The organism is Mariniflexile maritimum (assembly GCF_009746565.1).
Classification (GTDB): domain Bacteria; phylum Bacteroidota; class Bacteroidia; order Flavobacteriales; family Flavobacteriaceae; genus Mariniflexile; species Mariniflexile maritimum.
Map to the genome: position 1 here is coordinate 1 of NZ_WRPN01000003.1, position 57,671 is coordinate 57,671.

Annotated in this window: 40 protein-coding genes (1 of these 40 running past the window's edge); 28 read left to right on the forward strand and 12 right to left on the reverse strand. The window is 38.7% G+C overall.

Annotation, left to right across the window (positions count from 1 at the left end; all coding sequences use genetic code 11):
• Positions 1 to 220 precede the first annotated feature (220 nt).
• Entirely contained in the window at positions 221 to 1,849 is a 1,629-nt protein-coding gene (gene pruA, locus GQO80_RS05305) for an L-glutamate gamma-semialdehyde dehydrogenase (RefSeq protein ID WP_157207306.1), read from the forward strand.
• Positions 1,850 to 1,998: 149 nt separating this feature from the next.
• Here the strand turns inward: pruA and GQO80_RS05310 are convergent, their stop codons facing one another.
• Positions 1,999 to 6,828, reverse strand: a complete 4,830-nt coding sequence (locus GQO80_RS05310) for a LamG-like jellyroll fold domain-containing protein (RefSeq protein WP_198037729.1) — start codon at positions 6,826 to 6,828, stop codon at positions 1,999 to 2,001.
• A 360-nt stretch (positions 6,829 to 7,188) separates the two neighbouring features.
• Between GQO80_RS05310 and GQO80_RS05315 the strand changes: the two genes are divergently transcribed.
• Positions 7,189 to 8,148, forward strand: a complete 960-nt coding sequence (locus tag GQO80_RS05315) for a tetratricopeptide repeat protein (protein ID WP_198037730.1) — start codon at positions 7,189 to 7,191, stop codon at positions 8,146 to 8,148.
• Positions 8,149 to 8,167: 19 nt separating this feature from the next.
• Here the strand turns inward: GQO80_RS05315 and rsmG are convergent, their stop codons facing one another.
• Positions 8,168 to 8,797 (reverse strand): 16S rRNA (guanine(527)-N(7))-methyltransferase RsmG, encoded by a 630-nt coding sequence (gene rsmG / locus GQO80_RS05320; protein WP_157207309.1) that lies wholly within the window; start codon positions 8,795 to 8,797, stop codon positions 8,168 to 8,170.
• A 137-nt stretch (positions 8,798 to 8,934) separates the two neighbouring features.
• Here rsmG and GQO80_RS05325 point away from each other — a divergent pair, with 137 nt between their 5' ends.
• Positions 8,935 to 10,035 carry a fatty acid desaturase family protein gene (locus GQO80_RS05325; protein ID WP_157207310.1) on the forward strand — a complete coding sequence of 367 codons (1,101 nt, stop codon included), beginning with the start codon at positions 8,935 to 8,937 and terminating at the stop codon, positions 10,033 to 10,035.
• Positions 10,036 to 10,060: 25 nt separating this feature from the next.
• Positions 10,061 to 11,245, forward strand: coding sequence for a pyridoxal phosphate-dependent aminotransferase (locus GQO80_RS05330; protein ID WP_157207311.1), 1,185 nt, complete (start codon positions 10,061 to 10,063; stop codon positions 11,243 to 11,245).
• A gap of 116 nt (positions 11,246 to 11,361) precedes the next feature.
• Here the strand turns inward: GQO80_RS05330 and GQO80_RS05335 are convergent, their stop codons facing one another.
• Positions 11,362 to 14,262: a triple tyrosine motif-containing protein gene (locus GQO80_RS05335; RefSeq protein WP_157207312.1), complete on the reverse strand. Its 2,901-nt coding sequence runs from the start codon at positions 14,260 to 14,262 to the stop codon at positions 11,362 to 11,364.
• A gap of 301 nt (positions 14,263 to 14,563) precedes the next feature.
• On the opposite strand from GQO80_RS05335, the gene GQO80_RS05340 reads away from it, so the two are divergent.
• The 6 genes from GQO80_RS05340 to GQO80_RS05365 all read left to right on the forward strand — a co-directional run bounded on the left by GQO80_RS05340 (position 14,564) and on the right by GQO80_RS05365 (position 25,233).
• Complete coding sequence (locus GQO80_RS05340) at positions 14,564 to 17,623, forward strand: SusC/RagA family TonB-linked outer membrane protein (protein WP_232333116.1); 3,060 nt, start codon at positions 14,564 to 14,566, stop codon at positions 17,621 to 17,623.
• Positions 17,624 to 17,636: 13 nt separating this feature from the next.
• Positions 17,637 to 19,151 carry a RagB/SusD family nutrient uptake outer membrane protein gene (locus GQO80_RS05345; RefSeq protein ID WP_157207314.1) on the forward strand — a complete coding sequence of 505 codons (1,515 nt, stop codon included), beginning with the start codon at positions 17,637 to 17,639 and terminating at the stop codon, positions 19,149 to 19,151.
• A 15-nt stretch (positions 19,152 to 19,166) separates the two neighbouring features.
• Positions 19,167 to 20,048 (forward strand): hypothetical protein, encoded by an 882-nt coding sequence (locus tag GQO80_RS05350; RefSeq protein WP_157207315.1) that lies wholly within the window; start codon positions 19,167 to 19,169, stop codon positions 20,046 to 20,048.
• A gap of 145 nt (positions 20,049 to 20,193) precedes the next feature.
• Positions 20,194 to 21,627 carry a glycoside hydrolase family 30 protein gene (locus tag GQO80_RS05355; RefSeq protein WP_157207316.1) on the forward strand — a complete coding sequence of 478 codons (1,434 nt, stop codon included), beginning with the start codon at positions 20,194 to 20,196 and terminating at the stop codon, positions 21,625 to 21,627.
• 29 nt (positions 21,628 to 21,656) lie between these two features.
• Complete coding sequence (locus GQO80_RS05360) at positions 21,657 to 23,135, forward strand: glycoside hydrolase family 30 protein (protein WP_157207317.1); 1,479 nt, start codon at positions 21,657 to 21,659, stop codon at positions 23,133 to 23,135.
• 154 nt (positions 23,136 to 23,289) lie between these two features.
• Entirely contained in the window at positions 23,290 to 25,233 is a 1,944-nt protein-coding gene (locus GQO80_RS05365) for a sialate O-acetylesterase (protein ID WP_157207318.1), read from the forward strand.
• A 126-nt stretch (positions 25,234 to 25,359) separates the two neighbouring features.
• On the opposite strand, the gene GQO80_RS05370 is transcribed toward GQO80_RS05365, so the two are convergent.
• Both GQO80_RS05370 and GQO80_RS05375 read right to left on the reverse strand, forming a co-directional pair.
• Positions 25,360 to 26,286: a GYDIA family GHMP kinase gene (locus GQO80_RS05370; RefSeq protein ID WP_157207319.1), complete on the reverse strand. Its 927-nt coding sequence runs from the start codon at positions 26,284 to 26,286 to the stop codon at positions 25,360 to 25,362.
• Positions 26,287 to 26,405: 119 nt separating this feature from the next.
• On the reverse strand, positions 26,406 to 27,734 hold the full coding sequence (locus GQO80_RS05375; RefSeq protein ID WP_157207320.1) for a hydroxymethylglutaryl-CoA reductase, degradative: 1,329 nt from the start codon (positions 27,732 to 27,734) through the stop codon (positions 26,406 to 26,408).
• Positions 27,735 to 27,946: 212 nt separating this feature from the next.
• Here GQO80_RS05375 and GQO80_RS05380 point away from each other — a divergent pair, with 212 nt between their 5' ends.
• The 3 genes from GQO80_RS05380 to GQO80_RS05390 all read left to right on the forward strand — a co-directional run bounded on the left by GQO80_RS05380 (position 27,947) and on the right by GQO80_RS05390 (position 31,973).
• Entirely contained in the window at positions 27,947 to 29,497 is a 1,551-nt protein-coding gene (locus tag GQO80_RS05380) for a peptide MFS transporter (protein ID WP_157207321.1), read from the forward strand.
• Between the two features lie 33 nt (positions 29,498 to 29,530).
• The gene (locus tag GQO80_RS05385; RefSeq protein ID WP_157207322.1) at positions 29,531 to 31,336 is read left to right on the forward strand and encodes a peptide MFS transporter; all 1,806 of its coding nucleotides are present in this window, start codon (positions 29,531 to 29,533) and stop codon (positions 31,334 to 31,336) included.
• Positions 31,337 to 31,424: 88 nt separating this feature from the next.
• Positions 31,425 to 31,973: a thioredoxin family protein gene (locus tag GQO80_RS05390; RefSeq protein WP_157207323.1), complete on the forward strand. Its 549-nt coding sequence runs from the start codon at positions 31,425 to 31,427 to the stop codon at positions 31,971 to 31,973.
• 27 nt (positions 31,974 to 32,000) lie between these two features.
• Here GQO80_RS05390 and GQO80_RS05395 read toward each other — a convergent pair whose 3' ends face one another.
• From GQO80_RS05395 to surE, 5 genes are all read right to left on the reverse strand, one after another.
• The gene (locus tag GQO80_RS05395) at positions 32,001 to 34,040 is read right to left on the reverse strand and encodes a ComEC/Rec2 family competence protein (RefSeq protein WP_157207324.1); all 2,040 of its coding nucleotides are present in this window, start codon (positions 34,038 to 34,040) and stop codon (positions 32,001 to 32,003) included.
• A 193-nt stretch (positions 34,041 to 34,233) separates the two neighbouring features.
• Entirely contained in the window at positions 34,234 to 34,815 is a 582-nt protein-coding gene (locus tag GQO80_RS05400) for a C40 family peptidase (RefSeq protein WP_157207325.1), read from the reverse strand.
• An 8-nt stretch (positions 34,816 to 34,823) separates the two neighbouring features.
• Entirely contained in the window at positions 34,824 to 35,936 is a 1,113-nt protein-coding gene (gene lpxB / locus GQO80_RS05405) for a lipid-A-disaccharide synthase (protein ID WP_157207326.1), read from the reverse strand.
• 42 nt (positions 35,937 to 35,978) lie between these two features.
• Positions 35,979 to 36,263 (reverse strand): hypothetical protein, encoded by a 285-nt coding sequence (locus tag GQO80_RS05410; protein WP_157207327.1) that lies wholly within the window; start codon positions 36,261 to 36,263, stop codon positions 35,979 to 35,981.
• A complete protein-coding gene (surE, locus tag GQO80_RS05415) occupies positions 36,256 to 37,032 on the reverse strand; it encodes a 5'/3'-nucleotidase SurE (protein ID WP_157207641.1) in 777 nt (258 codons plus the stop codon). The genes GQO80_RS05410 and surE overlap by 8 nt, the downstream gene beginning before the upstream one ends.
• A gap of 177 nt (positions 37,033 to 37,209) precedes the next feature.
• On the opposite strand from surE, the gene GQO80_RS05420 reads away from it, so the two are divergent.
• Together GQO80_RS05420 and GQO80_RS05425 are read left to right on the forward strand one after the other, a co-directional pair.
• Positions 37,210 to 39,348, forward strand: a complete 2,139-nt coding sequence (locus GQO80_RS05420; protein ID WP_157207642.1) for a carboxy terminal-processing peptidase — start codon at positions 37,210 to 37,212, stop codon at positions 39,346 to 39,348.
• A gap of 6 nt (positions 39,349 to 39,354) precedes the next feature.
• Positions 39,355 to 40,449 (forward strand): ABC transporter permease, encoded by a 1,095-nt coding sequence (locus GQO80_RS05425; protein ID WP_157207328.1) that lies wholly within the window; start codon positions 39,355 to 39,357, stop codon positions 40,447 to 40,449.
• 101 nt (positions 40,450 to 40,550) lie between these two features.
• Here GQO80_RS05425 and yihA read toward each other — a convergent pair whose 3' ends face one another.
• A complete protein-coding gene (gene yihA / locus GQO80_RS05430) occupies positions 40,551 to 41,162 on the reverse strand; it encodes a ribosome biogenesis GTP-binding protein YihA/YsxC (RefSeq protein WP_157207329.1) in 612 nt (203 codons plus the stop codon).
• 154 nt (positions 41,163 to 41,316) lie between these two features.
• Positions 41,317 to 42,081: an alpha/beta fold hydrolase gene (locus GQO80_RS05435; protein WP_157207330.1), complete on the reverse strand. Its 765-nt coding sequence runs from the start codon at positions 42,079 to 42,081 to the stop codon at positions 41,317 to 41,319.
• A 290-nt stretch (positions 42,082 to 42,371) separates the two neighbouring features.
• On the opposite strand from GQO80_RS05435, the gene mraZ reads away from it, so the two are divergent.
• From mraZ to ftsZ, 13 genes are all read left to right on the forward strand, one after another.
• Positions 42,372 to 42,842 carry a division/cell wall cluster transcriptional repressor MraZ gene (mraZ, locus tag GQO80_RS05440; RefSeq protein ID WP_157207331.1) on the forward strand — a complete coding sequence of 157 codons (471 nt, stop codon included), beginning with the start codon at positions 42,372 to 42,374 and terminating at the stop codon, positions 42,840 to 42,842.
• A complete protein-coding gene (gene rsmH, locus GQO80_RS05445; RefSeq protein ID WP_157207332.1) occupies positions 42,829 to 43,725 on the forward strand; it encodes a 16S rRNA (cytosine(1402)-N(4))-methyltransferase RsmH in 897 nt (298 codons plus the stop codon). The genes mraZ and rsmH overlap by 14 nt, the downstream gene beginning before the upstream one ends.
• A gap of 47 nt (positions 43,726 to 43,772) precedes the next feature.
• On the forward strand, positions 43,773 to 44,090 hold the full coding sequence (locus GQO80_RS05450) for an FtsL-like putative cell division protein (protein ID WP_157207333.1): 318 nt from the start codon (positions 43,773 to 43,775) through the stop codon (positions 44,088 to 44,090).
• A gap of 63 nt (positions 44,091 to 44,153) precedes the next feature.
• Positions 44,154 to 46,115 (forward strand): penicillin-binding protein, encoded by a 1,962-nt coding sequence (locus tag GQO80_RS05455; RefSeq protein WP_157207643.1) that lies wholly within the window; start codon positions 44,154 to 44,156, stop codon positions 46,113 to 46,115.
• Positions 46,112 to 47,575, forward strand: coding sequence for a UDP-N-acetylmuramoyl-L-alanyl-D-glutamate--2,6-diaminopimelate ligase (locus GQO80_RS05460; protein ID WP_157207334.1), 1,464 nt, complete (start codon positions 46,112 to 46,114; stop codon positions 47,573 to 47,575). The genes GQO80_RS05455 and GQO80_RS05460 overlap by 4 nt, the downstream gene beginning before the upstream one ends.
• A gap of 83 nt (positions 47,576 to 47,658) precedes the next feature.
• Positions 47,659 to 48,900 carry a phospho-N-acetylmuramoyl-pentapeptide-transferase gene (mraY, locus tag GQO80_RS05465; RefSeq protein ID WP_157207335.1) on the forward strand — a complete coding sequence of 414 codons (1,242 nt, stop codon included), beginning with the start codon at positions 47,659 to 47,661 and terminating at the stop codon, positions 48,898 to 48,900.
• Complete coding sequence (gene murD / locus GQO80_RS05470; RefSeq protein WP_157207336.1) at positions 48,901 to 50,232, forward strand: UDP-N-acetylmuramoyl-L-alanine--D-glutamate ligase; 1,332 nt, start codon at positions 48,901 to 48,903, stop codon at positions 50,230 to 50,232.
• Between the two features lie 153 nt (positions 50,233 to 50,385).
• Positions 50,386 to 51,579 (forward strand): FtsW/RodA/SpoVE family cell cycle protein, encoded by a 1,194-nt coding sequence (locus GQO80_RS05475; RefSeq protein WP_157207337.1) that lies wholly within the window; start codon positions 50,386 to 50,388, stop codon positions 51,577 to 51,579.
• A 120-nt stretch (positions 51,580 to 51,699) separates the two neighbouring features.
• A complete protein-coding gene (murG, locus tag GQO80_RS05480) occupies positions 51,700 to 52,839 on the forward strand; it encodes an undecaprenyldiphospho-muramoylpentapeptide beta-N-acetylglucosaminyltransferase (protein WP_157207338.1) in 1,140 nt (379 codons plus the stop codon).
• Positions 52,840 to 52,862: 23 nt separating this feature from the next.
• Entirely contained in the window at positions 52,863 to 54,245 is a 1,383-nt protein-coding gene (gene murC, locus GQO80_RS05485; RefSeq protein ID WP_232333126.1) for a UDP-N-acetylmuramate--L-alanine ligase, read from the forward strand.
• Entirely contained in the window at positions 54,235 to 54,954 is a 720-nt protein-coding gene (locus GQO80_RS05490) for a cell division protein FtsQ/DivIB (RefSeq protein ID WP_157207340.1), read from the forward strand. Before murC ends, GQO80_RS05490 begins: the two co-directional genes overlap by 11 nt.
• Positions 54,955 to 54,957: 3 nt before the next feature.
• Positions 54,958 to 56,274: a cell division protein FtsA gene (gene ftsA, locus GQO80_RS05495; protein ID WP_157207341.1), complete on the forward strand. Its 1,317-nt coding sequence runs from the start codon at positions 54,958 to 54,960 to the stop codon at positions 56,272 to 56,274.
• A gap of 63 nt (positions 56,275 to 56,337) precedes the next feature.
• A protein-coding gene (gene ftsZ, locus GQO80_RS05500; RefSeq protein WP_157207342.1) for a cell division protein FtsZ crosses the window boundary here: on the forward strand, positions 56,338 to 57,671 show its 5' portion. Its footprint extends 643 nt past the window's final position; only the first 1,334 of its 1,977 coding nucleotides appear in the window; the start codon lies at positions 56,338 to 56,340; the stop codon falls past the right edge of the window.

Below are 57,671 nucleotides of genomic sequence, written 5' to 3' on the forward strand. Positions count from 1 at the left end.
GTCGGCGCGCTTTTGGCACCCACGCTCCGCCCTTTGCCCGTGCCATCGATGGCACGGGCAACGCCCCAACGGGCGCGGGGACTCGGAGCGCAAAGCCCGAAACCCGAGGGGAACGCCGTAAAAAAGGCTATTTAATTGCTGTTGATTCTGGATAACCATTATAAAATTCGTAAATTTGCAGTCAATTTATTTATAATTAAACAACAAAAACAATAGAATTATGGGAAAAGGTTTTTTTAATGTACCTACGGCCAATAACGAACCTGTAAAAAGTTATGCTCCGGGAACACCAGAGCGCGATGCTGTACTTAACGTTTATAATGCCATGTACAGGAGCACCATTGACGTGCCTTTATATATAAATGGTTTGTATGTTAAAACAGGATCCACCCGAACCATATCACCGCCGCACGACCACAAGCATGTAGTTGGCACCTATCACTTAGCAGATCAAGTCCATGTAGAAAAAGCTATTACAACCGCATTGGAAGCCAGAAAAACTTGGTCTAAAATGCCTTGGGAGCAACGAGCCGCCATTTTTTTAAAGGCAGCAGAACTGGTTGCAGGCCCCTATAGAGCTAAAATTAATGCCGCAACCATGATTGCCCAATCGAAGACCATCCATCAAGCTGAAATTGATGCTGCTTGTGAGTTTGTGGATTTTTTGCGCTATAATGTACAATATATGACGGAGATTTATAAAGACCAGCCCAAAAGTACCAACGATGTCTGGAACCGAGTAGAGTACCGGCCTTTGGAAGGGTTTACTTATGCGGTTACCCCCTTCAATTTTACCGCTATTGCAGGAAACCTACCATCGTGCATGGCATTGATGGGCAACGTGGTGGTTTGGAAACCTAGTGACAGCCAAATATATTCAGCTAAAGTAATCATGGATGTTTTTGAGGAAGCCGGTGTACCAGCAGGCGTGATAAATGTTGTTTTTGGCGACCCTGTGATGATTAGCAACACCGTATTAGCGAGTCCGGATTTTTCTGGATTACACTTTACCGGTTCTACTTTTGTATTTAAGGAACTTTGGAAACAAATAGGAAATAATATTCACAACTATAAAACGTATCCTAGAATTGTGGGCGAAACAGGCGGGAAGGATTTTATTATTGCCCACAAAAGCGCTGTACCCAAACAGGTTTCAACAGCTATAATTAGAGGAGCATTTGAGTTTCAGGGGCAAAAATGCAGTGCCGCTTCACGCGCTTATATCCCCAAAAGTCTATGGGGCGAGATTAAAAAATTGGTTATAGAAGATGTAAACTCCCTAAAAATGGGCTCACCTGCCGATATGGGCAATTTTATTACTGCCGTAATACACGAAGGTTCGTTTGATAAATTAGCAACCTACATTGACCAAGCAAAAACCGATAAGGACAGTAACATTATAGTTGGTGGCAACTATGACAAATCTAAAGGCTATTTTATAGAACCCACAGTAATTGTTACAACAAACCCCAAATATACCACCATGTGTACCGAATTGTTTGGCCCTGTAATAACCATTTATGTATATGAAGATAACGCTTATGCGGAAACCCTAAAATTGGTAGATGAAACCAGTGAGTATGCCCTAACAGGTGCCGTATTGGCAACCGACAGGTACGCCATAGCACAGGCCACGGATGCATTACAAAATAGCGCAGGGAACTTTTATATTAACGATAAACCAACGGGTGCAGTTGTTGGGCAACAACCTTTTGGTGGTGCACGTGCTTCTGGCACAAACGATAAAGCGGGAAGTGCCCAAAACTTATTGCGTTGGGTATCGCCTAGATTGATAAAAGAAACCTTTATTACACCAACAGATTATCGTTATCCGTTTTTGGGTGAATAAACTGTTTGCCCTACCTATTTAAAAACATTCATAATCTTGAGCTTTTCAGGAATATGAATGTTTTTTGATTTTAGTTGATTAAATTCTTAAATGATATCAAGACTCCTGTTCTTAAAACAAAAAACATCAATCTTTTGCTGGTTTTATATTTACTCTACAAGTATCTTTTTGCTTAAAACACCCTTTTCTGTTTTTAGCTTGATGATATAAACGCCAGTAGTCAACTTAACTGGCATAGATTCACTTTTTGAAGAGCGAACGTTCATGTTCTTTATATCTTGTCCCAAGACGGTATATAAATTAACATTTGAAACATAGACCCCATTTTTGTTGATTAACTTTATTTCGGAGGTATTGCCATCAAAATAAACCAAAAGATGGCTTGTATTAGCTTCAACAGTCTCTGTGCTTAAAGCATCGGTGTTTTGGAAAACCAGCTTAAATCGGTTGTTGTAAATACCCGATGGCAAAAATACATCGAAAGCATTGTTGGTTATTAGGTGGGTTTGGTTGGTGAATGCATCCTTAATATATAGGTTGGTGCTGGCATCCATATTTTCAAGCGCTTCGACCTTAATAGTTGCAACACCTTCTTTTTGAACAATTAGGCCCAGTGAAAATTCTTTTGAAGCATCAAAGCTAGAAACTCCCTGAATTACCAATTTAGCATCATTCAAACTCCAATACATGTCTTCTTCATTCACATCAATCATAAAAGCATCATATCCCATATCAAAGCCATCTGTCGCATTCATATTGGCACCAATTACAAGTTGCCTATGATAGCCCAAAGGCGAATCGTAGATAAGACGAATTGTTGGCTTTCCAGATGGTGCTGAATTAGCGTCGTTCTTTTTGTTGCTCTGCTTGAAAAAAACGGATGATGGGCCTGTTTCTCGTTGATACGCCCGTTGGCTATTTTTAAATACAATATCACCTCCATCAACACTGGTTAGTGACGACCCCGTAGTTGCATCGACAGCTGTTGAAACAAAAAAGCCTTGATTAACGGGAATGTATTGACCCGGTACTTTTGTACCCAAAGCAGCACTACCCCCATTGGAAGTACTGTTAATACGCGTATCATTTGAAATGGCAGCGGCACCACCCGTTAAATTACGGGTTGCATAACCGCCAACATAGCCTTTTAAAATATGGGTATCCTCTTTGCCAAAATGATCCCAGAAATACAAAGCCCCATTAAAAACGGTTCCGTTATGATTATTTCCGCCATCGGCAACACTGATATTATCCAAAATAAATTGTGTAGCATCCATTGCAGAGGGATAGGGATTTCCAATTAGCCTATCGACATCTCCCAATGGATTGGTTCCCGTTATACTTTTCAATAATGGCAAGGTAAAATTTCCGTTATAGGGCAACCCTTTAAACACATAGTTTTGTTGTGATGATAAGGGTGCTGGACCAGAAGGCCCTTTCATGGTAAACCCTTCACCTGCCATTAAATATGATTTTTCGTCGATTTTCTCCCAGGCATCGTAGGCATTGGCAGCACCATAAAACTTATAGAGCCAATAAGTAAAAATGGTTTTTATCAGCCCCGGGGGGCCAGATGGCGTAAAATGGTAAGCGACCCCATCAAACAATAAGGGTGTATAAGCTGCTGTTGATGTTCCGTTATTTAAAAACCCTTCAATCTTATTGCTTTCATTTGTGTAAGTAAGACCCGTGCCTAGAGTAGCATTGCCATTACCCGTTGGCCCTACCGATGACGACCAATAATTATAATTAAAACCATTTGCCGTACCCTGTTGGTCGCGTTCAATATAACCACCGCTATCGGCATCCAAAATACTGCCCTCACTTTGTAAAAGTTGCGATTCGCCCACCAAATCTATCACGCCGTCCAATTCCAGGTAATGGGAAATTGCCAAACCATGACCAGAATTAGTTTCGTCGAGGGTTTCAAACGGATTGGCTATGGTTAATTTGCCTGTATTTTCCAAAACCAAACCTAATAGTGCTATATCGTTATCTTCCGAGGTTATTTCATGTGAAATTTGTGCAATATTCCAATCAACACGTCTAACACCATTTAAACCCAATGCATTTGGCAACACCTGTTCTGAACCATGTTCCCAAGTGGCAGGATCATCCCATGCACCATCATTTGCAGACACATAAGGCAACGGTGCTGTTTGTGGCGATAATACAGCTTTATCTTCACTTAAATAATTAATCCGTATGAAATAGCGATCGGTTGTGGAGCCATCTGCATTTGCCTGACCTTCGATGGTAGAACCATAAAAAGCATTAAAATTATAATACACCTTCAACTTGCTCCAAGGAATGGTAGCCACCACATTGCTAGACGCTGCAAATGGAATTACTTTGCCCGAAACAAAATTGGCAGGACTGCGCTCAATTTCTTGGTTCATGAGGTAGCGCACTTGCTCGCGGATAAGACCTTGGTCCCAAATGTAAGCCTCGTCAATTTGCCCCAAAAAGAAGTTGGAAACATCATTATTGTTAACGTACAAAGCTCCAATACAAAAATTGTTAAAATTGGGTGAAGGTGCCATAACGTTCTGTTCTGTTTTATCCAACACACCATCTATATACAAAAACACCGAACCACTATCATATACAAATGTTATTTGATGCCATTTAGAATCTGACAATGCCATAGTAGAGGTGAATTTTATGGCTCCGTCGATAACGATTTCTACCTCATCGGAAGTATTTAATCGCATTTGCAGCTTTTCACCTTTAGACATGATGGTTCTTGGATTCGTTTTTACAGTGCCCCCTTTTACCCACGCCGAAATAGTAAAATCGTTTACGTTTAAGTTAAGCGCATAATCGCCTAACAGATATTCACCATCTTCAAGTGTTAAGGCATGGTTTCCCGTTAACCTTGATACTTTTCCGAAGGTAAAATATTTGGTACCATCAAAATTGTACCAATTAAATAAGTTACCACTAGCATCGGGCCTTAACGGAATTACATCCATGATATTAGAGGTTGCAAATGCCGGATCATCAGCCACTATAAGGGCGTATTCTTGATTGGAAGCTTTTGGAAAACCACCAAAAGCCGAAGCTGGAATACTTAAATACACGTTTCCAACATCGCTTAAAACTTCAGTGGACTCTACAATTTTCCATATTCTGTCGATGCGTTCAACCGAAGTGTTTATACCTGTACCCAGATTTACAGTTTCGGTTGCGCCACTTGTTGTAAAAGTGCCCCCATTGTTTCCCCACATTAAAAAATCGCCGTCCTTATTAAAATCGTTTGGATTGTCACTGTTTTTTGGAAAAATACCTCCTAAGCCAATGGTAACGTCATGAATGGTATTGGCGGTTTTGGATTGTCGTTGCTTTAAATCGGAAATAGAATCCCTAGCTATGCCAGCAACGTCGTGGTTAAAACCATCGGCAATCTTCCAAACCTTGGTGCCAAAAGAATTAAGATAATCTTTTTCGGCAATGGTAGAAGTTCCTAAAGTAATGCCATATTTAATGGCCAGATAAGATTCCACTTTTTGTCTGGAAGTGGCATCCAACTTTGTTGAAAAGGTGAAAATTTCGGCAACCCTTCCGTTTAAGTTCGCAGTTTCGTTATAATTTTTTCCAATCCAATACCAACTACCATTCAAACTACCAAACGGGTTTGCAGCCTTAGCAGTTGTTAATATTTTGGAATTATATAAAATGTCATGGGCAGTAGGAGCCGTATCCAAATTATCGGTTACATTGATAATACCAACCCCAGCGTACGATTTACCGGTATCAATTTCGGCACTTCCCGTAAACGTGCCAGAACCGGGAATTCCTTGGTTGTACGATAAAACCTCATTGCTAAATGCCGTAGAATAATTGCCATAACCAACCCCGGTAACGTCGCCCGGTGTAGCCGATTCGATACCCGCCAAAATGGTATTTTTTGGAGAAGTACTGGTTATGGGACTATCGGGCACCATCACAATAAAAATATCTGAACTATAAAAGCCACTAGCCAACTCATCGTTATACATAAACTGTTCTGTACCACTGCCATTTTTAAAATCTATAACCGGATTGAAATTTATATTTGAAAGGGCATCATCCAGATAGGTAGGCTCATTTCCTAAATTGGCTTTCGCATTTTTAGGATTGGTGCCTAAATCTGCCCATTCCAAAACTTTAGAGCTGGCATCCTTGGTTATGCCCCTGGTAGCTTTAAGCCATAACTTAAAACCTGAGGTAACGCCCCCGGGCCCTGGAATATCTTCAAAAAACACTTCAGCACTTACATTAAACTTAAAGCTGGAATTATCATTATTTAATATATTGATTGTTGCTGTTTTTTTCCCATAGCTCGCTGGCGGGCCTTTGAAGGTAACTGGCAAAATTGTGGACGCCCCTGGTGCTATACTAGCCGTAAAGGACGCTGGTACTGTGAAATCTGTACCAACAACCGATACTCCGGATATGTTCAAAGGGCACGTACCCGTATTTACAATGGTGTAATTTCTTGTTCGTTGGGCTCCAGACTCGACCACACCAAAATAGGTAGCATTGGTTGCCGATGGGATGCTTGAGTTATGCAAAATATCAGCTAAGGGGCTACCCCCTAAAACATTTATTTTTGGCGACGTGTTTACCTGTAAAGTAAAGGTAAAATCAGGTTTATTTTTTATTTTGATGGTTACTTTGGAGCTAGCTGACACACAACCCGAACTAGGACTGTTATTTTGGACCTTGAAATCTAAATTTGATTTGATTCCAAAAAAGTACCACCACCATTGGGCACAACTAGCTGGCTTAACCGCCCCACTTGGAGTAGCCGGAATGACACTAAAGATGGGCGTGTTTGTGATGGAAATGCTTTGAATTTCCAAATCGTCACAATTGGCCGTTTCTTTATTAGTGACTCTAAAATTAAGCGCCGTTCCTGCATTAATTGCAATGGTAGCCGTATTGGAAATACTTGTGGGATTACCAATAATATTAACTTGTATGGATTGCGCCATCCCTACATTAACATTTGATAGCAACAATAAAAAATAGAAGTATTTTAAACAATTGAAGGGTAAACGTATAGTCATCTCAAATAAATTAGCATTAGGGTTTACGTTGAGAGACTAAATTTTAAATGCAATTACGGTACAAAGATAACAAAACTAACGATGTAAAGCATTATTATTCGACGAAATGCACTAAAATTTAATACATTAAGACAAATTTGTCTTTTTTTTGTTCAGAAAAGAAATATCATAGACTAAATATTCATCTCCCAACCATTTTTAAAAACTGGTTTCCTAAATTAAATTCCATAAAAATTACTAACTTTATTTTTTTTAATGCCTCAAATTTTAACACCTAAATCCCTAATGAAAAAAGCCATTATCATCCTCATCATAACCATAGCTTGCAATACCATTTTTGCGCAAGCCAATAAACTATACCGACAAGCCACCAAAGCCACCGACTTAAATGAAAAGGTGTCGCTTTACAGTGCGGTTATCGCTTTAGAGCCCGACAACTTAGACGCTTATTTTTACCGTGCCATAGCAAAAAACGATTTGGGCGATTACTCGGGTGCTATTGTAGATTATTCCAAAATTATTCTAAAGAAACCAGATGCTGACACCTATTATAACCGCGGAAATTCGCGTTATAGCCTCAAGGATTTTGATGGCGCTAAAGATGATTATGAAGAAGCTTATAAACGCGACCCCCAACTTTTGGATGCCCTATATAGCTTGGGCTGTGTAAAATATGATTTAGGTGAATTTGAAAGCGCCATTATCGACTTTAGTAAAATAATTGGCCTGGTGCCAACGCTACAAACCACCTATTTCCTGAGAGCTTCGGCATATATGGCTTTAAAACAATATACAAAAGCCCTTGAAGATTACTCGGTTGCCATTATCGTGAACCCAAACGCAGAAGCATACTACAATAGAGGCGTGTTTTATTTGGATATTAATTATTACCAAAAAGCGAACGACGACCTAAACCGCGCCTTAAAGCTGAACAACTCCAATAGTTTCAACTATTTTTACAGGGGCGCTTCCTTCTTATTGTTAGGAAAGTATTTGGATGCCATTTCAGATTTTAAAACAGCCTTAACCTTTGATGCCAACGATTTTGATGCTATGCTGGGGCTTTCAATAGGCTATAATAAAGCGAAAGATGCAGAAAACGCTCAATTATATTTTGAAAAAGCATTAAGCATTGTGTCGCCCAACGCTGGAAAAAAAGACGTTGAAGCATTTAAAAACACCTATTGGTACCAAAAACAATATTACTATTTTAATGAGAATTTTGTTGAATTATCAAAACTATAAGCACTATTATCAAGAAAAATCACCCTTTATATTTTAAAGGTAAATGCACCACTTTTTTTGTTTCATAAAATTCTTCCGTAAAAAAATCGCTTAAATTATAGATGGTCGTGGTTCTGTAATCTTGCAGTTCTTCGGTTAAATCGCCACCCTTTAAATACAGAATGCCGTTTTTAAGGTCGTTTTTTTGCTCTTTGGCTATTTTTCCCTTTACCCAATGTACAAAGGTAGGCATGATGGCTACGGCGCGACTCACTATAAAATCGTAAGTGCCACTAATTTCCTCGACACGACTGTGGCTTGTTATTACGTTGGTGAGGCCTAAACCTTCAACCACTTCATCAACCACCTTTATTTTTTTTGCAATACTGTCAACCAAGTGAAAAGTACACTTTGGAAACAAAATAGCCAATGGAATACCCGGAAACCCGCCACCGGTGCCAACATCTAAAATCTGGCTTCCATCCTTAAAAGCAATTACTTTGGCAATGCCCAACGAATGTAGCACGTGCCGCAAATAAAGCTCGTCAATGTCTTTACGGGACACCACATTAATTTTCAAATTCCAATCTTGATATAATAGTTCCATCTTCCGAAATTTTTCAATTTGGTCTTCCGTAAGGTTCGCAAAGTATTTAAGTATTAACTCCATTCCTGTTAAATTTTCAACAAAAATATACTTTTTACCTCCATATTTTTACAAAAAAATGGCATTACTTCAATTGCATTATACCTATCTTTGCGCCAAATATGAAATGCTTTATTTCATATTGAACAAATTTTAATAGCATGACAGAACAAACCCTTTCTTTCTCACGTATCGATTCGGCAAAATTTTTTAAAACGCTCAACAAACGTGTTAACGATTATTTTAAGGACAATAGCATCAAACGTACCGGCAATTGGAAATTATGGGTAAAGACCATCATTATGTTTTCGTTGTTTTTAACACCCTATTTCTTGCTTTTAACATTGAACATTCCGGGTTGGGCACAACTTTTATTGACCATTGTTATGGGTATTGGGATGGCAGGAGTTGGCATGAACGTGATGCACGATGGCAACCACGGCGTATTTTCAAATAAAGAATGGATCAACAGGTTGATGGGCAGCAGCATTTACATACTTGCCGGCAATGTTTACAACTGGAAAGTACAGCACAACGTTTTGCACCATACCTATACCAATATTCACGGGATGGATGAAGATTTGGAGGCAGGGCGCATTTTGCGATTCTCTGAACATTCTGAATGGCATTGGTACCACAAGTTCCAGCATTATTATTCGGTATTGCTATATGGATTACTAACCATCAATTGGGCCATCACCACCGATTTTATACAAATGAAACGTTACATGAAACGTAAATTATCGTACGGAAAATTTCCAAATCCCGTTTGGAACTGGAGCAAATTGGTTATTTCAAAAATCATTTACATTGCCGTTTGGGTCGTGCTTCCTATGCTTATTCTTGACATTGCTTGGTGGAAAATTTTATTGGGCTTCTTCGTCATGCACTACACAGCAGGCCTCATTTTAAGTGTAGTTTTTCAATTGGCACATGTTATGGAAGATGCCGAAATGCCATTGCCCGAACAAGATGGCACCATGAAGAACACCTGGGCCATCCACCAACTTAAAACAACCGTGAATTTTGGAGCTAAAAGCCGAATAATCAATTGGTTTACCGGCGGATTGAACCATCAAGTAGAGCACCATATTTTCCCCAACATCAGTCATATCCACTATGATAAAATCTCTAAAATTGTTAAGGAAACCGCTAAAGAATTCAACTTACCCTATAACGAATATAAAACAACCCGTAAAGCCATTATTGCCCATTTTAAGCACTTAAAGGAAATGGGCATGAAACCCGCATTACACGTCTAACCATTATTATTTTTTTTTTTTTGAAATGCAATTACTATCCGATAGAATTTTAAACATGGCGCAGTCGGCTACCCTAGCGATGGCTGCAAAAACAAGAGAACTGAGAGCTGAAGGAAAAGACATTATTGGGCTAAGTCTGGGCGAACCAGATTTTAATACCCCCGATTTTATTAAAGAAGCCGCCATTCAAGCCATTCACGACAATTACAACGCCTACTCGCCAGTTGATGGTTATGTGGACCTAAAACAGGCCATTATCAATAAATTTAAGCGCGACAATGGGCTTACCTATACCCCAAACCAAATTGTAGTTTCTACCGGTGCCAAACAATCGTTGGCCAATATTGCTGCGGTTATGACCAACATGGGCGATGAAGTCATTATTCCTTGCCCTTATTGGGTAAGTTATGCCGACCTTATTAAGTTGAACGACGGTATTCCTGTTGAAGTACCCACAACCATAGCAACCGATTTTAAAATGACCCCTGCACAATTGGAGGCGGCCATTACACCAAAAACCAAAATGATTTGGTTTAGTTCGCCTTGCAACCCCAGCGGCTCCATTTACAGCAAAGAAGAATTGCGCGGTTTGGCCGATGTGTTGGTAAAACACCCCAATATTTATGTGGTTTCCGATGAAATTTACGAACACATAAACTATGTGGGCAAGCACGCAAGTATGGCGCAATTTGAAGATATGTACGACCGTACCATTACCGTTAACGGTGTTTCAAAAGCATTTGCAATGACCGGATGGCGTATTGGCTACATTGGTGCTCCCGAAAAAATCGCTAGGGCCTGCAACAAAATGCAAGGACAGATTACCAGTGGCGCCAACTGTATTGCACAACGCGCTACCATTACGGCACTTAACGAATCGCCAAGTCGTGTTCAATATATGATAGACGAATTTAAGGTGCGTCGCGATTTAATTCTAAGCTTATTAAGCGAGGTAAAAGGCTTTGAAACCAACACGCCAGAAGGTGCGTTTTATGTATTTCCAAACATATCCTATTTCTTTGGAAAAATATTACGCGGAAAAACCATAAACAATGCTTCCGATTTTTCAATGTATCTATTAGAAGAGGCTTTGGTGGCCACCGTTGACGGCGAATCGTTTGGCAACCCCGATTGCATTCGCATTTCGTATGCCGCCTCACAAGAGCAAATTATCGAAGCTATAAAACGCATTAAGGATGCAGTGAGTTAAAAACACAGTTATCATAGATAATCAAAAAGACCTGTTGGGATTTCAAAAATTCTAACAGGTCTTTTTGATTATGTTCTATCTCGAAAAACCCAAAAATGAATTTAATTCAATAAATACTAGCTATATTTTTGATTACTAACACTTAAATTCCCAAGAAATGAAGTAAGGCTTTCTGATGCTGGTAGATTAAGCTTTCTGCGTAATCTGTACCTTGCAGTTTCAACACCTCTTGTTGAAATGTTTAGTATATGTGAAATCTCTTTATTGGTTAAATTCATTTTGATTAAAGCGCTTAGCCGAAGTTCACGTTGCGAAAATGAAGGATTAATATGCTTTAAATCCCTAAAAAACTCGGTGTGTACCCTTTCAAAATTCACATCAAAGATCTCAAGATATTTATCGCCTATTTTGTTTTGGTTCAGCTTTTTGAAGATTTGGGTTATTTTGTTTTTCGATTCGCTGCTCTTAACCAGTTCTTTAAGTTGTTTCAGGTCGTTGTTCAGCTCTTGGAAGGCTTCTTTTCTCTTGCTAAGTAGCAGGGTGTAATTGGCCAGTTCTTTGCTTTTATCAATTAAATCCATTTCCAAATGGGTGTTGTCCTCTTTAATTTTTTGTTGTTCGATAGACAATTTAAGTTGTTCCAGTTCCAGTTTAACAAGTTTTTGGTCTTTTAAGGTCTCTAATTTTGTTTTTCTCTTTTCAGCTTCTATTTTTTTCAAAATAAGCCTATAAGCCAAATAGGTGATCATTAAAAAAACGGCACTGTATATAAAATAGGCAAAACCGGTTTGGTACCACATAGGAAGAATGGAAAAGGTATAAGCCCTTTCATGGCCTTCAACCCCGGTGCTGCTTTTGCTTTTCACCTTAAAGGTGTAGGTGCCGTGGGGTAATTTAGTGTATTCTTTAAAAGGGAGCGAAGACCATTCCGACCATACAAAATCAGAACCCTCCAGAAAATAGCTATACTGCACCTGGGTATAGGGGGCAATTTCCGGGGCGCTGAATTCAAATCTCAAAACATCGGAGGCATTGGGCAATTCCACCAGGCGGTCGGGGTAAATGGGGGCATAATTTTTAACCTGATCGTTTATATAGCTTATGTTGGTAAAAACCGTGTGCGCTTTTTGGGTATTGTTAACCTGAACAGAGTACAGAAGCAGCCCTTTGTTCGAGCCCAAAAAAACATAATCGCCAAAAGGCAGCACGCTTTCCATACCTTTGTTGAACAACCCTTTTAGGTTTAAAAAAGGGGCGGTAATTAATTGCTTTTTGGGGTCGTTATTTAGGAAATAACCTGCTTCATCATCTTGCACAAACCATGTTTTATCTTGGGTATATAACAGTTTCCGCGTGTTTTTTGAAGCGTCTAAAATGTTGTTCAATGCCGGATAGGGTACGAATGTTTTTGTTTTCTTGTTATAGGTGTAAATGCCATTGTTTGTAGTGAACACTATATGCCCATTATAGTTAACGGCATTGATACTGAACGGCGATTTAAAGCCGTTTCCGGTAGTAAACTGTTCAACGGATACGACCCGTGTATAATCTGAATTGATGACTATTTTGTAAACCCCTTTGTAGCCATGGCAGACCCAGAAGGTATTGGGGTCTTCAGAAGGAAGAATATCGCGGGTCGATTCATCAAACCCCTGTATTTGATGTTTTAAAACCCATTTAGAGGCTTCTTTTTCCAACAAAAACAAACCGTTATAATTGGATGCCAAAAACAGGTTTTTATGGTCTTTTAAGGGTGTTATTTTCCAAAAACCGGTCCTGTTGCCAATTTGCTCGGGACTATGGTCCTTTAAAACAAACAGCCCGTCGTTATGGCCAATTAAAATATCGTCCTGCAATTTGGTTAAAGACCAAGCCTGCCCCGGTAAATCTTCTATTTTGTTGATTTTGAAATCGAGATCGTCAAACTTATTTATGTAATAAACACCTTCATTGGTTGCCAAATAAATGGTTTTGTTATCAATTAATATATCATAAACAGAGGCATGATCGAAAATGTTGGCATATTGCGAATTAAAGTCCAAGCACGCCATGCCATTATTGTGAAGCACCCAAATATTGTTCGATTTTAATTTATAAAAATTAAGAATGGCGGTGTTTTTAACTTTAGAGAACGTGATGTTGGTTTTGGTTGTGCTGCCATCCTTTTTCAGTTCAATTATTTTTGAGCTTAAAGTACCCAAAAGGAAAGTAGAATCGTTTTTTTGTACGCCACAGTTAATAGGGTCGATATGGCCTTTTTCAAAAAGCCTGATTTTTTTAATGATTTTTTTTGAGGATAAATTCGCTAAAAAAATATGGCCTTCTTTGGTAATAAAATATACTTCGTGGTTGTTTATGGGAAATGATGCGGTAATAGCGCCATTTTCAACACTACTGGAGTTGAAGAGGAACGTGAGCTTATCGGCTTCTTCGTTAAGGGCGTAAATACCGTTTTCTGCATCTTGAACAATTAAATGGCCATGAACCATAGCCGAATAAATAAAGGCCTGGTTTGCTTTGATATGGGTTGCAGATTTGCCCTGAATAACAATTAATTCCTTAAACGACCTATAAACGGTCTTGCCATAAAAAGCATGTATTTGCCAATTGTTTTCTAAGTTGGAATTGTTTAACAGCAGCGCATCAATTAACGATTGGTAATAGTAATTTCCATAAGCATCCTTTTTTAGGTTTCCAATTTCGTTGTAGCCGCCAACCCATATAATACCGCTCTCGTCAATCATCAAGCTTCGAACCGATGAGTTATTGGGCAGTGGGATGGTTTTCCAATATTCCCCATCATAGGTTAAAATGCCATCGTTGTTTCCAAAAATCAAAATACCGTTGCGGTCTTCGCACATGGTCCAAAATTGGGCATCTGATTTGAAATCATTTTTATCGAAACTAATAGCTTCGGTAACCGATGCTTTTACTTGTTTTAAAAAAGAAGGGGCAACCTGTGCATGTAAACAAAAGGGCACTAAAAGCCACCAAATTAAACGCCATTTATGAGTCATAAAAATCCGAACGCTGTTTATTTAAAAGAGACTCTAAAGTTAATATATTTTTAGTATTTAAAACACTATTTATTAAGCAATAAAATAAAAATGATGTATAGCTGACGTAATGATTTTATTTCCAGATGTAATTAAAGCGTATGCAACAATAGCGCCTTATGAATGATAAAAATATAAATTTACCCTATTCATTTTAACAAATTAAACAATTAAACTAATAATTATTATGAAATTAAAATTATTCACAAAAAAATTAAGATTTGTATTCTTGTTTTTTTTATTCTTCAGTTCTTTAGCAGTAATGGCACAGAACAAAAAAACGGTGTCGGGTACGGTTCTATCATCTGAAGATAATTTTGCATTGCCAGGGGCATCCATTATTGAAAAAGGGACAAGCAATGGGACCTCGACAGACTTCGATGGAAATTTTTCATTGAGCGTATCTGAAAACACCACCACATTAATAATCTCTTATGTAGGGTATGTTACTCAAGAAGTAGCCGTAACTACAAGTCCTTTGCGCATTATCATGCAACCGGAAAGCGCTAAGTTGGATGAAATAGTGGTTGTAGGGTATGGTACCCAAAAAAAGAGCGTTGTAACCGGTGCCATATCCAGTGTGAAGGCCAAGGATATTGAGAACATACCCAATGGGCGCATTGAACAGGCTTTGCAGGGTAGGGTTTCGGGCTTAACCATTGCAGCCAATGCGGGACAACCAGGTTCGGCTTCTACTATTAGAATACGTGGTATAACTACGTTTACCGAAGCAGGAAACGACCCGCTTTGGGTAGTTGACGGTGTGATTGTAGATAATGGCGGTATTGGTTATGTGAACCAATCGGACATCGAATCTATTGAGGTTTTAAAAGATGCTGCTTCACTGGCTATTTATGGTGCTAGAGCCGCGGGCGGTGTGATATTGGTTACTACCAAAAAAGGAAAGCAAGGAAAAATAAGCGTTAATTATAATGGTTTTGCCGGTGTATCGAGTCCGGCCAGAAAACTAAAATTGCTAAACGCTACGCAATATGCCGTGTTAATGAACGAGCAGTCTGTAAACGGTGGCGGCGGAATTTTATATGCCAACCCCACTTCCTTGGGAAAAGGAACCGATTGGCAAGATGCCATTTTTTCAAATAGTGCACAACGGTATTCCCATGAACTGAGTTTAAGCGGTGGCAACGATGTTTCTAATTTTTATGCATCGGTAGGTATCATAGATCAGGAAGGTATTGTAACGCCCGAAATTTCTGGTTTTAACAAAAAAAGCATGCGTTTAAACTCAACCCATAAAATTTCAAAGTTTATTACTTTTAGTCAAACGCTAGGGTATTCGCACCAAAAAACATTGGATATTGGTAACACAAATGCCGAACAAGGCGGGCCATTAAGTTCTGCATTGCATTTAGACCCCATAACACCGTTGGTAGAAACCGATCCTGTTAAGGCAAGCGGCATCCCTTATGTAGGTAATGATGTTATGACCGATGCGAACGGAAACCCTTACGGGATTTCAACATTGGTGCAAAACAACATGACCAACCCTTTGGCCTATATTAAAACCAGATTGGGCAATTACAATTGGGCTGATGATTTTGTTGGAAATGCAAGTATTGAAATTACGCCCATTGAAGGATTGAAAATACGATCTACCTTAGGCGGTAAATTGGCGTATTGGGGATTTGAAGGGTTTACACCTAAGTATTTTATGAACGGTGATAATATTAATGATGAAAATACGATCACACGAAGTACAAATAAAAATTTTGGTTGGAATGTTGAAAACACTATTTCTTACACCAAACAAATTAATGATCACAATATAAGTTTATTAGTAGGCCAAGGAGCTTATGTTGATAACGATGCCAGCGGTTCAACGGTAACCTATAGAGGGATTCCAACCGCCGATTATAAGTTGGCTTCATTTGGTTACGATGTTGCAGAAAGCAATAAATTTGGCTCTGCATATACAAGCGATCTGCACAAGCTAACGTCTTTGTTTTCAAGATTGAATTACAACTACAAAGAAAAATATTTAGTTACAGGTGTTATTAGGCGCGATGGTTCATCAAGATTTGGATCAAATAACAAATTTGGTGTTTTCCCTTCTTTTTCGGCAGGTTGGGTGCTTACCCAAGAAGATTTCTGGAAAACGAATTCCTTAGTAAACACCATAAAAATAAGAGGTGGCTATGGTGTTACGGGAAATGATGCCATTGGCGATTTTGGTTATTTGGCGCTTGTTTCTGGAGGAAGAAATTATCCTTTGGGTACCGATGGCACCATTCAAATAGGAACCAGTCCCGATGCACCTTCAAATCCAGATTTAAAATGGGAAGAGACCATACAAACAAATATAGGTGTAGATGCCAAATTTTTTAATACTTTAAATGTTACGGCCGAGGTTTACAAGAAAAAAACCACAGGAATTTTACAAAATGTTGAAATACCAGGTTTTTTAGGCGCAGCAAATTCCCCGCTTGGTAACATAGCCGATATGGAAAACCGGGGCATTGAATTGGAACTAGGGTACAATGAAAGTTTTGGAACGCTTAATGTGAGGGTAAATGGTAACATTTCCTATTTAGAAAACGAGGTTACTTATTTAGGTCAAGGAAAAACCTATATAACTGGTGGCGTAGGGTTCCAATCTATGGGAACATTAACCAGAACCGAAGTTGGAATGGCCAGAAATACTTTTTATGGTTATAAAACAGCAGGTATTTTCCAAAATCAGGCAGAAATAAATGCTTATACCAACAGCACAGGAATTATCATTCAGCCAAACGCAAAACCGGGCGATTTTAGATGGGTTGATACCGATGGTAATGGCACCATTAATGATCTTGATAAACAATATCTGGGAAGCCCTATTCCAAAATATACCTTCGGATTTAACTTGAATTTGGATTATGGGGGGTTTGATTTAAACATGGCATTCCAAGGCGTTGCTGGAAACAAAATTTTCCAAGGCTTAAGACGAATCGATTTAGGAGCAAATCCAAATTACCAAACAAAAGCTTTGGGGCGTTGGACGGGTGAAGGCACTTCAAACAGTTATCCGCGCTTAACCACGGCAGATACCAATTTGAATTTTACAAGATTTTCAGATTTTTATTTAGAAGATGGCGATTATTTACGCCTTAAAGTCATCCAATTTGGTTACACCCTACCGCAAGAAGTTGTTGGCAAAATAGGGGCTCAAAAATTAAGACTTTATGTAACGGGCGAAAATTTATTGACCTTTACTAAATATTCAGGCTTCGACCCAGAAATTGGTGGTAGTACTTTTGGTATTGATAGAGGTTATTATCCACAAGCCCAATCTTTTATGTTGGGAGCTAATATTCAATTTTAATAATTTACAGATTATGATAACAAAAAATATCAAGTATATATTTATTGCCGTAGCAATATTATTTACATCAATATCGTGTACCGAAGATTTTTTAGAAGTAACACCAAAAGGTACAGATTTGGAAGAAACTTATTATAAAAATGCCGATGAAGCCTATTCTGCGCTTATAGCAGCTTATGATATTATGAGCTTCAACTCATCTAGTTGGGATAATATGATTTCCTTTATGAATGCAGGTTCCGACGATAATTACGGTGCTTCCGCCCCTGGCGATGCCATTTCTCTTTTTTCATTTAATAAATTAACGCCTACCAATATGCCACAAGGTTTTTGGAGTAACCATTACCAAGGCATTTTTAGGGCTAATACCTTATTGGAAAAACTACCAAATGTTCCAATGGATGAAAATTTAAAATTGAGATTCGCTGCCGAATGTAAAGCGATGCGCGCTTATTATCATTTTAATTTGGTACGCATGTTTGGAAACATTCCATTAATGACGCGTACCATTACCGCTATTGACGCACAAACTTATCCGCAATCGAAACCAGAAGACGTATATGCCCAAATAGAGCAAGATCTATTGGATGCCATGGCAGCCTTACCAGAATCTGTTAATATAGCTACCGAAGGCGGCCGTTGGACAAAAGGCGCAGCACAAGCCATGTTGGGCAAAGTGTATCTTTATAATAATAAAAAAGCCGAAGCCGCAGTACAATTGGCCGAAGTAAACGGTATTCCTGGAGGTACTAGCAAATATGGTTACAAATTGTTAAGTAATTTTAAAGATTTGTGGGTACATACCAATAAATTCAATTCGGAATCTATTCTTGAAGATGTGCATACCGATACAGGGAGAGCCGATTGGGGCGGAATTGGTTTTGGAACGGAAGGAAACGTATTAAACATTATGGTAGGAATAAGGGATTATACCAGAACAGCGGGTTCTACAGCCCCCGATTATTTCCCAGGTTGGGGCGTAAATACCGTAACCCAAAACCTTTATGATGTGATGAAGGGCGATCCACGTTTTGATGCGACCATTATAGACGTTAAAGCTTTGATAGCTGACGGACAGGTAGTAGGTTACTCATCGGTTAACGAAGCATCCACCAACACAGGCTATTTTATGGCAAAATTTGTGCCTCTAAAATCCGATGCTTCTACACTAGGTGGCGACCAAACGCTAAACTTTTACCAAGACACTTACATCATTAGGTTGGCCGATACCTATTTATTGGAAGCTGAAGCCTTAGGTGGCACAGGTGCCAGGGCACAAGCACTCTTGGATGCCGTTAGAGCACGTGCTGGTTTAGCATCAACACCAGTGTCTTTAGATGCTATTGCCTTAGAAAGAAGAAAAGAATTGGCATGCGAAGGCCATCGTTGGTTCGATCTTGTAAGAACGGGTAAAGCTGCTACGGCCTTAGCCTCCAGAGGCTTTGTTTCGGGCAAAAATGAACTGTTGCCAATTCCTGTTAAAGAATTGGAAAACACGATACTTGTACAAAATCCGGGTTATAATTAATAAAAAATATACAAAATGAAAAAAATAAAATTAACAAGTGCTATAATAGTTTCTGTTATTGCGATGCGTTTGTTTACTTCGTGCCAGCCTAACGACATTAGTACTGGAAATGGAATTGTAGGAACAGATTTAGATGCTAGTTTTACAATTACTCCTGTTGAAAACTTAACAAATAGATACCTACTGGAAGCTCAAACAAAAGCCGATGTCATATCCGATTGGTGGGATATTGGTGATGGATCGGGTGTGTATCAAGGTTATACAAAAGAACAGATTTTTTTACCAGATGCAGGCACTTATACCATTAGCCATTTTACGGTTAGTAAAGCAGGTCATAAAACAGTTTCTTCTAAAGAGTTGGTTGTTGAAACATCCGATCCATTAGCTGGTAATCTTGTAAAAGGTGGTAAGTTTTTAAACAGCGAAGATAGTGCGCAATGGACCAACCTACAACTTAGCGCAGATGCCGACTGGGTGTTTACGGAAGGCGCTGCAACAATCCATTCCAATGGTGGATGGGCGCAAGAGGGCATATATCAGGCCATAGATGTTATAGCCAACAAAACATATTCACTTGATATGTTGATTAAGTCCACAGGCACCTTTGCCGATACTTGGTTTGAAGTCTATGTAGGCAAAACGGTGCCTGTTATGGGTAAAGATTATAGTGATAACAGAGTTATGGGCTTAAGCACATGGGACGGATGTGGAACAGCGCCGTTTTCAGGAAAATTATCGGTAGTTGGCTGCATAAAAAATTCAAAAACAAACACCATAAACAATACGGTTACATTTGAAAACTCTGGAACTGTTTATTTAGTTATAAGATGTGGCGGTAACACCTTCGATCCAGTGGGCATTACCATAAGTAACGTAGAAATGAGAGGAACGAATTAAAATAAATATGAGCAAATAATTTAATTATAGTCTATACTCACTTTGAGTATGGGCTATAATTAAAATTAAGTTGTAAGTAGCTCGATAATAGCTACAAAATAAAATTCGTTTCGAAAATATGGTTGACTTTAATAAATTTAAAATAATGAAATCCTTAATAATTATCGCCTTTATTATATCTCTTGCTAATTGTAGTAAATCATCCAACGAAGAAAAAGATGATACCATTATCATCCCGCCTTCAACAGAGAATGAGGTAGATTTTTGGCTTACAAAAGGAGATCAATCCGTCAAAATACAAAGACAAAATGGCATTCTAAGTTTTAACAGCACCTACAATGGTTATGCAAATATTGAAGTTGATGATGCGCAAACCTACCAAACCGTTGAAGGATTTGGTTTCACGCTTACCGGCGGAAGTGCGCAAGTAATCAATTCACTTAGTACCGCAAAAAAACAAGAGCTGTTGCAAATTCTTTTTGGATCCAACAGTAATGCCATTTCCATAAGTTATTTAAGAATTAGCATGGGTGCATCCGATTTGGATAATGCCCCGTTTTCCTATAACGATTTGCCCAATGGCGAAACAGATGTAAACTTGACCAAATTCAGTTTAGCACCTGATAAAGCCCATTTAATCCCGCTTTTAAAAGAAATTTTAAACATAAACCCAAACATCAAGATTTTAGGTAGCCCTTGGTCGCCACCCGTTTGGATGAAGGATAACAACAGTACCATAGGTGGCAGTTTGCAACCAAAATATTATTCGGTTTACGCAAATTATTTTGTAAAATATATTCAACAAATGAAAGCCGAAGGCATAACAATAGATGCCATAACACCCCAAAACGAACCGTTGCACCCAGGTAACAACCCCAGTTTATTAATGACGGCCTTACAGCAAGCAGACTTTATAAAAAACCATCTAGGGCCTGCCTTCCAAACGACCAATTTAAGCACCAAAATTATAATTTACGACCACAATTGCGATAAACCAGAATATCCAATTTCCATTTTAAATGATGCCGATGCAAAACCATTTATTTCTGGTTCGGCATTCCATTTATACAATGGCAGTATCACCGCATTATCAACCGTACACAATGCCCACCCCGATAAAGATGTGTATTTTACAGAACAATACACACCCATTGATGGCAATTTTGGCGACGACCTAAAATGGCACGTAAAAAATGTTGTTATAGGTTCTATGCGAAACTGGAGCAAAACGGCCCTGGAATGGAATTTAGCCAATGATGCCTCTTTTGGTCCGCATACCGATGGCGGCTGTACAACATGCAAAGGTGCACTTACCATAAACAATAACGGAACTTACACGTTTAATGTTTCTTATTATATTATTGGTCATGCCTCAAAATTCGTACCTACTGCTGCTACAAGAATAGCTAGCAATACAATTGGAAATCTAAACAACGTCGCTTTTAAAACGCCCAAAGGAAAAAAAGTATTGATAGTAGTAAATGATGGTAGCACCACAGAAATTTTCAATATAAAATACAACGGCAAATGGGTTACCACTTCATTGGATGCAGGTTCTGTAGGCACATACATTTGGTAAACAAAACAAAAAAAACAAAAAAACAAAAAATGAAGAAATTACTGGCTCTATTACTCATTACCGCATGTTTTGCATGCGAGCAAAAAAAGCAAGAAACAACAAAGGAACGCATAAAAGAAACGTTTAGTTTAAACGGTAAAAAAGCAAGTATTTATACAACAAAACATGGAGTGGATTCTAAATTATCCTTAAATAACGAAACTGTTAATTTTGAAGATTTTAAGCAACCCTTAGAAACCGAAGCGGCCATAAATGTAGATGCAAGTAAGCAGTTTCAAACCTTCTTGGGTATTGGGGCCGCTTTAACCGATGCTTCGGCTGAAACGTTTTACAAACTTCCAAAAGAAAAACAAGATCTATTTATGGAAGCTTATTTTAATGTTGAAAAAGGTATCGGGTATTCTTTAGGTAGAACAACTATTCATAGCTGCGATTTTTCTAGCGGAAGTTATACCTATATTGAAGAAGGTGATGCCGAATTAAAAACCTTCAGTATCGAGCATGATGCCACCTTCCGTATTCCATTCACAAAAAAGGCCATTGAAGCTGCTGGAGGCACATTAACCATGTATGCAAGTCCGTGGAGCCCACCTGCATTTATGAAAACCAATAATAACATGTTGGAAGGCGGAAAACTAAAACCGGAGTTTTACCAACCATGGGCAAATTACTATGCAAAATTTATAAAAGCATATCAAAAAGAGGGCATTCCTATTTGGGGGCTAACCATACAAAATGAACCTATGGCCTTACAACGCTGGGAATCGTGTATTTATACTGCGGAAGAGGAACGTGACTTTCTTAAAAACTATTTAGGGCCAACTTTGGAAAAAGAAGGCTTGGGCGATAAAAAAATTATTATTTGGGACCATAATAGAGATTTACTTTTCCAACGGGCCGATGTTATTTTAAACGATCCGGAAGCCTCAAAATATGTTTGGGGAACAGGCTTCCATTGGTATGAAGATTGGAAAGATGGTACGCCTATGTTTGATGCCGTAAAACGTGTGCAAGAAGCTTTTCCGGATAAAAATTTGATTTTTACCGAAGGCTGCAACGAGAAATACGATGTAACACGTATAGAAAATGAAGACCCCAAACTGGCAGAACGTTATGGAAAATCGATGATTAACGATTTTAATAATGGCACCGTAGCCTGGACCGATTGGAACATCCTTTTAGATGAAACCGGAGGGCCAAACCATGTGGGCAATTTTTGTTTTTCACCCGTTCATGGCAATACTCAAACGGGCGAACTAACCTTTACCAATGCCTATTATTATATTGGTCATTTTTCAAAATTTATCCGTCCGCAAGCTAAAAGAGTCAGTAGTGCCTCAAGCTCGAACAATTTATTAACCACCGCTTTTCAAAATACAGATGGAAGCCTTGTTATAATTGTTATGAATGTAAGCGATACCGAAGTGGCTTATAGCTTAAATATGCAATCAAAAACCGCTAAGTTGCATACGTGGCCCCATTCCATACAAACCATTGTTTTAAAATAGTACCTCATATAAAAATTGAAATTTAATTTAGTTTGTTTAGTTGGATGGATGCTGCTGTTTTCTTCAAAAAGTAGGAAAGCAGCGGTATCTTCATTTTAAATTTCTATTAAAGCAACACATCTTCATTAAAATTTAATAATAGCCTTTTTATAAAATGAAATTATTTCCTGTTTTTATACTGCTCATTGTAAGTAGTATAGCAAATTCGCAAGTAACCGTGGCCAAAATTTTTGGTGATAATATGGTGCTACAGCGCCATACCAATATACCTGTGTGGGGGTTTGCAAAGCCAAATGAATTAATTGAAGTACAATTCAACCAGCAAAAATTACAAACTAAAACCGATGTGAAAGGCCAATGGATGGTTAAATTAAAACCTGAAACTGCTGGTGGTCCTTTTGAATTGGTTGTAAAGGGCGAAAACACAGTAGTTGTAAAAAATATTTTAGTTGGAGAAGTTTGGCTGTGCAGCGGGCAATCGAATATGGAATTAATGGTTGGCCAATCAGACCATGCGAAAACGGAAATAGAAAACGCTTCAAACTATCCCAATATTAGGCATATAAAAATTCCGAAGGAAATAAATTCAGCACCCAATCAGGATATTAGTAGTGGCAACTGGGAGGTATGTAGTGCTTCAACCGCTGGAAATTTTACAGGTGTTGGTTACTTTTTCGCAAAAGAGTTATACGATAATTTACAAATTCCCATCGGACTTATTAATGCTTCTTGGGGCGGTTCTGTTATTGAAACCTGGATAAGTCGTGAAGGTTTTGAGAACAGCGACGATTTTAAACATTTAATTGCTACCATGCCAAAAACCAGTTTAGATTCTTTATCGAACTTAAAAAAAGCAACAGCGCAACAGCGTATAGAAACCATGCAAAACGCAAAGTTTTCAACGGCGAATGTTGAATCGTACAAAGATTTGGATCTGGATGATAGTAAGTGGCATAGCATGAATGCACCAGAAGCATGGGAAACACAGGAATTGGGGGAATTTGATGGTGTGGTGTGGTTAAGAAAACATGTTACGCTATTGGAAGAAGCTATAAATACCGATATTCTTTTAGAAATTCCAGCTATAGATGATGAAGATATTACTTATGTAAATGGCGTAAAAGTAGGAGAAACAGTAGGTTGGGACCTTAAAAGAAACTACAATATAAAAGCAGGAACGCTAAAGGTTGGCGATAATGTCATTGCCATTAGGGTTGTAGATAATGGTGGAGGTGGAGGCATTTATGGGGATGCGTCAAAACTTAAACTACATATAGGTAAAAAGTCAATGCCGTTAGGTGGCAACTGGAAATACCAAGTAGAATCTGTATTTGATGGCATTAATTTTAACGATTATCCATCGCTATGTTACAACGCTATGATACATCCCTTAATTCCGTATGCATTTCAAGGCGTAATTTGGTACCAAGGCGAATCAAACATTGGTAGGGCATATCAATACAGAAAAGCGTTCCCGTTATTGATTAACGATTGGCGCAAAAAATGGAATCGAGGTACATTCCCATTCTACTATGTGCAATTGGCAACTTTTAATTCGGAAGGCGATAGTAATACTGGATGTTCTTGGGCAGAACTTCGAGAAGCCCAAACTTGGGCCTTAAAACTGCCAAATACAGGCATGGTTGTAACAACCGATGTTGGCAATCCAAACGATATTCACCCAACAAACAAACAAACTGTTGGGCAACGTTTATCGGCAATCGCTTTAAACAATGTGTATAAAAAGCCAATGGTGTGCAGCGGCCCTACCTATAAATCAATGGAAATAACAAAAAATAAAAGTATGATTTATTTTGAAGATTTAGGTAGTGGCTTGGTTTCTGCCAATAAAAACAGTACGATTAACGGCTTTGAAATTGCTGGGGCAGATCAGGTTTTTTATCAGGCAAAGGCCTCTATTAAAGAGGATAAAGTTTTGGTTTTTAGTAAAAAAGTAAAGAAACCTGTGGCTGTTCGTTACAATTGGTTGGGTAATGCTTCCAAAGGTAATTTATTTAACAAAGAAGGTTTTCCGGCTGCACCATTTAGAACCGACGACTGGAAAACCATGACTAAAGGAGTGGAATATAAATTTTAGAAATAAACTATTATTCCCCCTAAATATATTTACTTTTTTTAAATGGAATACTCATTACTTTTTCACTATGCATTTCATTAAAAAAACCCAAGAACCCATCTCCCAAAAATATAAACTATTCCGTATTTAACCGTTCAAAACCATTTCTTCATAAGGAACCACCATTTCAAATCCTTTGCTCTTAAAATAAGTGCCAGGGTTTTCCCTACATGTAGCCAAAACAAAATCGCCTCCCCAAGCCCCCAAACTTTTTATGCTTCCACTGAAATCGTTAAACAAACGTTTCTTAACCGGTTCTTGTTTGATGATTTTTGAAATGATGGACTCGTGCTGTGTTAACAAATCCTCAAAGGTTTCCAATGAAACACAATCGATCATCTGGTTGGTAATGGCGTTAATTTCAGAAATTATTGCAGCCGTATTTATCTTTTTAGCTTTATAATTTGCAATGCCTTCGCGACTATTTTGCTTTTTGTTCAAATAAACAAAGTAAAGTTGTTCTTTGAATTTTGGATTGAAACCCACTTTTTTTATGGTACGTTCACCTTTGTCGGCAGATTTTAATTGATAGGTTATGGCATGGTTATGTTGTGCACAGGCAATATCGTACCCACTACCACCGAAGGTTTTTTCCAACAATTTAAACGCATCGACGCTTGCCCAATGCGCCACATTGTTTATTAAGGTAGAAGAGGTGCCCAATCCCCAATTTTTAGGAAATGTGAGGTGTGTTGTAATTTTAAGTCCCGTTTCAGAATTTAAAAAACTCGGATTTAGTGTTTTGGCTACATTCAAAATTTGAACGATCCTTTTTGAAACATCATTGTTGGAACTTGAAAAACCCGAAGCAACAGCATCAAAAGAAAACGCATCTTCAAACCAAATAGCTCCCTTTTCATCAAAACTTTCCCAAATAATTTTAGCTTCGTTAATAGGCTGCACTTCTAACGATTGCCCAAATTTTGTAGGAACGGCAAGCGACAGCGCCCCATCAAGCACCACATATTCACCTGTTATTAAAAGTTTGCCGTTGCTGTAAAAAGGATTGTTCAAAGTTAGAAGTTAGAAGTTAGAAGTTAGAAGTTAGAAGTTAGAAGTTAGAAGTTAGAAGTTAGAAGTAAATTTATGAACTTCCATGGTTAGTGTTGACCGTTTTAATTAATTTTCATTATTCATTTTTCATTCTTAATTCTTAATTGATGAATGGCTTCAACTACCGCACTATGGGTTACCACCTGTGTTTTAAAGTATTCTACTAGCGTTGTTTTTTCGGCTTCGGTGGCTTCAAACTGGTTTAAAATATTCATTAAGTGCATTTTCATGTGTCCCTGCTGGATGCCTGTTGTGGTAAGCGACCGCAAAGCGGCAAAATTTTGTGCTAAACCGGCAACAGCTACAATTTGCATGAGCTCTTTGGCGGTGGGGTTGTGCAATAGTTCTAACGACAACTTTACCAACGGATGCAAACCCGTTAAGCCGCCAATAGTGCCCAATGCCAACGGAATTTCCATCCAAAAAGTAAAGATGCCATGTTCTATTTTGGCATGCGACAGGCTACTGTAACGGCCATTTCTGGAAGCATAAGCATGCACGCCCGCCTCTACGGCCCTAAAATCGTTTCCGGTTGCCAAAACAACGGCGTCGATACCGTTCATAATACCTTTGTTATGGGTTACGGCGCGAAACGGTTCTACTTCGGCAATGTTTACCGCTTGTATAAATTTTGATGCAAATTCTTCTGCTGAAATGGTTTTATCATCAGTCAAATCTTCCACTTTGCAACTTACCTCTGCCCGTACCAAACAATCGGGCACATAGTTTGATAGGATGCTCATCACTATTTGAATATCAGATTCTTCAGCCGTAAATGCATCAAAATTTAAGGCTTCATCTTTAAAGGTTTTTGCAAACTGTTCCAAACAGGAGTTTATAAAATTAGCGCCCATGGCATCCTGTGTTTCAAATTGGGCATGCAGTTGGTAGTAGCCGGTTATATCTTGGGTTTTATCGCGCAATTCAACATCCACTATGCCACCACCGCGTTTTTCCATGTTTTTGGTAATGGGTTTTGCGGCTTCAATAAGTTGCGATTTAATGTGCTTAAAATAGTTTTTTAGGGTTTCGGGGTTTCCTTGGTACATAAAATGGACCTGACCAATTTTTGTGGTGGAAATAACGTGGGCTTTAAAACCACCTCTGTCCATCCAAAATTTTGCCGATTTACTGGCAGCCGCAACCACCGAACTCTCTTCAATGGCCATGGGTATGGTGTATAGTTTTCCGTTTATCAAAAAATTGGGAGCGACCCCTAAAGGCAGGTAATAATTGGTAATGGTGTTCTCAACAAATTCATCATGAAGCTGTTGCAATTTGTCGTTGCTGTTCCAATATTGTTTTAAAATGCGTTTGGCATCTTCGGTATTGGAAAAATAGGTATCGACAATCCAATCAATTTTTTTTGATTTCGATAATTTTGAAAAGCCAGAAATGGAAGCGCTCATTAAATTCAGTTTTAAAGGCAAAGATACCATATCTCATTTTTATATTGCAATGGCGATATTTAATTGTTATAATTGGGTGTTTTTTGAAGAATTTTTAGTAAACTTGAAAACTTTTAGTAAAACCGCAAGAATTAATTGAAATATGCGCTATTACAACAACGGCTCCATGTTAGTTTCCTTTAATTTTTAAAGCGTTAAATGACGATAAGTTTATGGCAGATAGCACGATAAAACCACATCAAGACGAATTTCTGGGGCATCCAAAAGCACTTTTTATATTATTTTTTACTGAAATGTGGGAACGGTTTTCATTCTATGGAATGAAGGCCCTGCTCATTTTTTATCTTACCAAATACCATTTATTCTCCGATGATTCCGGCAATTTACTTATAGGAAGCTATGCAGCCCTGGTATATGCGGTTCCGGTGATTGGTGGTTTTATAGCCGATAAATACTTGGGATTTAGAAAAGCAATCATTTTTGGGGGCATTATGCTGGTGTTGGGTCATTTGGGTATGGCCTACGAAGGAAATGCCGCCACCCAATCCATCACAGGGGAAATTACCCGCGACCATACAGCATTGCAAATTTTTTATTTTTCATTATCCTTAATTATTTTAGGAGTGGGCTTCTTGAAGGCCAACATTTCGTCGTTAGTGGGCGAATTATATGAAATTGGCGATAAACGCAGGGATTCTGGCTTTACCCTCTTCTACATGGGCATCAACTTGGGTTCGTTTTTGGCAACCATTATTTGCGTTTGGTTGGGCGAAACCTATGGTTGGAGTTACGGCTTTGGTGCTGCTGGCGTAGGAATGTTTTTTGGGTTGCTTACCTTCATTTCTGGCAAACGGTTTTTAATGGGGAAAGGAGAATCTAACAATCCTACATTTTTGGAACGCACCTCCTTCGGACTAAAAAACGAATGGCTTATTTACCTAGGAAGCATCTTGTCAACGCTTATTTTTTGGCAAATGGTTCAAAATCATGAAGTCGTTTCCATGGCGTTACAAGTAGCAGGAGGCATTTCGTTTCTTTATATCGTGTATTATGCGATCGTACATTTGGATGGAAAAGCACGCGAACAATTAATTGCATTAACCATCTTAATCATATTTACCATTGTGTTTTGGGCTTTATTTGAACAGGCATATACCTCGATGAACCTTTTTGCAGATAGAATTTTAGATAGGCATATTTTTGGTATTGAAATTTCCGCAGGTCAATTTTTAAGTTTCAATGCCTTGTTTATCATTTTATTGGCTCCCATTTTTGCATGGTTGTGGGTAAAATTAGGAAAATACAACCCTAATACGGCTGTTAAATTTGCAATGGCATTAATGTTGGTAGGCCTTGGTTTTGGAGCCTTGGTTTTAGGAATAAACGTATCCGGATTGGGTAAAGTAGCTGCTTTGTGGTTGGTTTTGGCCTATTTTTTACACACCTGTGGCGAATTAAGCTTATCGCCCGTAGGTCTTTCGGCCGTTACCAAACTTTCGCCTGCAAAAATTGTTGGCTTTATGATGGGGGTTTGGTTTTTGGCAACGGCAAGTTCAGAATTCATTGCATCCGTATTGGCCAATATTGCTTCCGTAGATACCTCAAATGGGGTGGCTGCCGATTTAAACGTGGCCAAACAAAGCTACTTAACGCTGTTTGAATATCTTTTTTATACGGGAATTGCCTTCGGGGTTATCCTTTTGGCACTTTCACCTGTAATCAAAAAATTGATGCACGGTGTTGATAAAGAATTAAATAAATAATGATAAAACAAAAATTAATTTCACTTCCAAATTATGAATGAAAATTCTACCGACCAGTTTTTTAAGAGCACCGTTTTAGGGCATCCATCCGGATTATTTGTGCTATTTTTTACCGAAATGTGGGAACGTTTCTCTTTTTACGGTATGCGTTCATTGTTAATTTTATTCTTAACGGCATCCTTTACCGACGGTGGATGGGAATGGACCCGGGAAAATGCCTCGGCACTCTTTGGCTCCTATGTGGGCTTGGTCTATCTATCAACCATGCTTGGTGGCTATTTTGCCGATAAAATTATAGGGTTTAGATGGGCCGTAGTTGTAGGTGCCTTATTAATGACCTTAGGGCATGCGTCCATGGCCATTGAAACCCAATTTTCAATTTATTTAGGCTTGGTACTGTTGGTTTTTGGCAATGGTTTTTTTAAACCTAATATGACCTCCATCATTTCGGAAATGTATAAAGATAGACCTGAGAAAAAAGACGGCGCTTATACCCTATTCTACATGGGGGTAAATGCTGGGGCCTTTTTTGGCATTTTGCTATGTGGCTATTTAGGTGAAAAAGTAGGCTGGAGCTATGGTTTTGGATTGGCCGGTATTTTTATGTTTTTTGGCATGTTACAGTTTTGGCTGTCGCAAAATATTTTTGGCGATATAGGATTGAAGCCAACGGTTGAAAGCAAAGCGAAATCGGATGCTTTGGATACCGACAAACGAAATCCTTTTACAAAAATCGAATTAGGGGTCATCTTTATATGTTCGGTTTTGGGATTACTCTGGATTTTAAATGATCCTGCTTCCAAAATATCTGGAGGCAGCATTAATATTTTTGGGTTTTTAGGTGAAAACGGAAACAACATAGCCATTGTTACGGCATTGGTTTTGTTCCTAATTCTACTGGTGGTAAGGTTATTAAAATATTCCCAAATTACCCGAGAAAAGCTAATTGCTGTTACCTTTTTTGCGTTCTTGACCATTTTCTTTTGGGCAATTTTTGAGCAATCGCCCAACTCCTTGACCATATTTGCTAACGATTATACCAATAGAATTTTAGACGGCAACTGGAGCACTTTTTTCTTAATAATAAACTCTTTAATAACGGTGGTGCCACTGGCAATTATTACCTGGGTGCTTTATTCCTTGTTCAAACAAACGTTTAAAAGTTACACGCTGGCAAGTATTATTTTATCTACCAGTTTTGTGATTGTGTGGACCATTGCTATCTGGATGCTGATTAAGGATTTCTATTCAGCGGGTTATTTAACCCTGTCGGATGCCACATTAAATAGGTTGAAAATTGATAAAGTTACCGAAGCAATAACCGAAGTGCCCGCTACCTGGTTCTCAACCTTAAATTCATTGTTCATCATCTCATTGGCACCCTTATTTTCTAAATGGTGGGAAAGCAAATACAACCCTTCGGCAAACATGAAATATGGAATTGGAATGTTTTTATTGGCACTTGGTATGGCCTGTGTAGCCTTTGGTGCCATGGGCATTGAACCGGGCGCTAAAACAGCATCTGTAAGTATGATATGGCTCATTTTAGTCTATCTTTTCCATACCATGGGCGAATTGTGCATATCGCCCGTAGGCCTATCGTATGTAAGCAAATTGGTGCCTGCTAGAATGATTGCATTCATGTTTGGCGTATGGTATTTGGCGGTAGCTATTGGAATGAAAGGCGCCGGTAAATTTGGTGAAAATATCGATGCCATTGCCAATGAGCACGGTTTGAGCTATTTCTTTTGGATGCTGGCCATCATTTCGATAATTGTTGGATTGTTCTCCATTGTAATGAGCCCTGTTATCAAAAAACTAATGCATGGCGTTCGTTAATCGAAAATAAAGTTAAAAAAAATTCAAAATGCTCCAACTTTGGGGCATTTTTTGTAAGTTCGGAACAACTTTTGCAACAAAGTGCCTTATGAAGAAATTAGTATATATATTCGTATTTGCCGCTTTAACCTCGGTTAGTGGCTTTGCACAGGAAATTAATTGGGTAACGCTTGAAAAAGCCATGGAGCTTCAAAAGAAAAAACCAAAAAAAATCATGATGGACGTTTATACCAATTGGTGCGGGCCTTGTAAGATGTTGGACAAAAACACGTTTCAAACGGCCGACGTTGCCAATTATGTAAATGAAAATTATTATGCCGTTAAGTTCAACGCCGAAGGCAATGAAACCATTAACTATAAAGGAAAGGTGTATTCAAACCCAGGATATAATCCCGAATTGGCTTCCAGACGTAATTCGGCCCACAGTTTGGCGCAGTTTTTACAAATACAAGCCTATCCAACCATTGTTTTTATGGATGAAAAAGGGGATGTTATTGCGCCCATTCGAGGTTACCAAACACCGCCCCAACTAGAACTGTACCTAAAAATGTTTAAGGCCGATGAACATAAAGGCATCGATACCCAAGAAAAGTTCAACGCTTATTACACCGCTTTTAAACCGCAATTTAAAGGATAGCTTAATATTTCAGTTAAACCACAAATATTAATAATTTATCACAAAAGCTCCTTTTTTACTGGTCTGGTAAAAAGGGAGTTTTCGTTTTTTACAGGTAATTTCCCATTGCTCTACATACGATTTATAGTTGCTGCCATCGGCAATGATGTACTTTGGCTTTATGGAATCAATCAATCGGTTCAAGTTTATTTTTGGCGATTGCCGTAATAGAACATAATCGGGCTGAAACGATTTTACGTTGTAAATGCCCAAGCTGTCAACAACCAAAACTTTTGTGTTCTTCAGAAGGTAAACAGATTGTATAGGCTCCATTTTTATGTTACTAATATAATTTCCAACGGTATAATCTTTAACTATTTTGGTTTTAAGGCTCGAAATGCTATCCATATCGGTCGCAATCTTTATTGTATTATGGGTCGTGCTTCCTATCAAACTGTACCGACTTTTATGGAATACAACAAATTGATTGTTGGGTTTAGTGTAGTTGGTATAAATAACGGCACATTGCATGATTACGACACTTATTAAAAACCATTGCAAAGTAGCATAATTCCTTTTTATGTACAACCGAGCCAGTGTTATAATAAGTATATACGACGCAAAAACATATAGAATACCAAACGGAATATCCTTAAATAAAAACGCTTCTTGTTTTGAAATCCATTCAACAAAAACATTCATTAAAGAGATTATGAACCCGTAACCAGTAGCAATAAACTGTGGCAAGACATTTAAAACGGCCAAAAAGATGATACTTATTCCAAGGCCCAAAATGATTCCCAAAAGAGGAATAATGACCAAATTTGATAGAAAAAACAAACTGGGAAATTGATGGAAATAAAACAAACTAAGTGGAATGATGCCAAATTGTGCCGATACCGTTACGGTAAAAGTGTGCCAATACACTTTAGTTAGCCAATATTTGGGTTTCCATAAACTATACAAATACGGGTCAATCGACACAATGGCAATAACCGCCAAATAACTTAATTGAAACCCCACATCAAACAAAAACAAAGGCTTAAAAAGCAATATCACGCAAGCTGAAATGGCCAGTGTATTATAAATATTGGTTGGCCGGTTTAAGTTTTTAGCAATGGCAACCACGCTAAACATGGCCACTGCGCGCGTTACGGAGGCCGATAGTCCTGCAATAATGGCAAAGCTCCATAAAATGCTCACTAATAGTATGGCGTTAATTAATCTGCCATGTTTCAAGAAGGTAACGGGTTTGAATACAAATTCCAAAAGCAATAAAATAATACCAATGTGCAGCCCTGAAATTGCCAAAATATGTATGGCACCGGCATTGGTGTAATTTGTGTAAACCGCTTCGCTTACATCTTGTCGTTGCCCCAGCAAAAGAGCATTAATAATAGCCAGTTCGTCGGGTTTAAAATCATATAATTTTAGTTTATCGTTAATGTGGTCCCTAATGGCTTCCGCAATACCAAAAAGGGTTCTATGGTTTGATTCAATGGGAAAAAGAAAGGCTTTATCGGTAAATATCTGATGGTAAACATATCGCTTTTCCAAATAAGTTTTATAATCGAACTGGTTGGGATTTAATGGGTGAATCAACGCTTTAAAGGACGTTTTGGTAATATAGACCGCATCCACTTTCAAAGGTTTGCCATTCCTGTTCTTACGGATGTTCAACAACGATTTACCGGTAGTTTTGTTGCCTTCAATTTGAAGAATATCGATCACATATTTTTCGTAATAATTGCCCGGTTTTAGAACTTCCCGAACCCTAAACGTAACATTTTTTAGTGCCTCTTTTTCTGTTGAAAGTTGCTTTGTATAATGACTGGGATTATAGATTTCATTGTGAAGATTGGTTACCAAAACCCCGGTAAAAACCATTGTTATAAATGCAGAAATACCAAACCAAGCGGTTCTAGTAAATTGTTTTCTGGCAATTAAAAAGCACACAAAAAGTATTAATAAACTGCCGCCAGTTACATATAAACTTACCAGTAAGGAAACATTGCCAAAATACCCGATAAGGATGCCTAAAATAAGACAAAAAGTTAATTTTATAATGGCAAAATTAAGTAGTTGCATGTTCCCGAGCTATGAGAAATAGTTATGGGAATTTACAAAAAAATTGTATCGTTTTTATAATGAATTTGTTACAACAGGAAATTTAGGGGTTTCTGGACATTTTTTAAATATCTGAAGGTTCCTAAAATTAGTCAGCATGTTGGTTTCAAATACCTCGGAAACGTTTTAATTTCAGGCAAACATTCCAAGGAATTTACAAAATCCTGCGGGCTTCAACAAAAGCATTGTCCCAATATTTTTCTGAAAGATCAGAAACAATAACGCCTGCTTGTGTGGTAGAGTGAATAAATTTAATATCGCCATTTTCAGCGGCTACAACCAAGCCTACATGACTAATGTCGTTTCTTCTGTTCATTGTTTTAAAAAATAACAAGTCGCCCACTTGGGCATTTTCCAATGTTATTTTTTCGCCCTGTTTGGCCATATCCCGCGAGCTACGGGGCAAAATAATATCAAAGGCCCTAAAAGACTCAAAAACAAGTCCGGAACAGTCTATTCCTGCCTGCGTAGTGCCACCAAATTTGTATTTTACACCATTAAATTGTTGTGCATAATCTACAATATGTAATGCTTTAAAAGCCTCGTTTTTACTATCCAGGGTTTCGTTTGAAGTACTGCTTAAATCAATGGCTGTTGCCGGTTCATCATGATCAATGCTTGCCAAAGGACGTGAAATAACTTTATTGGAAGCCGATTTTTTAACGATTATCCCTTTGGAAGATGAACAGCTACTGAAACTTAAAACAATTAAAAGTAAAACGATACGGTATTTCATAAGATAAATTAAGCTTTAATAGCGTTGTAAATAAGTGCCGCTGTTTTTTCGCTGGCTCCTTTTCCCCCTAATTTTTTTTCCAATTCGTAATACTGCATAAATAGTTTAGAACGCTCTTTCTCGTCCAAAATTATTTCAAGCTCTTTTTTTAATGTTTTTTTGTTGAAATTGTTTTGGATAAGCTCGGTAACCACTTCTTTATCCATAATTAAATTCACCAATGATATATATTTTAGGGTAATGATGCGTTTTGCAATGTGATAGGAAATTGCGCTTCCTTTATAGCAAACCACTTGTGGCACTTTAAATAATGCGGTTTCTAAGGTGGCCGTTCCAGAGGTAACCAACGCTGCATAAGCAACACTCAATAGATCGTAAGTTCTGTTTGAAATAAATGTTACGTTGGCCGATTTTATAAAGGGTTCGTAAAAACTATAATCCTGACTTGGAGCCCCTGCAATAACAAATTGGTAATCAGGAAAATCGTCAACCAAACTAAGCATGATCGATAGCATGTTTGTAATTTCCTGCTTTCGGCTTCCGGGTAATAGGGCAATGATAGGCTGGTCGCTTAAATGGTGTTCTTCCCTAAAAGTGCGTTCGCCAATTTGCGGCCTGTTGGCAATGGCATCAATAAGTGGATGGCCAACAAACGTAACCTTATAATCGTATTTTTTGTAAAAGTCCTCCACAAAAGGCAATATTACATACATGGCATCGATATCGCGTTTTATGGCTTTTACGCGTCCCGCACGCGATGCCCAAACCTGTGGCGAAATGTAGTAATTTGTTTTAAAATGATGCTTTTTTGCCCATTTCGCAATGCGTAAATTAAAGCCAGAGTTGTCAATAAAAATAATAACATCGGGGTTGAAGGTCTCAATATCATTTTTGCAGAATGATATATCCTTAAATATGGCCGAAAGGTTCATAATCACTTCCGCAAAACCCATAAAGGCACGTTCTTTATAGTGTTTTACCAAGGTACCACCAACCGCTTGCATAAGGTCGCCACCCCAAAACCTAAAATGTGCGTTTGCGTCTTCCTTACGCAATGCCTTCATTAGGTTCGAGCCATGTAAATCGCCCGATGCTTCGCCTGCTATGATGTAATATTTCATTGATTGCTGTTTGTCTTCCGTTTTCCTTATCCCGTCTTCCCACTAAAAAAGCTTAAATACAAAGGTAAACAAGGCTATAATAATGGTTATTAATAGAACGCCACGAGCGCGATAATCTTGCCGCTTTTTAATGAAGATAAAAAAAGCTATCAAATTTAAAATAGCACCAAGGCTGATGAGCTTTCCTAAAAAACCTTCACCGGTAGCGGCCTTAATTACGGTAACAAAGTCGTCGCCGCCACCCAACAGGGTCGAAACCAATATCAAACCAATACTGTTGGCAATAAGGCCAACGAGCATGCCTATAAAAATATTTTTTTTAATCATTCAAATTCCAGGTATTTAGGTTTTGTATGGCATGATGTGCAGTTAAATCAAACTGAACGGGCACTACCGAGATATAGCCATTTTCCAAAGCCCATTCATCGGTATCTTCACCGCCATCTAAATTAACAAATTTTCCTGTAAGCCAATAATAATCGCGTCCCTGTGGGTTTTTTCGTTTATCGAATTCTTCCACCCAGTTGGCTTTAGCTTGCCGGCAAATTTTAATGCCTTTTATGGCTTCCTTTGAAATATTGGGAATGTTCACATTTAAAACCACCCCATTTGGCAAACCATGTTTTAAAACGTTCTCGGTTATGGTTTTAACAAAAGGCTTACAGGGCTCAAAATTAGCGTTCCAAGTATAATCCAATAATGAAAACCCAATGGACGGAATCCCTTCAATACCGGCTTCAATAGCGGCACTCATGGTGCCTGAATAAATGACGTTAATCGAGGAGTTGGAGCCGTGATTAATGCCAGAAACGCAAATATCTGGTCTTCTGTCAAGTTTTTCGCGTATGGCAAGTTTTACGCAATCGGCCGGTGTGCCCGAGCAGCTGTATTCGGTTTGCGGGCCATTATCAATAAAAACGTGTTCGGCATACAACATCGAATCTAAGGTTATCGCGTGGCCCATCCCGCTTTGTGGACTATCGGGAGCCACCACCACCACATCGCCCAAGGTGTTCATTACGGCAATTAAAGCGCGTATGCCCGGGGCGTTAATGCCATCGTCATTGGTTACTAATATGAGCGGTTTTTTTGTCATTACTTCACTTAAATAGGTCGCTAAAATACATAATTTCATCAGTATTTTGCCCATTTCTTTGGTTTAACAAAAAATTAGTACGCCATAATCTTTCTTGGCATGGTTTTTTATTTAATTTAGTAAAATAATGTTGGCATGTTTTTGCCATAGACTATTATTAAACGAATGAGAAAAATTATGGGAAGGAATTATAAGGTTCTATTATTATCATTACTGCTGGCGTTTGCCTCCTGCAGTTTTACCACAAAAAAATTCAGCAATCCGGACAAAGATAAATTGTTAATCCAAGTTATAACCTTCGTATTGCAGCAAGGGCATTTTAATCCTATTGATTTAGATGATAAATTTTCTGCAGAATTGTTTAAGGATTACCTCGAAATTGTAGATCCCGTAAAACGCTATTTTTATGAATCTGATTATAAGGATTTTGAAAAATACAAGTTAACTATTGATGACCAACTAAAAGCGACCGACATCACCTTTTTTAACGTGGTGCACGAGCGCATGTTGCAACGCATTGAAGAAGCCAAGGAAATTTACAAAGAAGTTTTGTCGCAACCTTTCGATTACACATTGGATGAAACCTTCGAGACCGATTATGAGAAAATTTCGTTTGTAAAAACAAAAAAAGAAATGAAGGATCGTTGGCGCCAACAACTAAAGTTTTCTACCCTTAGCAATTATGACGATTTAATGGAACAGGAAAAAATGGCCAAGGAAAAGGATCCATCGCACGTGATGAAAACCGAAAAGGAAATTGAAAAAGAAGCTCGGGAATCGACCCTAAAATCCATTGATATTTATTTTAACGATACTATTGATGATTTAGATCGCGACGATTGGTTTGCCTTTTATGTGAACACCATTGTTGAAGAATTCGACCCACACACCTACTACTTGGCCCCAAAAAGCAAAGAAGATTTTGACCAACGCATGTCGGGCAAACTAGAAGGCATTGGTGCACGTTTGCAAAAGCGCATGGACTACATTAAAGTAGTTGAGCTTATTTCTGGCGGACCTGCGTGGAGGGGCAAAGAACTTGAAGTTGAAGATCTTATCCTAAAAGTAAAACAAGAAGACGAAGCGTTTCCTGTAAACATTGTTGGCATGCGCATTAATGATGCCATTAAATACATAAAAGGCCCAAAAGGCACCAAGGTAACCTTAACCGTTAAAAAAGTGGATGGCACCATAAGAGATATTGTTATTACCCGCGACGTGGTGGAACTGGAGGAAACCTATGCCAAATCGGCCATCGTGAAGAAAGACAATATGGTTTTTGGTGTTATAGATTTACCTTCATTTTATGTCGATTTTCAAGATTACAAAAACATCAATGCCGCTAAAGACGTAAAGGCTGAAATTGAACGCTTAAAAGCCGAAGGCATCCAAGGTTTGGTGCTAGATTTGCGCAACAATGGCGGTGGTTCGTTGCCAACAGTAGTTGAAATGGCTGGGTTGTTCATAAAAAATGGCCCAATTGTTCAAGTGCGATCTACGGGCGAAGCGAAGGAAATATTGGAAGATAGGGATAAATCCATTTCATGGGATGGCCCCTTGGTAATTTTGGTAAACGAAATATCGGCATCGGCATCCGAAATTATGGCGGCCGCCATGCAAGATTATAAACGTGCCATTATTATTGGTGGTAAACAAACCTACGGCAAAGGCACCGTTCAAAACGTAATTAACCTAAACAATATGCTACGGAACAACACCAGTGGCGATTTAGGCGCCCTAGCCTTAACCACACAAAAATATTATCGAATCAATGGCGGTTCGGTACAATTGGAGGGTGTTAAAAGCGACGTAAACGTTCCCGGGCGTTTCAGTTTTATTGAAGTTGGTGAAAAAGACAAAGAAAATGCACTGCCTTACGACACCATTGATGCTGCCAATTTCACCCCTTGGGAAAGCTATTTTGATTATGACACAACGGTTAAAAGAAGTAAGGAACGCATGAGCAACAACCCAGAATTAAAGCTTATTGAAGACAATGCCAAATGGGTAAAAAGCAAGATTGATGCTACCATAGTACCACTTAATTACAAAAAATATAAGGCAGAACTAGCCTTAAATGAAGAAGAAGCTAAACGATATGACGCTATCTCGAAATATAAAACCAACTTAACCTTTAATTCAACTGCCTACGAAAAAGCACTTTTCCAAAAGGACACGACCGATTTAAAGGAAAAACGTGTTCGTTGGCACGAAAGTTTAAGTCAGGATATTTATGTAGAAGAAGCCTTAAATGTGCTTGAGGACATGAAAATGCCCAATCCTGTAAAAAAAGTAGCAGCTTCCGTAAATCATTAATTAGTTATGAGTTCAGAATCCAACTCATTAAAACAGGTAGCGCTCCAAAAGTTTAAAAAAAACTTTTGGGGCGTTTTTAGTTGCTGCATTATCGTTTTTGTTGGTATAATTTCGGTATTTGCCTATGTATTGGCACCCGATAATTCACAGTATGCCAACCAAATGCATTTACCCATACATTCAAAAAAACCGGGGTTTAGCGTTACCATGCTTACCATTCCTTCGCAAATGGAATCCCATCAAAGTCGTTTTAATAAAATATTCTTCGGAAATAAAAATAGCGCTACCGAAATACCCATTAGCAGTTATAGCATTTCTTCACATACGTTAACCTATAAAGAATATGCTTCCGATGGTTTGGACGGTGTTGAGAAAACCCTAAGCCTAAGCGTTTTTCCTTCTGGAACAGTTGAAAACTACCTCAACAAAAAAACCTTCCTTTTTGGCACCGATAAATATGGGCGCGATCTGTTAAGTAGGGTCTTGGTTGGTGCCAGAATTTCGTTTTTTATTGGTTTTGTGGCTGTGTTTATTTCGCTTATTATTGGCATTTTTATGGGAAGCGCAGCAGGGTACTTTGGTGATAAAATTGATGCTTTCATCATGTGGATTATTAACGTAACTTGGTCCATCCCTACCTTATTATTGGTCATTGCCATTACCTTGGCTTTAGGCAAAGGATTTTGGCAAGTGTTTATTGCAGTGGGACTTACCATGTGGGTTGAGGTGGCTAGGGTGGTACGCGGCCAAATAATAAGCGCCAAGGAAATGCAATACGTTACCGCTGCCAGAGCCTTGGGCTTTAACGATTTCAGGATCATTACCAAACACATTTTGCCCAATATTATGGCACCTGTAATTGTTATTTCGGCAGCCAATTTTGCCTCAGCTATTTTAATTGAAAGCGGACTTAGCTTTTTGGGCATTGGTGCACAACCGCCCATGGCCAGTTGGGGCGCCATGATAAAGGACCACTATAATTATATCATTCTAGGGAAAGCCTATTTGGCCATCATCCCCGGGCTTTGCATTATGGGCTTGGTTATGGCCTTTATGCTTGTTGGCAATGCTTTACGCGATGCTTTGGATGTGAAGGGGTGATTTTTCTTTTTGAAAATTGTCTTGAAAGATTAAAACTTCTTATTTCTGATTGTGCAAAGTTTAGCAAAACTCTATCGGCACAATGTTAAACGATTGAAAGTTTAGGGCGTATCTAATTTCATATTCCCATTCAACCCATCAATATACTCCAAAACAGCATCCTTTCCCGTTTCGTTTGAAGAAGATGTAATGAAGTAATTGGGCATCTCTTCCCACGTTTCCAAAAGCACGGTTTGATAGGCAGCAACCTCCCTTAAAATGGCCTGGGGTTTTAGCTTATCGGCTTTTGTGAATATAATGGAAAAAGGAATACCGTTTTCGCCTAACCACTGCATAAATTCTAGGTCGATGGGTTGTGGTTTGTGCCTAATATCCACCAAAACAAAGGCAGAAACCAATTGTTCGCGCAGGGCAAAGTATTGTGTAATAAATTTTTGAAACGTTTTTTTTGCGTTTTTTGAAATCCGTGCATAACCATACCCCGGTAAATCTACCAAGTGCCAGTCGCCATTAATTAAAAAATGGTTGATAAGTTGTGTTTTTCCCGGGCGTCCCGATGTTTTGGCCAAACTTTTTCGGTTGGTAAGCATGTTAATAAGCGATGATTTGCCCACGTTACTTCTACCTATAAATGCATATTCGGGCAGCTTGCCCTTGGGGCATTTCGCTACATCGGAATTACTCATTACAAATTCGGCAGATTTTATCTTCATGCTATTTAATTTCCCTGAAAAACGGAAATCCTATTAATTGAACTAGATGCTATACATAAAACGTACAGCGTTTATACTAAAATGTGGAACGCTTCTATTTTATAATAAGATGGCTGCCACGTTAAAGCTTGAATTCTTCATTGAAATTTACCAACTAAAACCCTTTCTTTTGCAACCAAGCATCCAAAATTTTATTAAACTCCTCGGGTCTTTCCATCATGGCGGCATGCCCACACTGGTCTATCCAAAACAACTCGGAATTGGGTAACAGCCCATCAAATTCTTCGGCAACATTTGGCGGCGTTACGTTGTCGTTTTTCCCCCAAATAATACAGGTGGGGGTATGCATTTTTGGTAAATCTTTTGCCATATTATGCCGTATGGCACTTTTGGCAATAGCCAGTGTTTTTATAAGCTTGTTGCGGTCGTTTACGGTAGCATATACTTCGTCAACAATGTCCTTGGTAGCCACCGCCGGATCATAAAAAACATCCTGCGCTTTCTTCTTAATAACCTCATAATCACCACGTTTGGTGTAACCACCACCCATGGCACTTTCATAAAGTCCAGAACTGCCCGTAATAACAAGGGCTTTTACTTTTTCCGGATATAGCTTGGTATGGTACAATCCTATATGTCCGCCCAGTGAGTTTCCTAATAAAATAACTTCATCATAGCCTTTATACTCGATAAAATCGTGTAGGTATTTTGCGAAACTCTTTACATTGGTTTTAAGCAAGGATTTGGTGTAAATGGGCAATTCCGGAATAACCACTTTATAGCCTTTTGTGCTAAAATATTGGGTTACCGAATCAAAATTACTTAAACCACCCATTAAGCCGTGTAAAACTATGATGGGTGTACCTTCACCAACTTCAATATAGCTGTAATTCTTCTCTTTTTTTAAACGATGCGTCATCAATCGGTTAATCATTTCTTGAAAACAAATATAGTTATTTCATTCATATCTCAACATTTTATTGCTTCTCAAAAAAAATATTTAGAATCATTGCTATTAACAATCCTACTGCCCATAATTTTTTTTAACAATCCTTTACTTGCTAAGTAATTACAGCGGTTTAAAGCACATAAAACGGATATGTTATGCCATTTTTTAAAAAAATATTAACAAAGTGGTATAAAGTGGTAAAAAGTGGTAAAATTTTCAATATATTTGGAACTTAAACCCAAAAGGTGTAACGAAACGCAGTGGACTTACTAACAGGAACATACGATTGCAAAGTGGACACAAAAGGAAGGCTCATGCTGCCTTCTCCGCTTAAAAAACAGCTAGCCTCCGTGTTGGATGGTGGCTTTGTGCTGCGTAGATCGGTGTTTCAAAAGTGCTTGGAATTGTACCCCATGAGCGAATGGCAAGTGCTTATGCAAAAAATCAATAAGCTCAATAAGTTCAAAAAGAAAAACAACGACTTCATCCGTCGCTTTACTGCAGGTGTAAAAATGGTAGAAGTGGATGTAAATGGACGTTTGTTGATTCCGAAGGACTTAACCGTTTTTGCGAATATTTCAAAAGACATTGTTATTACATCGGTTGTAAACATCATCGAAATTTGGGACAAGGAGCTCTATGAACAAGCCATTGATGACGCAACGGTTGATTTTGCCGATTTAGCCGAAGAAGTTATGGGACAAGATGAAGATGACCATGGAATATCATAACCCCGTTTTGCTAAAAGAAACCGTTGATGGGTTAAACATCAACCCTAACGGTGTGTATGTGGATGTAACCTTTGGAGGTGGCGGCCATAGCAGGGAAATACTGAACCAACTTGGCGAACAAGGAAAATTGTTTGCTTTTGACCAAGATCTGGATGCCCTTGAAAACACCATTAACGATGCAAGATTCACCTTGATAAACGAAAATTTTCGCTACATAAAGCGGTTTTTACGGTTTTATGGCGTAAAACAGGTGGATGGCATTTTAGCCGATTTTGGGGTATCATCACATCAATTTGATGTTGCCGAACGTGGTTTTTCAACCCGGTTTGAAGCAAATTTAGATATGCGCATGAATCAGCAAAATACCTTATCGGCTTTTCAGGTTGTAAACAATTATGAAGAAGAACAACTTAAAAATGTATTTTCTAACTATGGCGAATTGCGTGCTGCTGCTGCCATGGCAAAAACAATTGTTGAAAACAGGACGGTCGAACCCATAGTAACAAGCGAGCAATTAAAAAAAGTGTTGCATAAATTTTTGCCACCACGCCATGAAAATAAAGTGTTGGCGCAAATATACCAAGCAATTCGTATTGAGGTAAACCAAGAAATTGAGGCCTTAAAAGAATTTTTGTTGCAAACACCCGAGCTTTTAAAAAACGGTGGGCGGTTAAGTTTTATCTCCTACCATTCTTTGGAAGATCGCTTGGTAAAACGCTTTATAAAAAACGGCATGTTTGAAGGCGAACCCGTGCGCGATATGTACGGAAATTTTGAAGTACCACTTAAAAAAGTAAATGGGTTAATTGTGCCAACAAAAGAAGAAATTAAAAATAACAGTAGAGCACGAAGCGCAAAATTGCGTATTGCAGAGAAATTATAAAAGCTATATGAGCGGTTTTCCCCATTGGGAAAAATGTTTGAAAGACAATGAAAAAAAACATTTATAAAATATTAAAAGGCACTTTTTTAGTTAGCGACGATTCATTTAAAAATTGGAGGTTCATCATTTTCTTTTCGGTGTTGGCCATTGTTATGATTGCGAGCTCGCACAGTGCCGATAAAAAAGTATATGAAATAGCCCGTTTGAAAAATGAAGTAAGCGAAATGCGTTCAGCCTTTATTGATGGGCGATCGCGCTTGATGAAACTTAAAATGGAATCGAATATTATGGAAGTTATGGCTGAAAAAGACATCACGCCTTCGGTAATTCCGCCAAAAAAAATAAAAGTAAAATCTCAAAAATAACCGCAACCCTTGGCAGTAAGCGAGAAAAACATATTAAACCGTTTGTATTTTGTAGCCGGATGCATGTTCATCTTTGGGCTTGCCGTTGGCTTTAAATTGATCAGTATCCAATTTATGCAAGGCGAAAAATACAAAGCCCTGGCTACCGAACGTGTTATAAAAAACGTGGTTATTCCTGCCAATAGGGGCAATGTGTATTCCGTTAAAGGAAATTTATTGGCAACATCCATCCCTAAATATGATATTCGGTTTGATGCCATCACACCTTCCAATAAAACTTTTGAAAAGTACATTAAACCTTTAAGTGATTCTCTTTCAAAATACACAGGAAAACCATCTGGATTTTACGAAAAAGACATCAGGAAAGCACGCGCACTTCGCAACCGATATTATTTAATTGCAAGAAATATTGGCTATTCCGATTATATCCGTTTACGCAATTTCCCCATGTTGGCACTGGGTGCATTTAAAGGCGGATTAATTGTAGAGCAAACCACCAAGCGCGAACATCCTATGGGCGGCATTGCCCAACGCTCTATTGGCTATGAACGTTTTGATGAAAATGGCAATGTAACCAGGGCAGGGATTGACGGTGCTTTTGGAGTGAAATATTTACGTGGTACCGATGGCCAGCGAAAAAAACAACAAATAGGGAAAGGCCAGTGGAAACCACTTAACGATGCCAACGAAATAGACCCAAAAAACGGCTACGACGTTTACACAACCATTGATGTAAACATACAGGATATTGCCCATCATGCGCTTTTGGAACAGTTGGAAAAATATAAAGCAGACCACGGTTGCGTGGTGGTTATGGAAACCAAAACAGGCGAAATACGAGCCATTTCCAATTTAGGAAGAAACAGCGACGGCTATTATTACGAACGCTTAAACTATGCCGTGGGCGAACGCCATGAACCCGGTTCCACATTCAAATTAATGGCATTGACCGCCGCTTTGGAAGACAAGGTTATCGATACAAGCGATGTAGTGGATACCGGCAATGGCATACTTAGTTTTTATGGAAAAAAAGTACGCGATTCGCATCAAGGCGGGTATGGAAAAATAACCGTGGCAAAGGGCTTTGAAGTCTCATCAAATACCGCTATTGTAAAAGCCATCGATAAAGCTTACAGCAAAAACCCGAGTCAATTTATTGACCGTTTGTATGCCATGAACCTAAACAAAGGTCTGGACCTTCCAATAATAGGCGAACGCAACCCCATCATTCCAGATCCACGCATTAAAAACGGTCGCTGGAGCGGAATTGCGCTGCAATGGATGGCGTATGGCTATGGCGTATCATTTACGCCCCTGCAAACGCTCACCTTTTATAACGCCATTGCAAATGATGGCGAAATGGTTAAACCACAGTTTTTACGTGAAGTAAAGGAATTTGACAAAGTAGTGGTGCCTTTTAAAAAGGAAGTGATAAACAAACAAATTTGTTCAAAGGAAACCATAGGCAAAGTAAAAAAACTGCTTCGGAACGTAGTTGACCAAAAATTTGGAACGGGTCATCGTTTGTATTCTGAAAATTTCTCGATGGCCGGAAAAACAGGCACCTGCCAAAAGGATTATGCACAAAAAGACAAACTAAGTTATATCTCATCGTTTGCCGGGTATTTCCCTGCCGAAAACCCCAAATATTCCTGCATCGTGGTTATCCACGAGCCCGATAAAAGCGTGGGATATTATGGCGCCGATGTTTCTGGGCCCGTTTTCAAAAAAATAGCCCAAAAAATATTTACCGACACACCTATTGTGGATGAGGTAAATTCCTTGGAAGTAAAAATGGCTTCCGTAGAAAAAGAATACGAAAGTTTTTATAAAACGGCACAAAACTACAAATCCATCATGCCAAATTTAGTGGGCTTGCCTGCTATGGATGCCTTGGCGCTGTTGGAAAACATGCAAGTAAAAGTAAAAGTTAAGTTGGAAGGCAGTGGTATCGTTAAAAAGCAATCCATCGAACAAAATATTAAATTAAAAAATAACCAAATAGTCGTTTTATCGGCCTCATGACAGCTTTAAAAGACATATTATATAAAGTAACCCTAAATGCCGTGGCAGGCGCTACGAGCATAGATGTTTCTGCCATCGATTTCGATTCCAGAAACATTAAAAAAGGGCACGTGTTTGTTGCTGTAAAAGGAACGGTTTCCGATGGCCATCAATTCATTGAGACCGCTATTGGCCAAGGTGCCGTTGCAATTGTGTGCGAAACCCTACCCGAAAAATTAACTGAAGGGATAACTTATGTGGAAGTGGCCAATTCCAGTAAGGCACTTGCGATGATGGCCTCCAATTTCTACGGCAACCCTTCCGAAAATTTAAAATTGGTAGGCGTTACAGGTACCAACGGTAAAACCACCGTGGCGAGCTTGTTGTACCAACTATTTAAAAAAGCAGGCTATAAAGTGGGACTGCTATCAACTGTGAAAATTATGGTTGATAGTAAGGAATACAAAGCGACCCACACCACACCCGATTCGATAACCATCAACAAGTATTTAAAGCAAATGAATACGGAAGGGGTCGAATTTTGCTTTATGGAAGTCAGTTCACACGGCATTCATCAACATAGAACCGAAGGCTTGCGCTTTGAAGGCGGTATTTTCACAAATCTAACGCACGACCATTTAGATTATCATAAAACCTTTGCGGAATATCGCGATGTAAAAAAATCGTTCTTCGATGCCCTTCCCGAAAAAGCGTTCGCCCTGGTAAACAGCGATGACAAAAACGGTTTGGTGATGCTGCAAAACACCAAAGCCCGAAAATACACCTATGCTTTAAAAACGTATGCCGATTATAAGTCGCAAATACTGGAAAATCAATTGGGTGGCTTATTGCTAAAGATAAATGATGCCGAGGTATGGACACGGCTTATAGGAAACTTTAACGCCTATAACATTTTGGCAATTTACGCTACGGCAGATTTATTAGGACTTGAAAGCGTTGAGATTTTACGATTGATAAGCGAACTTGAAAGTGTAAGCGGCCGTTTCCAGTACATGGTTTCAAACCAAAAAATAACAGCCATTGTAGATTATGCACATACCCCCGATGCCTTAAAAAATGTGTTGGAAACCATCAATAGCATCCGCACAAAAAATGAAGAATTGATAACCGTTGTGGGTTGTGGGGGCGATAGGGACAAAACCAAACGCCCAAAAATGGGGCATATCGCTTCGGCATTGAGCACCAAAGTTATTTTTACCAGCGATAACCCAAGAAGCGAAGACCCCGAAGCCATATTAAAAGAGATTGAAAAAGGTGTAGAACCTCAAAATTATAAAAAAACACTAACCATTACCGATAGGCTTCAGGCCATTAAAACTGCGTGCCAAATGGCGCAACCAAACGATATCATTTTAATAGCGGGCAAAGGGCACGAAACCTATCAGGAAATAAAAGGCGAACGTTTTGATTTTGATGATTTTAAAACCGTAAAAGAATGTTTAAAACAACTGGATAAATAAGCAAAAAAAAGCTAAGTCGGTTGTCGTGGAGTTGTTAAGTCGATTTCACAACTAAACAACAAACAGCTAAACAACAAACAAAAATGTTATACTACTTATTCGATTATTTAGAAAAACAATTCCAAATTCCTGGAGCGTCTCTTTTTGGTTTTATAACTTTTAGGGCTGCTTTGGCCATGATTTTATCGTTGTTAATTTCTACCATATACGGAAAACGCATCATACGCTTTTTGCAAAAACAACAAGTAGGCGAAACCATCAGGGATTTAGGTTTGGAAGGTCAACAAGAAAAAGCCGGCACACCAACTATGGGTGGCATCATCATCATTCTAGCCACATTAATCCCGGTGCTTTTATTAGCCAAACTAAGCAATGTTTACATTGTTCTGTTAATAGTTACCACGCTTTGGATGGGCACCATTGGTTTTATTGACGATTACATTAAAAAATTCAAAAAAGATAAAGAAGGATTAAAAGGACGTTTTAAAGTGATGGGGCAAGTTGGTTTGGGCATCATCGTGGGTGCTACCTTATATTTTAACCCAAATGTTACCATAAAGGAAAAATTGCCTGTTGAAGTGCGCCAGCAAATGATTGCAGAAAACCCTAACGTATCGCCTATTAAATTTTTCAAGGAAGATGTAAAATCAACAAAAACAACCATTCCGTTTGTAAAAGGCAATGAATTTGATTATGCCAAGATTATCACTTGGATAAGTCCGAGTTTAAAGGATTATGGCTGGGTTATTTTCATCATCATTTCCATTTTCATCATTACCGCCGTTTCAAACGGTGCCAACTTAACCGATGGCATTGATGGATTGGCAGCGGGCACCTCCGCAATTATCGTGCTCACACTGGGCATTTTTGCATGGGTTTCGGGTAACATCATTTTTTCCGATTACCTAAATATCATGTACATCCCAAGGGTTGAGGAAATTACCATTTACATTACCGCTTTTGTGGGTGCGCTTATTGGTTTTTTATGGTACAACACCTATCCGGCGCAAGTGTTTATGGGCGATACGGGCAGTTTAACCATAGGTGGCATTATTGCGGTTATCGCCATTGCTGTTCGTAAAGAATGGCTAATTCCGGTGTTGTGCGGTATTTTTCTAGCCGAAAACCTATCGGTGGTCATGCAGGTAAGCTGGTTTAAATATACCAAGAAGAAATATGGTGAAGGCCGACGCATTTTCAAAATGTCGCCGTTACATCACCATTATCAAAAATCGGGATACCACGAAAGTAAAATTGTTACACGATTTTGGATTATCGGCATTTTACTAGCAATCGTGTCTATCGTAACCTTGAAAATTAGATAGATGAAAAGATTGGTAATTCTTGGTGGTGGCGAAAGTGGCGTAGGAACAGCACTTTTAGGAAAGGCAAAAGGCTATGAGGTTTTTGTTTCCGATAAGGGAAAAATTAAAGATAAATACAAAGAAGTTCTTATACATAGTGCGATTGAATGGGAAGAAGAAACACATACGGAAGCTAAAATATTGAATGCGGACATTATTATGAAAAGCCCGGGAATTCCAGATAAAGCACCGTTGGTAAAACAAATTCGCGAGCAAGGGATTTTGGTGGTTTCTGAAATTGAGTTCGCTTCAAAATACACCAATGCAACCCTTGTTGGCATTACGGGAAGCAACGGAAAAACCACCACGGCAACCTTAACGCACCATATTTTGAAACAGGCTTTGGAAGTGGGTTTGGCAGGTAACATTGGCGACAGTTTCGCAAAACAGGTTTTAGAGAAAAACTATCCAAATTATGTGTTGGAAATAAGCAGCTTTCAATTGGATGATATTGTTCATTTTAAACCGCACATTGCCGTTTTGTTGAACATTACACCCGATCATTTAGATCGGTACGATTACAAATTTGAAAACTATATCGCTTCAAAATTTAGGATTGCTGAAAACCAGACCAAAGACGATTATTTGATTTTTGATGCCGATGATGAAGTAATAACAAATTGGTTAACAAACCATCCCGTTCAATCCAAATTATTGCCCTTTTCATTAGTAAAGACCATTGAAAACGGCGCCTATTTAAAAAACAATAATATAATAATAACCATAGATAACAACCAATTAATTATGCCTACAACAAGTTTAACATTAGAAGGAAATCATAACATTAAAAATGCAATGGCTGCTTCTACCGTGGCGCATTTACTAAAAATAAGAAAACAAACCATTCGTGAGAGTTTAGAGAATTTCCAAGGTGTGGAACATCGTTTGGAGCATGTACTTAAAATCAATAAAGTACAGTACATAAACGATTCAAAGGCAACCAACGTAAACGCAACCTATTATGCGCTCGAAAGTATGGATACGCCTACGGTTTGGATTGTTGGCGGACAAGATAAAGGTAATAATTACGAGGAACTCTATCCTTTTGTGAATGAAAAGGTTAAGGCCATTATTTGCTTAGGGGTTGACAACGAGAAGCTCTTAAACGCATTTGGCAATATGGTAGATATTATTGTTGAAACACAATTTATGAGTGAAGCCGTTAAAATAGCCTACAAAATAGCCGAAGCGGGCGATACGGTATTGCTATCGCCAGCATGTGCCAGTTTTGATTTGTTTGAAAACTATGAAGACAGAGGCCGTCAATTTAAAGAGGCTGTAAGGAACCTGTAAAAAACCCCAACTTAATCTTCCGAAAGGGAAGAAACGGTTGTGGAAAATAATCCGGCAAGGTTTTAAAAAAGCCTTGTAGGTATCACAAAACAAATAATAATTAATAAAAATATAAATGGAATGTTTCCCCTTCAGGGAAATGTACGAAAAACAATGGGGCTACTATTCAAAAACATAAAAGGGGATAAATTAATTTGGGCTATCGTGTCCTTATTGGCCATACTATCGTTTTTGCCCGTATATAGCGCCGCCAGTAATTTAGCGTACCGAAGTGCGAATGGTAGTACTTTTGCGTTTTTTGTGAAACATTTAGTGCATTTAGCTTTGGGGTTTGCCATTATGTATGGCGTTCATAAAATTCCGTACAGGTATTTTAAGGGCTTATCGTTAATCATGATTCCCATCGTGTTGGTTTTGTTAGGTTTAACAATGATGCAAGGTACCACCATTGAAGGCGCCAATGCCAGTAGGTGGATCCAAATTCCCATTGTGGGTGTATCGTTTCAAACATCAACCTTGGCATCGGTAGTACTTATGGTATATGTGGCAAGATATATGTCGAAAATAAAAGATAAGGAAATCACATTTAAAAGTTCCATTCTACCGCTTTGGATGCCTGTATTTTTAATATTGGCACTCATTCTGCCTTCAAACTTTTCAACTACGGCCATCATGTTTCTAATGGTGCTTGTTTTGGTGTTTTTAGGAGGTTACCCGTTACGTTACATCGGAATCATTTTAGGGATGGGGTTAATAGGTTTGGTGCTTTTTATTATGGTCGCCAAATTAACGTCCGGCCCATTAAGTGTGAAGGTTGAAACTTGGGAAAACCGGATAAAAAATTATTCGAATAACGAAGATACCGAGGCCGATTATCAAATTGAAAAAGCAAAAATAGCCATTGCAACTGGCGGTATTCAAGGCGTAGGCCCTGGAAAAAGTATCCAGAAGAATTTTTTGCCACAATCATCATCCGATTTTATTTTTGCCATCATCATTGAGGAATACGGCTTATTGGGCGGCTTTTTTATAATGATTATGTACCTGTGGTTTTTGTTCAGAATTGTTATCGTCGCGCAAAAATCAGATTCCATTTTTGGAAAACTGGTTGTGGTAGGCGTTGGGTTGCCAATCGTTTTTCAAGCATTAATAAATATGGCTGTGGCGGTTGAACTGTTTCCGGTTACCGGACAAACGTTGCCTCTAATTAGTAGTGGCGGTACCTCTATTTGGATGACCTGTTTAGCCATTGGTATCATACTAAGTGTTAGCGCCAAACGTGAGGAAATAAAAGAACAGGAAACCATGGATGAAAACCCGCTGGAAATTCTCTCGGAAACAATCTAGCGCTTGCAAACCTTGAAGGCTTAAAAACAGGAAGTGAAACCAACTAAAAAGTAAAACCGAACCCTACCAGCGCTTGAAACTCTGATGGGTTAAAAAACAAAAAATCGTAAATCGTAATTTGTGAATCCAAAATCGAAAACATATAAAATCATTTTATCAGGCGGTGGCACTGGCGGACACATCTACCCTGCCATTGCCATTGCAAACGAACTGAAATCACGGTTTCCCGATGCAGAATTTTTATTTGTGGGCGCAAAAGATAGAATGGAAATGGAAAAAGTGCCCCAAGCGGGATATGCCATAAAAGGACTTTGGATTACTGGAATTCAGCGCAAGCTATCCTTAAAAAATGCAATGTTTCCTCTTAAATTAATAAGCAGTCTCTGGAATGCCAGAAAAATTGTAAAAACCTTCAAACCCGATGTTGCCATTGGCACGGGCGGTTTTGCAAGCGGCCCTTTATTGCAAATGGCAGCTTTAAATAATATTCCATGCTTGATACAAGAGCAGAACTCCTACCCTGGCATCACCAATAAGATGTTAGCAAAAAAAGCCGAAAAAATATGTGTGGCCTATGATGGCTTGGAACGTTTCTTCCCAAAAGATAAACTAATAAAAACTGGGAATCCGGTACGTGAAAGTCTTCTGAGTGTAGATTCTAAAACCGTTGAAGCCAAAAACTTCTTCAACTTAAAACACGGCAAACACACCCTTTTGGTTATTGGTGGCAGTTTAGGGTCTAGACGCATCAACCAACTTATTGAAAAAGAGCTCGATTTTTTGGATACCCAAAATGTGCAGGTTATTTGGCAATGTGGCAAACTTTATTATAATCAATATAAAATTTACAACCACACCAATAACGTACAGGTTTATGAGTTTTTAAACAATATGGATTTTGCCTATGCAGCTGCCGATGTGGTGATTTCACGTGCGGGCGCCAGTTCGGTTTCCGAGCTTTGTATTGTTGGCAAGCCCGTTATTTTTGTGCCTTCGCCCAATGTTGCCGAAGACCATCAAACCAAAAATGCCATGGCCATTGTAGATAGAGATGCGGCCATAATTATTAAAGAAGAAGATTTGGATGCCGACTTTGAAAACAAATTCTCGCAGCTTATTGCTTCTCCAGAAAAACAAAAGAAACTTAGTGATAACATAAAAAAATTAGCATTGGTAAATGCCACCTCTCAAATAGCCGATGAGGTTGAGAAACTTTTAGCCCATCTTCCGTATTCCCAAAGGGAAGAAACTAAACAATGAATATGAATAGCAACAATAACAACATGTTAAACGATAATAAAGTTCTTCCCTTCGAAAAGGGTTTGAGATGGACAAACGTTTATTTCATAGGCATCGGCGGTATTGGCATGAGTGCATTGGCGCGCTATTTTGTGGCTAACGGAAAGGTTGTTGCTGGGTATGATAAAACGCCTTCTGAAATTACCGATAGCTTAACTGTTTTGGGCATAGAGATTCATTTTGAAGATGCTATAAAAAATATTACAGAAACGTTTCTAAATGCTGAAAACACCTTGGTTATTTACACACCGGCAATTCCTAAAAACCATGCTGAATTCAATTATTTCAAAAACAATAATTATCACATTTTAAAACGCTCGCAAGTTTTAGGCTTAATCACCGAAAACACCTTTTGTCTGGCAGTTGCAGGAACCCACGGAAAAACCACAACCACCAGTATTTTAGGGCATTTGCTACATGAATGTCATGTGCCATTAACCGCGTTTTTGGGTGGCATTTGCGAAAATTATAATTCTAATTTAATCCTTAACGGTACCGAAGTTTCGGTGGTTGAAGCTGATGAATTCGATAGGTCGTTTTTAACACTCTCACCAAACCTAGCATGCATCACTTCCATGGATGCCGATCATTTGGACATTTATGGTGATGCTTCTGAATTGATAAAATCTTTCGAAGACTTTTCAAAAAGAGTCAAACCAAACGGAAAATTATTTGTTAGAAATGGGTTGCCCATTAAAGGCATAACCTATGGCATTGAAGATGGTTCCGATTATTCGGCCCAAAACATAAAAATAGAAAATGGCACCTATGTTTTTGATGTAAAAACACCAAAAACAGTGCTTGAAAATTTACAATTTAACCTACCTGGGAGACACAATCTGTCTAATGCACTAATAGCCTTGGCGATGGCTGTAGAATATGGTTGCCCTTACCGGCAGCTCGCCAAAGCATTAGCGTCTTTTAAAGGGGTAAAGCGCCGGTTTACTTATCACATTAAAACCAATGATTTCGTTTTTATTGATGATTATGCGCATCACCCCGAAGAAATAAATGCGGTACACCAAGCGGTGCGCGAAATGTACCCAAACAAAAAAGTATTGGCAATTTTTCAACCACATTTATTTAGCAGAACCCGCGATTTTATTGACGATTTTGCTAAAAGTCTATCACAGTTTGATGAAGTATTGTTACTCGACATTTATCCAGCACGCGAATTGCCCATCGAAGGAGTAACATCAAGATGGTTGCTAAGTAAAATATCCAATAAAAACAAACAGTTGATAACGAAGCAACAGTTATTGCAAAAAATACACGACAGTGAAGCTCAAATTGTGCTAACCATTGGCGCGGGTGATATTGGCGAAGAAGTAAAACACATAAAAAAAGAATTTAGCCTTGAAAATTAACTGGAATTACATAAAAACAAGTGTTCTGCTAGCATTGGTTATCTTTTTGTACGCCTTTGCTACGGGCAGAAATTCTGCAAGAAACATCTCTAACCCCCAGGTCGAATTTATAGGCGAAAGCAGCCCGTACATTACCAACGAAAATGTTAGTAAATTGTTAATAGTAAATTTAAAAGGTGTAAAAAAAATACCTAAAGAAACTTTAGATTTGAATGGATTAGAAAATGCCCTAAAATCTCATCCCATGGTTAAAAAAGCTGAAGTGTATGTTACTGTAAATGGTACACTTAAAGCTAAAATTGAACAAAAAACACCTATTGCCAGAGTAAGCACCAATGCATCTTATTACATTGATAGCGACGGTTTTTATATGCCACTATCAAGCAATTTTTCTGCAAGAGTGCCCCTAGTTACCGGTTATGTTGAAAAAAACAACTTAAAAAGCATCTACACAGTTGCTAACAAAATAAAGGAAGATGAATTTTTAAAAAAGCATGTTATAGAAATCCATCAAGGCAACAACAGGGTGCTGTACTTAAAACTTAGGCAGTGTCATTTTTTAGTGCAATTAGGGAATGTGAAGAATTTAGACAAAAAAATTAATAACCTGAAAGCGTTTTATCAAAAAAACCTAAAAGAAAAAACGCTTGATACTTATAGCAAGGTCAATTTACAGTTTGATAACCAAGTAGTATGTACCAAAATTTAAGCAATGGAGCATAATTTAGCAGTAGGATTAGATATAGGAACCACAAAAATTGTGGCCATGATTGGTCGTAAAAACGACTACGGTAAAGTTGAGATTTTAGGCATCGGCCGATCGAAAAGTTTGGGCGTTCACCGTGGGGTTGTTAACAATATTACGCAAACCATTCAATCTATCCAACAGGCTGTTCAAGAGGCCGAGGCTGCTTCCGATATTAAAATTGAAGGCGTAACCGTAGGTATTGCTGGCCAACACATTCGTAGCTTACAACATAGCGATTATATTACCCGACCCAACGCGGAAACGGTTATTGATGAAGAAGATATTGACCGACTGATAAACCAAGTACACAAACTGGTGATGCTTCCCGGTGAAGAAATCATACACGTATTGCCACAAGAATATAAAGTGGACGGTCAAGCCGAAATTAAAGAGCCCATTGGTATGTACGGGGGCCGCTTGGAAGCCAATTTTCATGTGGTGGTAGGGCAAGTATCATCTATCAGAAATGTGGGGCGTTGTATCCAAAGCGCAGGCCTTAATTTAGAAGGCATCACCTTAGAACCGTTAGCATCAGCAAACGCGGTGTTGAGTCAGGAAGAAAAAGAAGCTGGAGTCGCCCTTATCGATATAGGTGGCGGCACAACCGATTTGGCCATTTTTAGAGATGGCATCATTCGACATACCGCAGTAATTCCTTTTGGTGGCAACGTTATTACCGAAGATATTAAAGAAGGCTGTTCCATCATAGAAAAACAAGCCGAACTATTAAAAATAAAATTCGGTTCTGCATGGCCCGGTGAAAACAAAGATAACGAAATCGTATCCATACCCGGGTTACGCGGCAGAGAACCCAAAGAGATAACCCTCAAAAATCTCTCAAAAATAATCCATGCGCGCATCGTTGAAATTATCGAGCAAGTGTACGCAGAAATTAAAAACTATGGGCACGAAGAACAAAAGAAAAAATTAATAGCGGGCATCGTACTAACAGGCGGGGGCGCACAACTAAAACACTTAAAACAACTGGTTGAGTACATAACCGGTATGGACACCCGAATTGGCTACCCCAACGAACATTTGGCGGGCGATAGCGATGAAGACATAACAAGCCCCTTGTACGCCACAGCGGTAGGGTTAGTGCTCGATGGCCTAAAACGCAACGAGCGTAAAAAAATTGAGCGCCAAGAAATAAAAAAGGCCGCAAAAGAAGAAGAAAAACCAATTGAAGACATTAAAGAAAAACCAGTAAAAAAAGAACGCCGTTCTTTTCTGGATAAGTTAACCGAGCGTGTCAAGGATTTTTTAGATAACGCCGAATAAAACACAATCCATAGAACCATAAAAAAGTAATCATTAAAGTATAATACCAGTAAAACAGAATTTATGAGCAGCAATAAAGAATTCGCAAGTATCGCATTTGATTTACCTAAAAACCAATCAAATGTCATTAAAGTTATTGGTGTTGGCGGTGGCGGCAGCAATGCCATCAACCACATGTTCCAACAAGGCATCAAAGGCGTCGATTTTTACATTTGTAATACCGATGCACAAGCACTTCAAAACAGCGGTGTACCCAATAAAATACAATTAGGACTTAGTTTAACCGAAGGTTTGGGCGCGGGCGCTAACCCTCAAGTAGGCGAACAATCGGCGGTTGAAAGTTTTGAGGACATTGCAAACATGCTCGATTCCAACACCAAAATGGTATTTATTACCGCTGGTATGGGCGGTGGTACCGGTACTGGGGCAGCACCAATAATTGCAAAAATGGCCAAAGATCTGGATATTTTAACCGTAGGTATCGTAACCATGCCATTCCAATTTGAAGGCAAAATGCGTATTGAACAAGCACAGATAGGCATTGAAAACCTTCGGAAAGTAGTCGATTCTTTAATTGTAATCAATAACAATAAGCTTCGTGAAGTGTATGGCAATCTTGGTTTTAAAGCAGGATTTTCTAAGGCCGATGAAGTGCTATCTACCGCTGCTCGTGGTATCGCCGAGGTTATTACGCACCACTACACACAAAACATCGATTTACGCGATGCCAAAACCGTTTTAAGCAATAGTGGCACCGCCATTATGGGTTCTGCATTGGCCTCCGGAAAATCGCGTGCTCAAGATGCGATACGCAAAGCGTTGGATTCACCATTATTAAACGATAATAAAATTACTGGAGCTAAAAATGTATTGCTGCTTATAGTTTCAGGAACCCACGAAATCACCATCGACGAAATAGGCGAAATAAATGACCACATCCAGAACGAAGCGGGCCATGGCGCAAACATCATCATGGGTGTTGGCGAAGATGAAAGTTTAGAGGAATCCATTGGGGTAACCATCATTGCAACGGGCTTTAACATTGAACAACAAGACGAAATTTCAAACACCGAAACTAAAAAAGTTGTTCACTCCCTTAGCGACCATCTTGAAGTAACCGCTAAAGAAAAAGACCCCGTTATCATTTCGCCCATCATTGAGCTGGAAGAAAAAAAGGAAACGCCCATAGTTAAGCATACCTTAGATTTCGATATAGAGGAAGCACCAAAAAAGGCCGAAAAACCTGTTGCACAAACCCAACAACCAGTAGCACCTCAAATAAATATCGATTTAATCCCTACTTCCGAGCTTATAAAAAACATCCAGGTTGTTTACGAAGAAGTAAGCGCCACGATTGAAGATGACGATGATTTCATTATAAAACCGGTAACAAAAAT

Coding starts and splice junctions, on each gene's coding strand:
- pruA (WP_157207306.1), top strand. CDS start 221: ATGGGAAAAGGTTTTTTTAATGTACCTACGGCCAATAACGAACCTGTA.
- rsmG (WP_157207309.1), bottom strand. CDS start 8,797: ATGGAGTTAATACTTAAATACTTTGCGAACCTTACGGAAGACCAAATT.
- mraY (WP_157207335.1), top strand. CDS start 47,659: ATGTTATACTACTTATTCGATTATTTAGAAAAACAATTCCAAATTCCT.
- GQO80_RS05360 (WP_157207317.1), top strand. CDS start 21,657: ATGAAGAAATTACTGGCTCTATTACTCATTACCGCATGTTTTGCATGC.
- GQO80_RS05365 (WP_157207318.1), top strand. CDS start 23,290: ATGAAATTATTTCCTGTTTTTATACTGCTCATTGTAAGTAGTATAGCA.
- GQO80_RS05375 (WP_157207320.1), bottom strand. CDS start 27,734: ATGAGCGCTTCCATTTCTGGCTTTTCAAAATTATCGAAATCAAAAAAA.
- GQO80_RS05425 (WP_157207328.1), top strand. CDS start 39,355: ATGAGTTCAGAATCCAACTCATTAAAACAGGTAGCGCTCCAAAAGTTT.
- rsmH (WP_157207332.1), top strand. CDS start 42,829: ATGGAATATCATAACCCCGTTTTGCTAAAAGAAACCGTTGATGGGTTA.
- GQO80_RS05355 (WP_157207316.1), top strand. CDS start 20,194: ATGAAATCCTTAATAATTATCGCCTTTATTATATCTCTTGCTAATTGT.
- GQO80_RS05335 (WP_157207312.1), bottom strand. CDS start 14,262: ATGACTCATAAATGGCGTTTAATTTGGTGGCTTTTAGTGCCCTTTTGT.
- yihA (WP_157207329.1), bottom strand. CDS start 41,162: ATGAAGATAAAATCTGCCGAATTTGTAATGAGTAATTCCGATGTAGCG.
- murD (WP_157207336.1), top strand. CDS start 48,901: ATGAAAAGATTGGTAATTCTTGGTGGTGGCGAAAGTGGCGTAGGAACA.
- GQO80_RS05380 (WP_157207321.1), top strand. CDS start 27,947: ATGGCAGATAGCACGATAAAACCACATCAAGACGAATTTCTGGGGCAT.
- GQO80_RS05400 (WP_157207325.1), bottom strand. CDS start 34,815: ATGAAATACCGTATCGTTTTACTTTTAATTGTTTTAAGTTTCAGTAGC.
- GQO80_RS05345 (WP_157207314.1), top strand. CDS start 17,637: ATGATAACAAAAAATATCAAGTATATATTTATTGCCGTAGCAATATTA.
- GQO80_RS05390 (WP_157207323.1), top strand. CDS start 31,425: ATGAAGAAATTAGTATATATATTCGTATTTGCCGCTTTAACCTCGGTT.
- GQO80_RS05310 (WP_198037729.1), bottom strand. CDS start 6,828: ATGGCGCAATCCATACAAGTTAATATTATTGGTAATCCCACAAGTATT.
- ftsA (WP_157207341.1), top strand. CDS start 54,958: ATGGAGCATAATTTAGCAGTAGGATTAGATATAGGAACCACAAAAATT.
- GQO80_RS05315 (WP_198037730.1), top strand. CDS start 7,189: ATGAAAAAAGCCATTATCATCCTCATCATAACCATAGCTTGCAATACC.
- murC (WP_232333126.1), top strand. CDS start 52,863: ATGTTAAACGATAATAAAGTTCTTCCCTTCGAAAAGGGTTTGAGATGG.
- lpxB (WP_157207326.1), bottom strand. CDS start 35,936: ATGAAATATTACATCATAGCAGGCGAAGCATCGGGCGATTTACATGGC.
- GQO80_RS05435 (WP_157207330.1), bottom strand. CDS start 42,081: ATGACGCATCGTTTAAAAAAAGAGAAGAATTACAGCTATATTGAAGTT.
- GQO80_RS05340 (WP_232333116.1), top strand. CDS start 14,564: ATGGCACAGAACAAAAAAACGGTGTCGGGTACGGTTCTATCATCTGAA.
- GQO80_RS05420 (WP_157207642.1), top strand. CDS start 37,210: ATGGGAAGGAATTATAAGGTTCTATTATTATCATTACTGCTGGCGTTT.
- GQO80_RS05455 (WP_157207643.1), top strand. CDS start 44,154: ATGTTCATCTTTGGGCTTGCCGTTGGCTTTAAATTGATCAGTATCCAA.
- GQO80_RS05385 (WP_157207322.1), top strand. CDS start 29,531: ATGAATGAAAATTCTACCGACCAGTTTTTTAAGAGCACCGTTTTAGGG.
- surE (WP_157207641.1), bottom strand. CDS start 37,032: ATGACAAAAAAACCGCTCATATTAGTAACCAATGACGATGGCATTAAC.
- GQO80_RS05410 (WP_157207327.1), bottom strand. CDS start 36,263: ATGATTAAAAAAAATATTTTTATAGGCATGCTCGTTGGCCTTATTGCC.
- GQO80_RS05475 (WP_157207337.1), top strand. CDS start 50,386: ATGGGGCTACTATTCAAAAACATAAAAGGGGATAAATTAATTTGGGCT.
- GQO80_RS05450 (WP_157207333.1), top strand. CDS start 43,773: ATGAAAAAAAACATTTATAAAATATTAAAAGGCACTTTTTTAGTTAGC.
- GQO80_RS05460 (WP_157207334.1), top strand. CDS start 46,112: ATGACAGCTTTAAAAGACATATTATATAAAGTAACCCTAAATGCCGTG.
- GQO80_RS05395 (WP_157207324.1), bottom strand. CDS start 34,040: ATGCAACTACTTAATTTTGCCATTATAAAATTAACTTTTTGTCTTATT.
- GQO80_RS05330 (WP_157207311.1), top strand. CDS start 10,061: ATGCAATTACTATCCGATAGAATTTTAAACATGGCGCAGTCGGCTACC.
- GQO80_RS05325 (WP_157207310.1), top strand. CDS start 8,935: ATGACAGAACAAACCCTTTCTTTCTCACGTATCGATTCGGCAAAATTT.
- GQO80_RS05350 (WP_157207315.1), top strand. CDS start 19,167: ATGAAAAAAATAAAATTAACAAGTGCTATAATAGTTTCTGTTATTGCG.